General features: G+C 45.5%; 60 protein-coding genes, 1 other RNA gene and 2 other annotated features (2 of these 63 cut by a window edge). Of the genes, 15 read left to right on the top strand and 46 right to left on the bottom strand.

Annotation, left to right across the window (positions count from 1 at the left end):
* The 3 genes from ACHA8N_RS12890 to ACHA8N_RS12880 form a co-directional block, all read right to left on the bottom strand.
* Positions 1-946 carry the 5' portion of a conserved virulence factor C family protein gene (locus ACHA8N_RS12890; RefSeq protein WP_393965951.1) on the bottom strand. 146 nt of this gene lie to the left of the window's left edge, so 946 of the gene's 1,092 nt are visible here — the first part of the coding sequence; the start codon lies at positions 944-946; the stop codon falls past the left edge of the window.
* Positions 947-1,120: 174 nt separating this feature from the next.
* On the bottom strand, positions 1,121-1,837 hold the full coding sequence (locus ACHA8N_RS12885) for an alpha/beta fold hydrolase (RefSeq protein ID WP_393965950.1): 717 nt from the start codon (positions 1,835-1,837) through the stop codon (positions 1,121-1,123).
* A gap of 7 nt (positions 1,838-1,844) precedes the next feature.
* A complete protein-coding gene (locus ACHA8N_RS12880) occupies positions 1,845-2,402 on the bottom strand; it encodes a GNAT family N-acetyltransferase (protein ID WP_026832495.1) in 558 nt (185 codons plus the stop codon).
* A gap of 120 nt (positions 2,403-2,522) precedes the next feature.
* Here ACHA8N_RS12880 and ACHA8N_RS12875 point away from each other — a divergent pair, with 120 nt between their 5' ends.
* The 4 genes from ACHA8N_RS12875 (at position 2,523) to ACHA8N_RS12860 (ending at position 6,346) form a co-directional block, all read left to right on the top strand.
* The gene (locus ACHA8N_RS12875; protein ID WP_393965949.1) at positions 2,523-3,251 is read left to right on the top strand and encodes a hypothetical protein; all 729 of its coding nucleotides are present in this window, start codon (positions 2,523-2,525) and stop codon (positions 3,249-3,251) included.
* A 249-nt stretch (positions 3,252-3,500) separates the two neighbouring features.
* Positions 3,501-3,794 carry a hypothetical protein gene (locus ACHA8N_RS12870; RefSeq protein ID WP_393965948.1) on the top strand — a complete coding sequence of 98 codons (294 nt, stop codon included), beginning with the start codon at positions 3,501-3,503 and terminating at the stop codon, positions 3,792-3,794.
* Between the two features lie 290 nt (positions 3,795-4,084).
* Positions 4,085-5,410 (top strand): branched-chain amino acid transport system II carrier protein, encoded by a 1,326-nt coding sequence (gene brnQ, locus ACHA8N_RS12865; RefSeq protein ID WP_393965947.1) that lies wholly within the window; start codon positions 4,085-4,087, stop codon positions 5,408-5,410.
* 63 nt (positions 5,411-5,473) lie between these two features.
* Positions 5,474-6,346, top strand: a complete 873-nt coding sequence (locus ACHA8N_RS12860; RefSeq protein ID WP_147510755.1) for a DegV family protein — start codon at positions 5,474-5,476, stop codon at positions 6,344-6,346.
* A 41-nt stretch (positions 6,347-6,387) separates the two neighbouring features.
* Here the strand turns inward: ACHA8N_RS12860 and ACHA8N_RS12855 are convergent, their stop codons facing one another.
* The 3 genes from ACHA8N_RS12855 to ACHA8N_RS12845 are packed head-to-tail and all read right to left on the bottom strand — an operon-like array spanning position 6,388 to position 8,050.
* Positions 6,388-6,885, bottom strand: coding sequence for an HAD family hydrolase (locus tag ACHA8N_RS12855; RefSeq protein WP_393965957.1), 498 nt, complete (start codon positions 6,883-6,885; stop codon positions 6,388-6,390).
* Complete coding sequence (locus tag ACHA8N_RS12850; protein WP_147510753.1) at positions 6,872-7,504, bottom strand: phosphatase PAP2 family protein; 633 nt, start codon at positions 7,502-7,504, stop codon at positions 6,872-6,874. Before ACHA8N_RS12850 ends, ACHA8N_RS12855 begins: the two co-directional genes overlap by 14 nt.
* Entirely contained in the window at positions 7,505-8,050 is a 546-nt protein-coding gene (locus tag ACHA8N_RS12845; RefSeq protein WP_026832488.1) for a phosphatidylglycerophosphatase A family protein, read from the bottom strand.
* A gap of 145 nt (positions 8,051-8,195) precedes the next feature.
* Here ACHA8N_RS12845 and ACHA8N_RS12840 point away from each other — a divergent pair, with 145 nt between their 5' ends.
* Entirely contained in the window at positions 8,196-8,708 is a 513-nt protein-coding gene (locus tag ACHA8N_RS12840; protein WP_147510752.1) for a YjcG family protein, read from the top strand.
* 2 nt (positions 8,709-8,710) lie between these two features.
* Here ACHA8N_RS12840 and ACHA8N_RS12835 read toward each other — a convergent pair whose 3' ends face one another.
* Both ACHA8N_RS12835 and fabI read right to left on the bottom strand, forming a co-directional pair.
* The gene (locus tag ACHA8N_RS12835) at positions 8,711-8,914 is read right to left on the bottom strand and encodes a hypothetical protein (RefSeq protein ID WP_147510751.1); all 204 of its coding nucleotides are present in this window, start codon (positions 8,912-8,914) and stop codon (positions 8,711-8,713) included.
* 130 nt (positions 8,915-9,044) lie between these two features.
* Positions 9,045-9,818: an enoyl-ACP reductase FabI gene (fabI, locus tag ACHA8N_RS12830; protein WP_147510750.1), complete on the bottom strand. Its 774-nt coding sequence runs from the start codon at positions 9,816-9,818 to the stop codon at positions 9,045-9,047.
* A gap of 144 nt (positions 9,819-9,962) precedes the next feature.
* On the opposite strand from fabI, the gene ACHA8N_RS12825 reads away from it, so the two are divergent.
* Positions 9,963-11,132 (top strand): FtsW/RodA/SpoVE family cell cycle protein, encoded by a 1,170-nt coding sequence (locus ACHA8N_RS12825; RefSeq protein ID WP_147510749.1) that lies wholly within the window; start codon positions 9,963-9,965, stop codon positions 11,130-11,132.
* A gap of 44 nt (positions 11,133-11,176) precedes the next feature.
* Here the strand turns inward: ACHA8N_RS12825 and ACHA8N_RS12820 are convergent, their stop codons facing one another.
* The 3 genes from ACHA8N_RS12820 to yjbM are packed head-to-tail and all read right to left on the bottom strand — an operon-like array spanning position 11,177 to position 13,536.
* Positions 11,177-12,058 (bottom strand): RluA family pseudouridine synthase, encoded by an 882-nt coding sequence (locus ACHA8N_RS12820; protein WP_393965946.1) that lies wholly within the window; start codon positions 12,056-12,058, stop codon positions 11,177-11,179.
* 13 nt (positions 12,059-12,071) lie between these two features.
* Positions 12,072-12,875, bottom strand: a complete 804-nt coding sequence (locus tag ACHA8N_RS12815; protein ID WP_147510747.1) for an NAD kinase — start codon at positions 12,873-12,875, stop codon at positions 12,072-12,074.
* 10 nt (positions 12,876-12,885) lie between these two features.
* Positions 12,886-13,536, bottom strand: coding sequence for a GTP diphosphokinase (gene yjbM / locus ACHA8N_RS12810; RefSeq protein WP_147510746.1), 651 nt, complete (start codon positions 13,534-13,536; stop codon positions 12,886-12,888).
* A gap of 105 nt (positions 13,537-13,641) precedes the next feature.
* Here yjbM and ACHA8N_RS12805 point away from each other — a divergent pair, with 105 nt between their 5' ends.
* Entirely contained in the window at positions 13,642-14,217 is a 576-nt protein-coding gene (locus ACHA8N_RS12805; protein WP_393965945.1) for a CYTH domain-containing protein, read from the top strand.
* Between the two features lie 91 nt (positions 14,218-14,308).
* A complete protein-coding gene (locus ACHA8N_RS12800) occupies positions 14,309-15,100 on the top strand; it encodes a DsbA family protein (RefSeq protein ID WP_147510745.1) in 792 nt (263 codons plus the stop codon).
* 165 nt (positions 15,101-15,265) lie between these two features.
* Here ACHA8N_RS12800 and pepF read toward each other — a convergent pair whose 3' ends face one another.
* The 3 genes from pepF to cls are packed head-to-tail and all read right to left on the bottom strand — an operon-like array spanning position 15,266 to position 19,686.
* A complete protein-coding gene (gene pepF / locus ACHA8N_RS12795; protein ID WP_147510744.1) occupies positions 15,266-17,068 on the bottom strand; it encodes an oligoendopeptidase F in 1,803 nt (600 codons plus the stop codon).
* Positions 17,069-17,073: 5 nt separating this feature from the next.
* Positions 17,074-18,141: a competence protein CoiA gene (locus ACHA8N_RS12790; RefSeq protein WP_393965944.1), complete on the bottom strand. Its 1,068-nt coding sequence runs from the start codon at positions 18,139-18,141 to the stop codon at positions 17,074-17,076.
* Between the two features lie 33 nt (positions 18,142-18,174).
* Entirely contained in the window at positions 18,175-19,686 is a 1,512-nt protein-coding gene (gene cls / locus ACHA8N_RS12785; protein WP_393965943.1) for a cardiolipin synthase, read from the bottom strand.
* Between the two features lie 58 nt (positions 19,687-19,744).
* Here cls and ACHA8N_RS12780 point away from each other — a divergent pair, with 58 nt between their 5' ends.
* Positions 19,745-20,467 carry an SDR family NAD(P)-dependent oxidoreductase gene (locus tag ACHA8N_RS12780; RefSeq protein ID WP_147510741.1) on the top strand — a complete coding sequence of 241 codons (723 nt, stop codon included), beginning with the start codon at positions 19,745-19,747 and terminating at the stop codon, positions 20,465-20,467.
* Between the two features lie 74 nt (positions 20,468-20,541).
* Here ACHA8N_RS12780 and mecA read toward each other — a convergent pair whose 3' ends face one another.
* From mecA to ACHA8N_RS12765, 3 genes are all read right to left on the bottom strand, one after another.
* On the bottom strand, positions 20,542-21,168 hold the full coding sequence (mecA, locus tag ACHA8N_RS12775; RefSeq protein WP_147510740.1) for an adaptor protein MecA: 627 nt from the start codon (positions 21,166-21,168) through the stop codon (positions 20,542-20,544).
* Between the two features lie 169 nt (positions 21,169-21,337).
* Positions 21,338-21,736 (bottom strand): transcriptional regulator SpxA, encoded by a 399-nt coding sequence (spxA, locus tag ACHA8N_RS12770; RefSeq protein WP_012370920.1) that lies wholly within the window; start codon positions 21,734-21,736, stop codon positions 21,338-21,340.
* Positions 21,737-21,910: 174 nt separating this feature from the next.
* On the bottom strand, positions 21,911-22,048 hold the full coding sequence (locus ACHA8N_RS12765; protein ID WP_012370921.1) for a hypothetical protein: 138 nt from the start codon (positions 22,046-22,048) through the stop codon (positions 21,911-21,913).
* Positions 22,049-22,268: 220 nt separating this feature from the next.
* Between ACHA8N_RS12765 and ACHA8N_RS12760 the strand changes: the two genes are divergently transcribed.
* Positions 22,269-22,805 (top strand): HD domain-containing protein, encoded by a 537-nt coding sequence (locus ACHA8N_RS12760; RefSeq protein WP_393965956.1) that lies wholly within the window; start codon positions 22,269-22,271, stop codon positions 22,803-22,805.
* Between the two features lie 46 nt (positions 22,806-22,851).
* On the opposite strand, the gene ACHA8N_RS12755 is transcribed toward ACHA8N_RS12760, so the two are convergent.
* The 5 genes from ACHA8N_RS12755 to ACHA8N_RS12735 all read right to left on the bottom strand — a co-directional run bounded on the left by ACHA8N_RS12755 (position 22,852) and on the right by ACHA8N_RS12735 (position 28,816).
* Positions 22,852-23,805: an ABC transporter ATP-binding protein gene (locus ACHA8N_RS12755; RefSeq protein WP_147510738.1), complete on the bottom strand. Its 954-nt coding sequence runs from the start codon at positions 23,803-23,805 to the stop codon at positions 22,852-22,854.
* Positions 23,805-24,878 (bottom strand): ABC transporter ATP-binding protein, encoded by a 1,074-nt coding sequence (locus ACHA8N_RS12750; RefSeq protein WP_147510737.1) that lies wholly within the window; start codon positions 24,876-24,878, stop codon positions 23,805-23,807. The genes ACHA8N_RS12755 and ACHA8N_RS12750 overlap by 1 nt, the downstream gene beginning before the upstream one ends.
* Positions 24,879-24,905: 27 nt before the next feature.
* Positions 24,906-25,937 carry an oligopeptide ABC transporter permease gene (gene opp3C, locus ACHA8N_RS12745; protein WP_147510736.1) on the bottom strand — a complete coding sequence of 344 codons (1,032 nt, stop codon included), beginning with the start codon at positions 25,935-25,937 and terminating at the stop codon, positions 24,906-24,908.
* Positions 25,937-26,863: an oligopeptide ABC transporter permease gene (gene opp3b / locus ACHA8N_RS12740; RefSeq protein WP_147510735.1), complete on the bottom strand. Its 927-nt coding sequence runs from the start codon at positions 26,861-26,863 to the stop codon at positions 25,937-25,939. Before opp3b ends, opp3C begins: the two co-directional genes overlap by 1 nt.
* Before the next feature lie 336 nt (positions 26,864-27,199).
* A complete protein-coding gene (locus ACHA8N_RS12735) occupies positions 27,200-28,816 on the bottom strand; it encodes a peptide ABC transporter substrate-binding protein (protein ID WP_147510734.1) in 1,617 nt (538 codons plus the stop codon).
* A gap of 270 nt (positions 28,817-29,086) precedes the next feature.
* On the opposite strand from ACHA8N_RS12735, the gene ACHA8N_RS12730 reads away from it, so the two are divergent.
* On the top strand, positions 29,087-29,467 hold the full coding sequence (locus ACHA8N_RS12730) for a DUF3899 domain-containing protein (protein ID WP_393965942.1): 381 nt from the start codon (positions 29,087-29,089) through the stop codon (positions 29,465-29,467).
* Positions 29,468-29,523: 56 nt separating this feature from the next.
* Positions 29,524-29,727, top strand: a binding site (T-box leader).
* Between the two features lie 59 nt (positions 29,728-29,786).
* Positions 29,787-30,788 (top strand): tryptophan--tRNA ligase, encoded by a 1,002-nt coding sequence (gene trpS, locus ACHA8N_RS12725; RefSeq protein WP_393965941.1) that lies wholly within the window; start codon positions 29,787-29,789, stop codon positions 30,786-30,788.
* 105 nt (positions 30,789-30,893) lie between these two features.
* Here the strand turns inward: trpS and ACHA8N_RS12720 are convergent, their stop codons facing one another.
* From ACHA8N_RS12720 to recD2, 14 genes are all read right to left on the bottom strand, one after another.
* Entirely contained in the window at positions 30,894-32,540 is a 1,647-nt protein-coding gene (locus ACHA8N_RS12720) for a peptide ABC transporter substrate-binding protein (RefSeq protein WP_147510731.1), read from the bottom strand.
* 286 nt (positions 32,541-32,826) lie between these two features.
* On the bottom strand, positions 32,827-34,065 hold the full coding sequence (gene fabF / locus ACHA8N_RS12715; protein ID WP_147510730.1) for a beta-ketoacyl-ACP synthase II: 1,239 nt from the start codon (positions 34,063-34,065) through the stop codon (positions 32,827-32,829).
* Between the two features lies 1 nt (position 34,066).
* Positions 34,067-35,011 carry a beta-ketoacyl-ACP synthase III gene (locus tag ACHA8N_RS12710; RefSeq protein WP_393965940.1) on the bottom strand — a complete coding sequence of 315 codons (945 nt, stop codon included), beginning with the start codon at positions 35,009-35,011 and terminating at the stop codon, positions 34,067-34,069.
* 111 nt (positions 35,012-35,122) lie between these two features.
* Positions 35,123-35,827: a 5'-methylthioadenosine/S-adenosylhomocysteine nucleosidase gene (gene mtnN, locus ACHA8N_RS12705; RefSeq protein WP_147510728.1), complete on the bottom strand. Its 705-nt coding sequence runs from the start codon at positions 35,825-35,827 to the stop codon at positions 35,123-35,125.
* A gap of 57 nt (positions 35,828-35,884) precedes the next feature.
* Complete coding sequence (gene greA, locus ACHA8N_RS12700; RefSeq protein WP_012370935.1) at positions 35,885-36,358, bottom strand: transcription elongation factor GreA; 474 nt, start codon at positions 36,356-36,358, stop codon at positions 35,885-35,887.
* Between the two features lie 56 nt (positions 36,359-36,414).
* Complete coding sequence (gene udk / locus ACHA8N_RS12695; RefSeq protein WP_026827852.1) at positions 36,415-37,062, bottom strand: uridine kinase; 648 nt, start codon at positions 37,060-37,062, stop codon at positions 36,415-36,417.
* Positions 37,063-37,082: 20 nt separating this feature from the next.
* Positions 37,083-37,724: an O-methyltransferase gene (locus ACHA8N_RS12690; protein WP_393965939.1), complete on the bottom strand. Its 642-nt coding sequence runs from the start codon at positions 37,722-37,724 to the stop codon at positions 37,083-37,085.
* Positions 37,725-37,797: 73 nt separating this feature from the next.
* Entirely contained in the window at positions 37,798-38,946 is a 1,149-nt protein-coding gene (gene mltG / locus ACHA8N_RS12685) for an endolytic transglycosylase MltG (RefSeq protein WP_393965938.1), read from the bottom strand.
* A gap of 81 nt (positions 38,947-39,027) precedes the next feature.
* Entirely contained in the window at positions 39,028-39,321 is a 294-nt protein-coding gene (locus tag ACHA8N_RS12680) for a DUF1292 domain-containing protein (RefSeq protein WP_147510725.1), read from the bottom strand.
* Positions 39,308-39,595 carry a DUF1292 domain-containing protein gene (locus ACHA8N_RS12675; protein ID WP_147510724.1) on the bottom strand — a complete coding sequence of 96 codons (288 nt, stop codon included), beginning with the start codon at positions 39,593-39,595 and terminating at the stop codon, positions 39,308-39,310. The genes ACHA8N_RS12680 and ACHA8N_RS12675 overlap by 14 nt, the downstream gene beginning before the upstream one ends.
* Before the next feature lie 12 nt (positions 39,596-39,607).
* Complete coding sequence (gene ruvX, locus ACHA8N_RS12670) at positions 39,608-40,030, bottom strand: Holliday junction resolvase RuvX (RefSeq protein WP_012370941.1); 423 nt, start codon at positions 40,028-40,030, stop codon at positions 39,608-39,610.
* Entirely contained in the window at positions 40,027-40,296 is a 270-nt protein-coding gene (locus tag ACHA8N_RS12665) for an IreB family regulatory phosphoprotein (protein ID WP_026827846.1), read from the bottom strand. The genes ruvX and ACHA8N_RS12665 overlap by 4 nt, the downstream gene beginning before the upstream one ends.
* Positions 40,297-40,330: 34 nt before the next feature.
* Positions 40,331-42,973, bottom strand: a complete 2,643-nt coding sequence (gene alaS, locus ACHA8N_RS12660; protein WP_393965937.1) for an alanine--tRNA ligase — start codon at positions 42,971-42,973, stop codon at positions 40,331-40,333.
* A 61-nt stretch (positions 42,974-43,034) separates the two neighbouring features.
* Positions 43,035-43,253: a binding site (T-box leader), on the bottom strand.
* 42 nt (positions 43,254-43,295) lie between these two features.
* Entirely contained in the window at positions 43,296-45,521 is a 2,226-nt protein-coding gene (gene recD2, locus ACHA8N_RS12655; protein ID WP_147510722.1) for an SF1B family DNA helicase RecD2, read from the bottom strand.
* Positions 45,522-45,638: 117 nt separating this feature from the next.
* Between recD2 and ACHA8N_RS12650 the strand changes: the two genes are divergently transcribed.
* On the top strand, positions 45,639-46,187 hold the full coding sequence (locus ACHA8N_RS12650) for a VOC family protein (RefSeq protein WP_147510721.1): 549 nt from the start codon (positions 45,639-45,641) through the stop codon (positions 46,185-46,187).
* 54 nt (positions 46,188-46,241) lie between these two features.
* Here ACHA8N_RS12650 and ACHA8N_RS12645 read toward each other — a convergent pair whose 3' ends face one another.
* Genes ACHA8N_RS12645 through cymR form a run of 4 tightly spaced genes read right to left on the bottom strand, consistent with a single transcriptional unit; the run spans position 46,242 to position 49,600 of the window.
* A complete protein-coding gene (locus ACHA8N_RS12645) occupies positions 46,242-46,898 on the bottom strand; it encodes a tetratricopeptide repeat protein (RefSeq protein WP_147510720.1) in 657 nt (218 codons plus the stop codon).
* A 13-nt stretch (positions 46,899-46,911) separates the two neighbouring features.
* Positions 46,912-48,036, bottom strand: coding sequence for a tRNA 2-thiouridine(34) synthase MnmA (gene mnmA, locus ACHA8N_RS12640; RefSeq protein WP_147510719.1), 1,125 nt, complete (start codon positions 48,034-48,036; stop codon positions 46,912-46,914).
* A gap of 12 nt (positions 48,037-48,048) precedes the next feature.
* The gene (locus ACHA8N_RS12635) at positions 48,049-49,179 is read right to left on the bottom strand and encodes a cysteine desulfurase family protein (RefSeq protein WP_393965936.1); all 1,131 of its coding nucleotides are present in this window, start codon (positions 49,177-49,179) and stop codon (positions 48,049-48,051) included.
* Positions 49,180-49,192: 13 nt separating this feature from the next.
* On the bottom strand, positions 49,193-49,600 hold the full coding sequence (gene cymR / locus ACHA8N_RS12630; RefSeq protein ID WP_147511477.1) for a cysteine metabolism transcriptional regulator CymR: 408 nt from the start codon (positions 49,598-49,600) through the stop codon (positions 49,193-49,195).
* Positions 49,601-49,663: 63 nt separating this feature from the next.
* Between cymR and ACHA8N_RS12625 the strand changes: the two genes are divergently transcribed.
* On the top strand, positions 49,664-50,977 hold the full coding sequence (locus ACHA8N_RS12625) for a replication-associated recombination protein A (RefSeq protein ID WP_147510717.1): 1,314 nt from the start codon (positions 49,664-49,666) through the stop codon (positions 50,975-50,977).
* A gap of 36 nt (positions 50,978-51,013) precedes the next feature.
* On the opposite strand, the gene ACHA8N_RS12620 is transcribed toward ACHA8N_RS12625, so the two are convergent.
* The 3 genes from ACHA8N_RS12620 to ACHA8N_RS12610 all read right to left on the bottom strand — a co-directional run bounded on the left by ACHA8N_RS12620 (position 51,014) and on the right by ACHA8N_RS12610 (position 53,333).
* Positions 51,014-51,778 (bottom strand): tRNA threonylcarbamoyladenosine dehydratase, encoded by a 765-nt coding sequence (locus ACHA8N_RS12620; RefSeq protein WP_147510716.1) that lies wholly within the window; start codon positions 51,776-51,778, stop codon positions 51,014-51,016.
* A gap of 98 nt (positions 51,779-51,876) precedes the next feature.
* Positions 51,877-52,066, bottom strand: a non-coding RNA gene (ssrS, locus tag ACHA8N_RS12615) — 6S RNA.
* 67 nt (positions 52,067-52,133) lie between these two features.
* On the bottom strand, positions 52,134-53,333 hold the full coding sequence (locus ACHA8N_RS12610) for a DASH family cryptochrome (RefSeq protein WP_393965935.1): 1,200 nt from the start codon (positions 53,331-53,333) through the stop codon (positions 52,134-52,136).
* Between the two features lie 140 nt (positions 53,334-53,473).
* Here ACHA8N_RS12610 and ACHA8N_RS12605 point away from each other — a divergent pair, with 140 nt between their 5' ends.
* Positions 53,474-53,596: a hypothetical protein gene (locus tag ACHA8N_RS12605; RefSeq protein WP_255415516.1), complete on the top strand. Its 123-nt coding sequence runs from the start codon at positions 53,474-53,476 to the stop codon at positions 53,594-53,596.
* 61 nt (positions 53,597-53,657) lie between these two features.
* Here ACHA8N_RS12605 and ACHA8N_RS12600 read toward each other — a convergent pair whose 3' ends face one another.
* The 3 genes in view from ACHA8N_RS12600 to hisS are tightly spaced (at most 60 nt apart) and all read right to left on the bottom strand, a layout consistent with a single transcriptional unit that may run on beyond the window.
* Positions 53,658-54,245 (bottom strand): DNA-3-methyladenine glycosylase, encoded by a 588-nt coding sequence (locus ACHA8N_RS12600; RefSeq protein ID WP_393965934.1) that lies wholly within the window; start codon positions 54,243-54,245, stop codon positions 53,658-53,660.
* A 60-nt stretch (positions 54,246-54,305) separates the two neighbouring features.
* Positions 54,306-56,072 (bottom strand): aspartate--tRNA ligase, encoded by a 1,767-nt coding sequence (aspS, locus tag ACHA8N_RS12595; RefSeq protein WP_026832446.1) that lies wholly within the window; start codon positions 56,070-56,072, stop codon positions 54,306-54,308.
* Positions 56,069-56,242, bottom strand: the 3' end of a protein-coding gene (gene hisS, locus ACHA8N_RS12590; RefSeq protein ID WP_393965933.1) for a histidine--tRNA ligase. Its footprint extends 1,107 nt past the window's final position; only the last 174 of its 1,281 coding nucleotides appear in the window; its start codon lies off the right edge, out of view; the stop codon is at positions 56,069-56,071. Before hisS ends, aspS begins: the two co-directional genes overlap by 4 nt.

The following is a 56,242-nucleotide window of genomic DNA, read 5'->3' as shown; positions in this document are numbered from 1 at the left end:
CCGACTGTTCTGTCCCGACATCAAATAAGAAACGGGCGGCCCGCCAACGAACAAGCTTATTTTTATCCGTCAAGGCTTCAATCATCATCGGCTCTGCCTCTGCTAGTGCCCAATCTGAAATCGTATCGCCGGCTGTTCGACGCACACTACTCGAAGGATCATGCAAGGCACTCGTGATGTACTCTAATAACTCCAAACGGTTTTCTTCGAACATACCGAGTTTGACGACAGCCTGTCTGCGAATCTGCATTTTTTCGTCTTGCAGCATTCTGGCATACGCTGGAATCCACTCCAGTTCAATCGGCAACTCATCGAGTGCTGCAAATCGTTGTTTCCAATCGTTTGATGTGAGTGCCTGTCCGTCAAACGTCACTTCTTCTCCTGAAGCAATCGTTTTTAAGCGATCGATTCGCTCAACGGGATAAGCGACCTCGATTTCTTGCGCGACTTCAGCAAGACTTTCATCCAATTCGCCATAACGCGGCGCCTGTTCGACCCAGCGACGATCACTGATGACATTCTTGACGAACGGTTGCACGAATAGGGCTGCTTCTCTGAATCGGTCCGATAACCCGTATCGTTTCTCTTCCAGACCTTTGACCCCTTTCAGTTGCATCGGAACCCCTAAAATAAACTGAACAAATAAATGAACAGGTTCAAAAGCCGCATCTGTTTCATGTTGTTCGACATCACTCAGGATTTCTCCGAAAGCCCGACGGATTTCAATCACAAGCGTCCGCCAATCATACTTTGGAAAACGTTCGACCGCTAAAAAATCACTGACTTGATAGACGGATTTAATTCCTGGAATGTCTAGTAATTTGGCGACATGATTTGGTGCACCAAATGCATGTTCAAATGTCTGACCTTTTTCAGAGAACGTCTCATCGACGATGACCTTCATGTTATTCGGACTTGGTGTTGGTTCAATGGCTATAATTTTCATCTGTATCCCTCCCCCTTCATCATTCAGAAATTCATTGGGAATTGCAATGCAAAAGCTCAAAAAATGAGGACTGGACCAAAAAGGGATCACTCTTCCTTTCACGCGTTTTCCTGTCGGAGTCACGTGAAACGAGTAATCCCTTTTAAACGAAACGAATGTAAATAAATAAAACCGTTATTTCGCAAACGCTTCTTCCACAAAATCAGCGAACGCATCGGGCGTCTCGAGCATTCCCATATGGCTGCTGTCCGTCGATCGGAATAGAATCCGTTCATTTTGTGGCGCAAACGCACTCTCTTCTGTAATCAAAGGATCAAGCGTCCCGCGGAGAATCAGACCACGGACAGACGTGTTGCTTAATGTTTTCGTCAGATCTCTTCGATCACGCATCGCAGATAATGCTCGAATCGCCCCCTCAACCGTCATCATGTATCCTAATTCTTTTGCTTCTGAGATCAGCATCGGGTCCGCTCCGTCCGCAAAAAGTCCGGGTACAAGTCCGTCAACGAATTCTCGAACACCAATGTCTTTCACACGGCCGATGTTCTGATTCCGTTTTTGTTTAGCCTCATCTGTATCCGCCTTGGCTGTTGAATAGACCAGTCCGAATCCGGAAATTTTTTCGGGATACATCTCAACGATGGCAGAAACGATATATCCACCAAAGGAGTGACCAATCACAATCGGTTTGTCAATTCCTCTTCGTTCCAAATCTTCCATTACCCATGTCGCAAAACCTTCCATCGTATCCGGACCAACTGCTTCTCCTTCATGTCCAGGCAGTGCTAATACAAGAACATCAAACGATAAACGAAGCCGGGCTTCCACCCGGTTAAAATAATCTGTCCCTCCGGTAAATCCATGTAATAAGACAAGTGACTGTTTCGACATTCAGTGGTCATCCTTTCCATTCCGATGCAAGCATGCGGTAAATTGTTAAATCCATGAAACGTCCATGACTATACGCATAATCCTCGAGCAATCCCTCTGCTTGAAAACCAAGCTTTTGGACAAGCGCGTTCGAGGCGATATTTTCGGGTGCCACTAGAGCACTGATGCGATGAAGTGCAAAATCTTCAAAACCGTGTGTCAAGACGGCTCGTGCCGCTTCCGATGCCACACCTTGTTGCCAATATTCTTGACTGACTTCAAAGCCGATTTCAGCTCGATGATATTGAGTCAACCAATTATGAAAACCAATTGTTCCAACAAGTTGATTGGTTTGCTGATCAGCGATTGCCCATCGAATGGCTTTTCCTTGAGTAAACTGTTCCTTGAAATAACTGATGACATTTTTGGCTTCATAAACCGTAACCAAAGGATCTGATCCATAATAGTACATGACCTCATCATCTGATAAAATTTTGAACAAATCACGCGCATCCCTATTTTCTAGTTCACGTAAGATAAAGCGTTCCGTCTTTAGTTCCGGGAATGGTTTGCGTAACCCCCACATCACCTATCACCTCTTTTCTTTATTATGCCCGTTTTCAGCGGGAAATATTCTTTTCGCGTCATAGAAGTTTTGCTACTATTGAAATAATAGGGTTAATTGTTCAGGAAGGAAGGCTTACTTATGTCTAACTCATTACTTTATTTGTATGAAGATGCAGAAAATCATCGCTTGACGATGTCAGGTGTGACCTTTTCAGACTTCATTGTTGCGATTGATTCCAAACGTCCCTTACTGGTTTCAGGTGCCGCCTTCAAATCTGCCAAACAGTCCTTACGAACGTCTTTTCATTACGTAGAAGGACATGAAGTCGAACAGTTCGTTCAGTCTAGTGAAGTCGAACGTTCTCCGTTAAGTGCGATCGACATCCGTTCCTCCCATTCACTCGATACATTAACAGACGCTGAAATCGCAGAACTTTTGTTCATCATGCATATGAAACGCGGGATGCCGAGTCCGTTTACATCATCTGTTGAAAATGAGATGGTGTATTTCAGTGAAAACCCTGGTGTACAAGCTACTGTCTATTTGAAAGACTGGTCACGAATCGAACAGATGTTAACCTTTTTAATGCAACGGAAAATGAATCGCGAGTTGCGTCTGCCCTCGTCTCCATTAACGGCCGAAATCATCATCAACTTACATCATCTGCTCAGTGAAGGAATTTTGATGGATTTTGCGAATGCCAAACAATCCGTTTTTACAAGAAACATCAGCATTCCGGTCTACGCCGCCGGACGGTACGAAGATATGACCGTCTTGAAGGAAGACCTCGATTCTAAAAAGGAATCCATCGTCAAGCGTGGTGAGTTGGTTCATCGTAAGAAAAATTGGAGTTTGGAGTTACAATGATCTTCAGCATCTTCGTCCGCCACGGGCAAGATGCTTTTTTCATATGTCCGTTCGTCTTCCTTTCCTCTGTCTTTTCAAGTAATTTCTTATGTGACAATACTGTTACCAAATCGTTTGAATTTTCACATAAATTAGTGCTGGCATCTTCAGCAGACTTCGTTATAATGAGATTAACCTTTTGGAAGTTAGAAGTTGCACCTGTTTTTCTTACGATTTTCAAGAACGCATCAACTGAAGGAGGAAATTAGCATGGATCAGTTAAAAGTGAACGGAATCGGTTCATTCACGAAGTTTGCAACGAACGGAAACATTCTGAAATTAAAGGATGCGACGACGGGCGAGCTGAAAGTCTACCTGAATGAAGCGAGCTCAATGACGATTTCACCCATTGATGAAGAAACAGGATTATTCATTATCCACGGTCAACAACAAGAACCACTCGTGGAACTGACCCTCCCTCGTCAATCGTGCGAAGTCGTTCACGCTTGGCTACTCCATAAACTGAGACGACAAAAGAAAGGTCGTTTCGTGGCATCTAGCTAAACTCCTACTCTTTTTAGTTTACCATGGGTAATTCAATCATTTCATTCCTCTACCTGTAAGGTCAATCCGTTGACCTTACAGGTTTTTTTTTACAAAGGGTCAGTAAAAAAAGACAGGTTGAGGATTCATTTTGTCCATGTTACTCTAAAAAAATGAATGTTCGCTTAACGATTTGCTTTTTTTACAAGGAAGATGGACAACGAGACAAACGAATATTCTAAAAATTCTTTCATCTCTTGTGGTCTAATGGTATAGTGGACAAGATTATTGAAAAACAGGAGGTAATTTATATGTTGAACCGGAAAGACATCTTTGCTTTAGGATTCATGATTTTTGCTTTATTTTTTGGTGCAGGTAACCTAATTTTCCCTCCTGAACTCGGTGCCTTAGCTGGAACACAATTCTTGCCTGCTATGCTCGGTTTTATCGTGACCGGCGTTGGATTGCCGTTAGCCGGATTGATTGCCGTCGCATGGGTAGGTGGTGGGATCAGTACGCTTGCCAACCCGCTTCCTAAATTCGTCAGCGCCCTTTTGACTTTTTCGCTTTATGTCGCGATTGGTCCGTTTTTCGGGATTCCCCGAACGTCCGTTGTCACGTATGAGCTCGGTGTGGTTCCATTTCTGAGTGGACCATCTCAAACCAGTCTGATGATTTCTTCATCCATTTTCTTTTTAGTAACCTTATACTTGGTGCTTCGACCTGGTAAATTACTCGACATCATCGGTCGGTTCATTACTCCACTGTTGCTTTTAGCGCTTGCGACACTCAGCATCAGTAGTATCATCAATCCCCTTTCGCCGGTTCAACGCCCGGCACCTGGGTACGCCAACTTTACCGATGCATTTGTCCAAGGTTTTCTCCAAGGGTATCTGACACTTGATGCACTGGGCGCCCTTGTGTTTGGAGTTATTATTTTGCACACGCTACACGCACGTGGTCTAAAACATCGAACGGCTCAACTTCAGACCGTAACACGGGCTGGTCTGATCGCTGCCGCTTCACTGACGCTTGTCTATACAGGGCTTGGTTTCCTTGGACGCAACAGTTTCGGTGCCGTCGGAGCTGTCGATGGTCCGTCGTTATTGCAACGATACGCGGATGACACGTTCGGGACGTCTGGTCTGGTGATTTTAGGCATCGCCATTTTACTCGCCTGTCTCACGACATCCGTCGGTCTCGTCACTGCTTTCTCCGAATACTTGATGACGTTCTCAAAGCGACTTTCCTTACCGGTTACAGGTATCTTTACGACAGTCCTTGGTTTCGCCATTTCGATTGTCGGTTTAAAAACGTTGCTCGCCATCGCGGTTCCCGTACTGATGTTTTTATATCCGATCGTCATCGTGTTGATTGGATTGACCTTCGTTCGTTCCTTCTTAAAGAAACCAAAACTCGTCTACCGGACGACACTGTTCGTAACGGCGCTCTTTTCCTTATGGAGTGCCCTGTATTCCTTAAAAGTCTTACCGGATCTACTGACTGCGGTTTACAAGGTTTTCCCGCTGGTCAAACAAAATTTAGCTTGGTTGTTGCCCGTTTTGATCACGCTCCTCATCAGTTCATCGATTGGACACGTTTCAAGAGATTCTATTCCTGAAAAGCGTATTGGCTAGTGATGCCGCTTTCATGCCATGGTATGATTAAAAAAATGAATTTCTACTGGAGGCGTCGCTTTAATGGATAAGATCGCTTGGATCACCGATAGCATGGCTTTTTTCCCGCCTGGGGAAGCAGAAAAAATCGGTGTCCATGTAGTACCAACTGTCATCATCATCAACGGAGAATCCTATCGTGAATATGTCGATTTATCGGTCGAGGAACTCGATGCGAGAATGCGTCACGATTCTTCCGTTATCCCGACTACCTCGCAACCTTCTTTCGGTGAGCTAGTGGAACTGTACGAACGTCTCAAGACTGAAGGATATGACTACGGCTACGCCATCCACATCACAAGTGGCCTGAGCGGAACATACGCGAGCTCTGTAGCAGCTGCGGAGGCCGTTGGTTTTAAACTGTATGCCATTGATTCCTATACAGGTGGTGCCAACCAACAGGAAATGTTACGTGTGTCGATGCAACTTGCACAAGCAGGAAAGCGACCGGAAGAAGTCGTCCAGATTCTAGAGCAGTTCAAACATCAATCTCACTTTTATCTCATTATCGGCAACATGGAAACGATGCGGCGAAGTGGTCGCGTATCGAGCAGTCAATTTTTACTCGCTAACATGTTGAATATCAAACCAATCGTCAAGTTTGACGAAGTCGGAAAACTGGTTCCGTTCAAAAAGGTTCGTTCAATCAAAAAAGCTTTTCACGAAATGACTGCAGAAATCGCTTCACAAATCGCGAAGTCCGGCCTTTATCAGCAAACGCTGTACATAGGTCATACACTCGCTCGACCTGCCGCTGAACAGTTACGAGATACGCTTCAAGCTAAATTGCCACAGATTTCAATTGAAATTACACAGTTTGGACCGTCGATTTTGACGCATGCCGGCTCAGAAACTGTTGGTGTCTTTTGGTTTGATGAGATCAACGTCCCGACTTAAACAGAAAAGCCACTCGCCGAACGTCGGCAAGTGGCTTTTCTTCAGTTTAAGACATTTTGTTTTAATAGTTGATCCAGAAGTTCAGCTTCGTCTGCTACTCGCTGAATCATCTGATAAGGCCGTTTTGTTCGACCGGACCAGACTTCTGCCGGATAGACCGTCCAGTCGAACTTTTCAACTTCTTCCAAATAGGTAAGTGTTGCTTCGAGGTGTGCCGTTTTCTGATGTTGGCGTAACCAGTTCTCATACCGTTTGTCCGGCTTTCCGTCTTTTAGTAAAACACTGCCACTCTCAAGGATTGCCCATTTCGGTTTAGCATCAATCTGGAACAATTCGAGTTGTCGGAAAGCTTCAAGCGTCCGCTCTGTAAAGGGAATCACTTGATTGTGTTCAACGAGTCGTTTTAACCGTAAGTGGGTCCGCATGGTCATAAAACGTTTATGACCATTCAGGCGTTCGACTAATAATGTCGGGACGGATAAGGTATTCATCACCTGTTCATCAAAAACTAAGCTGTGATCGATATCAAGTAGTAACATACGTCCGCTCCTTTTTACGTCGAGATGAGATAAAGGCATAGGATAACCCCAGTATGAAAGCAGCAAAACAGAATCCACCGACGACATCCGAGAAATAATGCACGTTCAGGATGATGCGGGATGACCCCATTGCAAGAATCAACAAACTGAGGAGCGTTCCTAATATGACTTTCCCGGTACGATTCAAAAACCGCCAGCTCAAAATCAAAAATCCACCGTACACAGCAAAGGCCATCGACGAATGACCACTTGGAAAACTATAACCTACTCCTCCAACCAGTTCATTGAGTGAAGGTCGGTCTCGGACGAAGATGGCTTTCGCGACTTGGTTCAATACGGCTACTGCCGCAAATGACAATAGATACCACAGGCTTCCGATCCGGTCACGCCAGAGGTAGTAACTGATTAACGTCAAGATTAGCGTGACAGTTACGGCTCCAACCCCTGATCCTAGCTGAGTGAACCAACTGACATAATCTGCCGGGACTTGTTTTGCCATTTGATTTGATAATTGGGCGTCAAATAAGAAATAGCCCGTCAATCGAATCGAGATGGCAATACTGATGAAGAGGATGAACGCGATTCCAGAGAAAAGTAACGCACGCTGATTTAATTTCATTTAATACGTTCCCTTCCGTTGCTCCAGTTCTTCTGCAGAATAATCTTCTTTATCACGCAATCGGTGGGCCAATCGACCGGATGCATTGGCGGCAATCGCTGCCACGATGTCATCCATGAATGTATTGACGCGTCCATCATCCACTTTCGTGTCAAGTTCTTTGATGATTCCGATTTTAGCTTTATCTAAATACCCAAACGTCGTAACTGCGATCGAACCGTACGTATTGACGGCACCAATCGCGATTGTCTCATCTACGCCAAATAATCCTTCATCGCTGCGGATGATTGACAAGAGCGGTTCTGATAACAACCCTTTTTCTGCTAAGATATCCAGTTCTGCCCCCACGAGGATGGCATGCTGTAATTCACGTTTTTCGAGAACACGTTCGACAGAACTCGTACACGTTTCAAGCGTTAATTCAATTGTATACGGTGCCTGCATCTGGTATACGATTTCCGCAATCGCGTGAATCGTGACACCACGCTCATGCAACTTATCAATTGCTGCTTGTTTTACTTCTTTAGAATGTGCTTTTTCTTTCATGACAAAATCCACCTCTCTGACAAAGTTCTTCACAAGTATACACGGATTCATGCTCTCCCCTCAAACTTCTTTGACATCACACCGATAATCCGTCATGATTATCCTGTAAAGCGTTATCATTTCAGGGGAAAGTAGGGGATTTTCGATGAACATCGGGGTAGTTTTGTTTCCATCGAAACGAATTCAAGATTTTGCAAACTCATACCGGAAACGGTACGATTCTAAGTATGCGTTGATCACGCCACACATTACGATGCGTGAGCGGATCAGCGTCGATGATGCGGAACTCGAGACGATTGTATCCGCCCTCAACAAAGTAGCGGCACAAACAAAACCGGTTTCCTTACACATTCAAGGTGCACGTTCTTTCCATCCTACAAACAATGTTTTATTTTTAAAGGTCATGCCGACGGACGAACTGGAACAGTTGCATAAAGCCTTGCACGCAGAGGAATTAAGCCACACACCAAAGTACGATTTTTTACCTCACATCACAATCGGACAAGACTTATCTGACGTGGAATTGTTTGATGTTCTCGAACGATTAAAAATGGAAGACATCCGCTTTCAAGAAGATGTCACGAAAATGGCTCTCTTGTATGAACTTGAAAACGGATCATGGAGTGTCTATGAAACGTTCCGGTTTACCGGTCAATAAGATTAAACTTCCCGGTCGAACTTACGACCGGGAAGTTTTAGTTCAGGCAATACACCGTAAGCATTTGCCTGTTCTTCTAACTCTGCATGATGCGGTTCAACGCGTTTAATCGGATTGATGCGAGCGACTGGCTCTGTTTTTCGTTCCATGTCCACTCTCACTTGACGATTGACATATTGTACAACCGTAAAATCCACTTGATACATATGACGTCCCTCCCTTAAACTTCAGCCTGATATTCATTTATTCCCAAAAACACTTCGAGAAAAACAAAAAAACCAAGGTTCCCCCTGGTTTTTGCCGAGTTAAAGAAAAGCCGCTTATATTCAACTGGACTTAAAGGATGTGGAATCCACTGTCGACGTGTAAAATTTCGCCCGTCACGCCACTCGACATTGGAGATAAAAGGAATAGTCCACTGTGACCGATTTGTTCCGTCGTGACGTTTCGGTGCAATGGTGCACGTTCTTCGATGCTTTCAAGGATTGAATTGAAATCACCGACACCTTTTGCTGAAACTGTTCGAATCGGTCCTGCCGAAATGGCATTGACGCGAACTCCTTGTTTTCCGTATTCTGCTGCCAAGTACCGGACGCTTGCATCGAGTGCCGCTTTTGCAACACCCATGACGTTATAGTTCGGAACCATTTTTTCGCCGCCGAGATAGGTTAACGTAATGACAGAAGCATCTTCCGTAAAGAAGTCTTTCGCTGCTTTGACGACAGCCGTCAAACTAAATGCTGAAATATCGAGTGCCTGTGCAAATTGTTCACGCGTAACGCCTGAAAATTCACCGCGCAACGCTTCTTTATCAGCAAAAGCAATCGAATGGGCGATTCCTGAAATCTGTCCATGATCGGCATGAATTGCCGCAAACACTTGATTAATTTCCTCGTCACTCGTCACGTCACATGTATAATACGATGCCGGACGTGAAAGCTCTTGACCCAACTTCTCAAGAGGTGCTTTAAAACGTTCCCCTACATACGTAAAAGCAAGAGTTGCCCCTGCTGCATCCAGTGCACGTGCAATCCCCCAAGCGATCGATCGTTGATTGATGACACCCATTACAACATACGTCTTCCCTTCAAGCGAAGGATAAATATTCATTATGAGTTCCCCCTTAAATTAGTACCTGGTAATAACACCTAAGTCTAGGTTACAAAAACGTAACGCTTCTGTCAACCATCGCTCTTGATATTGCGATTTTGATAAATTACGGTAATATAGAAAGAGACAGAAAGTAGGGATGGAATGAACCGTTTTAAATCATTTACACAACGTTATGATAACACGTTGCTTTTTTTGCTCGGTTGTTTGATGGTCATCAGTGTCATCGCAATCTATACCGCGCAACCTTTCTTACAAGGGGCAATCAGTGAAATCAATTTCATGGCAAAACAGATTCAGTGGTATATCATCGGATTTATCGCACTATCTGTCGTCATTCTCATCGATTATGAACAACTGAAACGTTTCCACTGGTACTTATATGGGGCTGGAATCGTCTCTCTGATTGGTCTTGTCGTTTTACGTAATACGCCGTTGGTCGCAAACATCAAAGGGGCGTACGGTTGGTATCAGTTCCCAGTCATCGGAACCGTTCAGCCGGCGGAGTTCATGAAATTTTTCTTAATCGTCTCCCTCGCGGCGGTCATCTCGGAACACAATGCCCGGTTCGTTCAACATGAGCGGGACTTCTTATTATTAGTTAAGATGGTCGCCCTTACGTTGCTTCCGCTCGCTTTGATCATCATCCAACCTGACTTGGGAATCGGATTAATTCTATGTGTCATCTTAGCGTGTGCGATGTTATTGTCCGGATTGAACTGGAAATGGTTACTCAGTATGTTCGGATTGTTCACAGTAGCAATCGTCGGATTCTTTTATCTGTTTTATTTCCAGAATGATTTACTCGCCACCTTCTTCCCGGGACATGCGATGAACCGGATCATGGCTTGGTTACAACCGTTTGAATATGCGGATGACCTTTCTTACCAGCTGGTCCAATCAATTAATGCTATCGGTTCAGGTCAGATGTTTGGTGTCGGGTACGGAAAGCTTCAAGTATCGGTTCCCGAACTCCATACCGATTTTATCTTTACTGCGATTTCAGCTCACTATGGCTTCATCGGTGCTGCCGTTGTCTTGATCATTCTTTTCCTCTTTATCTACCGGTTGATTCAAATCGCACTGGAAACAGCGGATCCATTTGGAACCTATATCGTGACCGGATACGTCGCTATGTTTACATTCCAGATTTTCCAAAACATCGGTATGACGATGGGGGTTTTGCCGATCACGGGTCTCCCGCTTCCCTTCATTAGTTACGGAGGGTCGACGATGATCGTTAACTTGGTCGGACTCGGCTTGATCATGGCAATTGCTTCACAGTCCCGTATCTCTATGTTTGATGAAGATTAACGTCAAAAAGAGTGGCATCCAGTCAGGTGCCACTCTTTTTGTATTCACGAAAGACTTAAGTCGTCCGGCAACGGCGCGACAAACGTCATCACCTCACCTGTTCCCGGATGCGGAAACGTAGCAGACGCACTGTGTAGTGCTTGTCTGGCAATCAGAGGTGTTCCCTTATACATCGTATCTCCGACTAACGGATGACCAAGTGCTGCAAGGTGAACGCGAATTTGATGGGTTCTTCCCGTTTCAAGTTTGATGGTCAGTCGTGACAAGTTACGATTAAAAGCTTGGAACGATTCACTTGCGAGAATATGTGTAATTGCCTGCTGACCGTCTGCCCGCACCATTCGTTCCATAAACGAATGATCCGTCTGACCGATGGGAAGATTTATAGTTTGAGGAGATATCGTCCCTTCAATAAAAGCCACATATCGCCGATCGAGCAACCCATTCTGTTGCATCTTGCTCAACTGGTGATGGGCAAGCGCGTGTTTCGCAAAAACAACCAGACCACTCGTATCCCGATCCAATCGGTTCACGATATGAATCGCATAAGGAATACTCTGTTCTCGATAATATCCCAGTACGAAGTTGGATAAAGAGCGTTCCGGATGTAAGCGTGATGGAATGGATGCCATGCCCGGGGGTTTATTAACAACCAACAGCCACTCATCTTCAAACAGAATATCAAGTTCTCCACTCGTTGCATGCATGTCTTGCGCGGGTTGTTCTTCTGGAAAACGAACATGAATCCGGTCGCCTGAATGAACGCTCTCCCCTACGTTGACATGTTGTCCATTACGTAAAATATCACCGTGATGTTTGATGGAAACAAGCATCTTTCGGGAAATTTTCAACCGTGTCGTACAAAAATGACCGACACTCCATCCTGATTCTGTTTCCGTTACATCTTGTTCGATCTGAAATGCCATAAAATTTACCTCGTTAACTTCTTTCTTCTGCTAAAAATGATTCACGGACGCGTTGCCAAAACGGGAACGAACGGAACCGTGCGAACTTCACTTTTTTATCCGAGACGCGGCAACGGATGGACTTAACATTTTGATGGACAATCGAAGCATAATGATCGTATGTCAATTGAAAATCAATTGGATTGACCGGTTGGATTTCAACATCATGATGCTTTGGAAGCAACATGGGTGAGCCAATCGTCCGATACACCCGATTATTGATTGATGCCATTTCAGTGATTTGAATCGCTTCGAGTGCCGGATGCACGATGGCCCCGCCCAGCGCCTTGTTATATGCCGTCGATCCGGATGGGGTCGAGATACACAATCCATCTCCACGGAATGTTTCAAAATATTCTCCACGGATCGATAAATCACACACTAAGGTTTGGTTAAAACTTTTAATCGTACATTCGTTCAGTGCCAGCAATTTATTCGTCGATCCGTCTGCATAATCAATCGACAGTTCAAGTAACGGGTACTCAACCGTCGCTACATTGTCATCTGCAATATGTTGAATCAATTCATCCATCTCTTCCGGTCTCCAGTCGGCATAAAAGCCGAGATGTCCGGTGTGAATTCCGACTAACGTGATTTCCTCGACCTGATCCAAGTAAGAATGGAAAGCTTGCAACATCGTACCGTCTCCACCAATCGAAATGACAATCTCCGGAGTGACGGTATCTCGATGACTACCGCGTTCGATCAATGCTTGTTCCAATTGTTCCTTCAGCATATGGGAACGTTCATCTCCCCGCGCCGTAACCGCAAAACGCATCGTCATCCTCCTACTCTTTTAATCGCTTTTTTGATTCTGTCGTCTCCCGTTCTCGCAAGACGACTTGTGCATCCTGTATCTCGACTTTCAGTTGACTCATTTCCGCATCCAGTAAAAATGCCGCTTCTGCCGCACGACGTAAACGCTCTCGTGTTTCTTCCGGGATATTCCCCTGATATTTATAATTTAAAGAGTGTTCAATCGTCGCCCAAAAATTCATCGCGAGTGTCCGAATTTGAATCTCGACGAGTGTTGGAATTTCGCCTTCGATTGTCTGGACCGGATAAGCGATAATAATATGATACGATCGATATCCACTTTCTTTCTTTTGTGTGATGTAATTCCGTTCCTCAACAATTTTAAAGTCTCCCCGTGAACGTAACAACTCCAAGACATGAATGATATCATCCACAAATTGACACATGATTCGGAGACCTGCAATGTCTTGCATGTCTTGCTCGAGTAATTCAATATCAATCGATTTCCGCTCAGCCTTCTGTATGATGCTTTTTACAGGTTTGACACGTCCTGTGACAAATTCAATCGGTGAATGTTCCCCACGTTGTTGAAATTGTTTTCGAATGGCTTTTAGTTTTACTTTCAGTTCATCCACTGCGATTTGATACGGTGCGAGAAATAAGTCCCAATTTTCTTTTGTCATCGTTTTTGTCACCACTTTTAGTCTAAATTCTTGGTTCAATTCGTTTCACTACACCATTCATGTTATCATATTTTCAAGCATTCAACTAGAAAGGTGTGGTCAGGAATGAGACAAGAAATGGAAATTGAATTTAAAAACCTGTTAATCGAAACTGAATATACGAAACTTATGGAACGGTATAATCCATCAGGAGAATCCGTTTGGCAAGCCAACGACTATTTCGATACGCCTGACTTTGAACTTCGCAGTCATGGAGCAGCTCTGAGAATTCGTGAAAAAAAAGCAGGTTTGGTCTTAACATTAAAAGAACCAAAAGAAGACGGTCTATTGGAAACGCACGTCACATTATCCGAAAAAGAAGCAGAAGACTTGTTTCAGTATGGTCTGATTCACTCAGCAGAAATGAATCAACAATTGGAAAAGTTTAAATTAACGGCTTCCCTCGAGCATTTGGGACGTTTAGAAACAAAGCGGTTTGAAAAGCAGTTGACGAGCGGACTGCTTGTATTGGATCAAAGCATGTATTTAGGTACAACAGATTATGAACTGGAATTTGAAGTAGCAGACTATGCAGCTGGTAAAAAAGCCTTCGAAGAATTACTTCAAAACAACTCAATTCCCCATCGGGAAACCAAAAATAAAATCGTTCGTTTTATGGACCGTAAAGCGCTTACACGCTAATCGTGTAAAAATGTACAAGCAAAACCTTTGCTCTTTCTTTTTTTTCGTTGCTAAAATAGGGTAACGATATTAAAAGAAAAGGGGTGAACGGATGGAACACGAACAATGCAACGGCTCATATTGTTCATTGGACGAACCATCAATTCAGCAACCGACGAAACCTCTGGAAATCTATCATTTTCTAGACGTCACACAAACGGATGGTTTACGGTTGATTCCCGTTCTCAAGAAACTAGAATTAGAATACGGTCATTTATTCCGTCTTCGGACGATTGCAACAATCCCTTGTGCACCTTCACGGTCAGCGTGTGACATGTCGCCACTGTTGATTTTAAAAGCCATTGAACTTCAAGGTAAAACGTTTGGCATGCGATTTATGCGTCGTTTGCGTATGTTGCATAACGTTGAAGGAAAAAGCGCCTATTCACGCGATTCACTGATGCGTTTAGCCGAGGCATTGACGGAATTCGGTCTTGATTTAGCAGAGTTTCATCGAGACATCGAATCCGATACAATCCAGTTGATGCTTGAAAAGGAAACAGAACTCGTGACGGATTGGGATGTCCGTGTTCTTCCGACCCTTGCATTTGTCGGGGACGAAGAAGCCATCAAAGCTGAAGGCCATTATGAATACTTGATTTATGTATCGATTCTGAATGAATTGTTGGAACAACCGTTCGAGAAGCAGGCAAAGCCTCCTCTTGAGCAATTCTTGAGACGGTATGACACGGCTACAACTTCTGAAATTGCATTTATCTATGATGCAACGGAAGCACAAGTCGAACATGAATTAAAAAAATTAATGCTTCAACAAAAATGTGTTTCCCTTTCTTACTGTGACGGTAAAGTTTGGCGTCATTTGAAAGATTCAGCACATGCTTAATAAAAAAAGCCGCTTCCACTTTCGTGGAACGGCTTTTTTTGTCATCTTCATGACCATTGGATGGGGGAAAAGAGAAGAACAGGGGAATGTGATCCTCTTCACATGACTAGTATAAGTCAACCTTCCTCAAAACTCCATCCCTTTGTTCAAAAATTCACAATTTAGTCATTCTCCAAGTAGCGCCTCGAATTCATCCAACACACGCTCAAATTGACGAAGCGCTTCTTCTACAGGTGCTTTTGTCGTCATATCGACCCCTGCAGCTTTTAAGACTTCAATCGGATAATCACTTGATCCTGCCTTCAGGAAGTTATTGATATATCGATCAACAGCCGGTTGTCCTTCTTCTAAAATTTGTGAAGTCAATGCGGCAGCAGCAGATATGCCTGTTGCATATTGATATACGTAATAGTTGTAATAGAAGTGTGGAATCCGTGCCCACTCTAATCCAATTTCTTCATCGAGAACAATCCCGTCCCCGAAATACGTCTCATTGAGTGCGTAATACGTTTTTGTTAAAAACTCAGGTGTCAACGCTTGACCGAGTCGTGCGGCTTCATGAATTTGATGTTCAAATTCAGCAAACATCGTTTGTCGGAACAACGTTCCACGGAATGTCTCCAACTGATTGTTCAACAGATACAGTTTTTCATTTTTATCCGTCACTCGTTTTAACAGATAATCATTTAATAGTGCCTCGTTTGTCGTCGACGCGACTTCCGCAACAAAAATCGAGTAGTCACCGTACGTATATGGCTGATTTTGACGTGTATAGTAACTGTGGACGGAGTGCCCAAACTCGTGTGCTAACGTGAACAGGTTATTGACATTGTCTTGCCAGTTCATCAAGATGAACGGTTGCGTATCGTACGCTCCTGAAGAATAGGCACCACTCCGCTTGCCACGTGTTTCCCGGACATCCACCCAACGTTTTGCTAAACCGTCTTCTAAAATATGTTTGTATTCCGCACCGAGTGGAGCAAGACCATCGATCATCAATTGTTTGGCTTCCTCGTACGTGACTTTCATTTCCACTTCACTCACAAGTGGTGTATACATATCGTAGACATGCAGCTCTTCGACACCTAAGATTCGTTTCCGTAACGCCACATAACGATGTAACAATGGTAAATGTTCATGAACTGCTTCGATCAAGCCGTCATAGACTTGTTCCGGAATCGTATTTCCATGTAAAGCCGATTCGCGTGCCGTTTTGAACTTACGGACTTCTGCATAAAAGTTATCCTTTTTGATCGATCCTGCTAAGGTAGAGGCTAACGTGTTTGTGTACTGGCTGTATGTCCCGTACATCGCTTTAAAGGCGGCTTCACGAACAGAGCGGTCCTTTGACTCCATGAACGTGATAAAGCGTCCGTGTGTCAACTCCGTCTCTTCCCCGTCTTCCCCTTTAATCTTCGGGAATTTCATGTCCGCATTATTCAGCATGCCAAACGTTGTTCCGGATTGACCAAGAACTTCACCGGCTTTCGCTAAAATCGCCTCTTCCGCTTCTGACAAGACGTGTTCACGCTCACGGTTCAACTCATCGAAGGCATGACGGTATAATGCAAGATCCGGATTTTTCTCTAAGTAGGAAGCGATTGTTTCTTCCGGTACTTCCAACAACTCTGGCGTCATGAATGCTAACGTGGCACCAATTTGGGACGCCAGTGTCCGGGCACGGTCATTCATCGCCTGATAGAAACTGTCTGCCGTATTCTCATCGTAACGCATATGAGCGTATGTATAGAGTTTATGCAAGCGTCTTGAAACCTCATCACGTAGCTGTAAACCCTCAAATAGAATCGCATCTGTCTGCGCCAGACGCCCTTTATACTCGACGAGCAACGGAAGCATCGCCTTCACCGATTCAAATTCCTCTTCCCATGCCTCGTTCGTTTCGTAAATGGACTCTAAATTCCATGTTTCTTCGACATTCACATCATTCCGGGTTAATACTTCTGCCATTTGAATCACTCCTTTACTTCATTTATACCTGTTTCCCTTTCGACAAACAAACGAAGCGCTCCTGCTAATTTTTGATCTTCCTGCAAGCGTCCTGCTAAATCAAGAGAGTCGTGCTTAAAAAGTTCCGGGAGTGTTCTTTTAATAAAATGAATCATCGCCCGCCATTCACGAATCAGTTCATGTAAACAAGACAACTCATAAGAAATACGACATTCAGTCAGACAGGATGTCAGAAACGTGGTTAAGCGCTGTTCTGAATAATCTTCCTTCAACCGGAGAAAAACAGCGAGTTGCAGTTCAAAGGGGTGGACTGGAATAGAAATTAAGGTCGACAAGGGAAGATAACACCAACTGGGGACGGTAGAGACGTGAAGACGTGACTGATAAAGGGGGGATCGCAAGTAATGGGAAGGCAAAGAAGAAAAAAACGGGCGAAGCCGGTAATTTTTAATCAGCGTCACCCATTGGCGCTCGGGAAACGTTCGGGGAACCGGACAAGGTGATAAAAAGTCGTCCACTGTCAGCGGAACGCGTTGACAAAATGCAACACGCCGCGCAAATGGAAGAGGGTACATATAACGGACGATCCTCCCCTTCTCAACAACATCGACGTAACCGTTTTTTGAGAAGGCTTGTTTCATCCAACCATCTAATTGAAAAATCGGTCCTTCTGCCTCACGAAATCCGATCCAACGGACCTCATAACCGGATTGCTGATCCAATAAGGACCTTCGTTTCCATTCGTCCGCGCTCATTTTTGAGCGTTGAATCTCAATTCCAATGGCTCCGGGCTGAAGCAAAAGATCAAATCTTCTTTTTCCTCGAACCGCTTCAAGTTCGACCTCGAAATGCAGGTGCCTGAAATACGCAGCAAGGTGTGTTTTCCAAAATAAATGTTCGGTCGATTCGCCCGTGCACGAGGTCAGGTGGACGAAATGCAACCGTTTTTTCCCCCGCCTGACCCGGAGTCGTGTCCGACAATACGGGCAATACAGTGTTTTTTGGGTCAGTGATTGTGCTGTCTCCAGTTGACTGTTGATCCGGTTTCCCTGCTCGTCAATCGCTTCAAACATCTTACCCCTCCTCTTAGACAGTGGCACAACAGATTAAAGCAACGGTGAGAATAAACGAGAAATCGATTCAACCAGTCGTTGCTTAAAACTTCTCCGAATAAAAACACTTCGTTCGACTTGTGAAGAGTTCGAAAAGTCTTCATAAAAATCACGGGTTAATTCATGCACGGAGTTCGTACCGTATAAAAAGGCGTTGACTTCAAAGTTCAAATGAAAACTTCTTAAATCCATGTTGGCCGTTCCAATCGTCGCAATCGCATCATCCACTACAATGACTTTTGAGTGCATGAACCCCTTGTTGTATTCATAAATCTTGACACCCGCTAACAAGAGATCATCAAAATAGGAACGACTCGCATAAAAAACGATTTTATGATCCGGAAAACTTGGCAAGAGGATTCGAACATCGATTCCAGACATAGCGGCCGTTTTTAATGCCGTCATCAAGTCTTCATCTGGAATCAGATAAGGAGAAGCGATATAGACAGAGTGTCTTGCTTCTGTAATTAAACCAAAGTATAAAGACTTCATCGTTTCATACGGCTCATCCGGACCACTGGCGATGATCTGTACGCCTCCTGTTGCATTCTCCATGACTTCAAGCGGTTTCATATAGTACGGGGTAAACAACCGTTCCCCGGTCATGTAATACCAATCCTGAAGAAAAATCAATTGAAGCTCGGAAACCGCTTCGCCGCGAACAATCAGATGGGTATCCCGCCAAAATCCAAACGCCTTATCTTTTCCCAAGTATTCATCCCCTATGTTGATGCCTCCCGTAAAGGCGACCGTGCCATCGATGACAACGATTTTTCGATGGTTCCGATAGTTGGATTTACTGGAGATGAACGGCAGGACGACAGGGAAAAACGCATGCACTTCGATGCCTGCTGCCTCCATCTTTTTAAAATAGGCTTTATCGGTTGAGAAGCAGCCCACTGCATCGTACAAAAAACGGACTTCTACACCGGCTTGAGCCCGTTCGATCAAAGCAGCCTGCAACTCTAACGCCAGTTCATCATCCCGCACGATATAATACTGAAGATGGATGTGGTGTTCCGCCTGACGGATTTCTGTTAATAACAAAGGAAATTTTTCTTGTCCATTCGTCAATACCTTCGTATGGCTATTATACGAAATCGGCAGGCGACTGATCGAATCAATAAGTTTAACAACCTTTGCGTAATGTCCGTGTTTGAACACTTGATTGTGTACACCATGATCAAACTGGGTACGATATTTAATGTAAGACTCTTCATCGAGCATCGCTTTCAGACGAAACATTCTTTTTCGTCTATAATTTTGACCAAAGGTAAAATACACAAATACACCGACGACTGGGAGTGCCATCATGACCAGAGCCCAGACAAGCGTTCGCTCCGGATTTCGGTTTTCAAGCAAGATGATGACAAACACACTCAGTACGACCAGAATGATGACCAGGGATAACCACCCTACCATGTACACACTCCAGTAATACGAAAGGAACCCGATTAGGCTGACCGTCAGCAGTAACGTCATAAGTAATTGGACACGTCGCAACATGAGATCCCCTCCTTTGATTTGATATGGAACATACTTTATGTAGAAGGGAAGAGTAAACATGAAAACCTATTTAGTAACTGGTGCAACAAGCGGAATTGGTGAAGCCACAGCCTTACAGTTGGCACGCGAAGGACACACGGTCCTCGCACTCGGACGAAATGAGACGAGCGGGAAAGAACTGGAAACGAACGGAAATGGACACATCACCTTTTTCCCAGTCGATCTGTCCGTACCTGAAGAGATTGAACGATTCTTTGAAGAAACAAAAGAACAGTTTCCGACGCTTGACGGCATTTTCAACAATGCCGGTACATTCGGAAAACCTGTGGCGCCGGAACGTGTAACCGATCAGCAAAAAGAAGTGTTCCAAGTCAATTATCATGCACCGGAGCAAATCATTCAACTCGCCGTCAAACGTTTCTCAAAAGGCGCTTCCATCGTCAACAACAGTGCCATCGTCGGTCACGTCAAGTTTCCGGCCATGCTCTTACCGTACGCATCATCTAAAAGTGCTCTTCTCACTCTTACGAAAACGTACGCTGCCCGGTTTCATGGTAAATATCGCTTTAACGCGATTTGTCCCGGTCCCGTCGATACGAAATTGAGTCATTCGTTATACGGGGGGAAAGATAAGTTTGATTTGGCCATGAAACACCATTTGCGGGGACAGGCAGCTCAACCATCAGAAATCGCAGAAGTCGTCTGTTTCTTACTGTCTGAAAAGGCCAGCTATATTAACGGACAGACATTAATTGTTGATGGTGGCTATACCTTAACGTAATATTTTTTCAAAAAAAGGACTGCTTCCAAATTCGATTGGAGCAGTCCTTTTACATAGTGTCGTGATGCGCATCATTAATTCGGGAACTGTTTACGAACAAACGTAAAGACATCACTCGCTACGATGACTTTACCGTATTCCGCTACCGGATGAATCGTCTGTTCACTGAAGTTCAAGTATTCTGCGATTAAACTCATCACATTTTCCTGTTCTTCCACTTCCGTCTCGTCTTTAAAATGAAGGTGAAGCAGGTACAGTCCGTCCTTTTGATAAAGAGACGTGCTGACTTCTTCGAAGATCGGTGCTTCTGCATATTGGCTAAGGGCAATGATATGCTCGAAATCCGTTGTTTCAAATAAGACGTCTTGACTGAGTTCTGTTTCTTTCTCTTCCGCATCAGACATCGCGGAACGGAGTAGGGAATCCAGTTCCTCTTCATCTACTTGTTCACCGTCGACCGATGTTTTAGCGATCGTGACAGTAACTTCTAAACCTTTTTCAAATGCCTGTACTTGTATCCACAGTGGACCTTCGAAGGAGATGGACTCTTTTTCATTCGCTTCATCCATCATCTGCCAGAATAACTGTTCTCCACGCTCACGGTTGTACCAAATCTCATCACGGGCAAAGCCGCGGCGTTCGATATCCGTGTACGTAATGAAGAACTTGACGGTGTTGTCATTGACGCGTTCGATTTTCAATATGTCCACTCCTTTCCTCTCGCTCTTATCTAGTATACGAACGAGCACTTCACATAGATTCAAAAGAATCATGAAACATATAGGGTATATTCCTTTGTTATCTTTATTTTAACCTTTTTAGGCGGTAACAAAAAGCACACTGCTCAGAAAGCAGCGTGCTCGGTGTATATTATTCGTTGACAAGGCGCTGGGCTTCCAATAGTTGGAAGGTACGGACTTTACGTGGTAAAAATCGGCGGATTTCATCTTCATTGTATCCAACTTGAAGACGCTTTTCGTCGATCAAAATCGGACGGCGTAACAATCCTGGATATTCTTGAATTAAATCATACAAATGTTGTAATGATAGATTTTCTACCGACACATCTAATTTGGAAAAGACTTTTGAACGGGTCGAGATAATTTCATCCGTTCCGTCTTCTGTCATACGGAGTATCTGTTTGATCTCATCAAGCGATAATGGTTCCGAGAAAATATTGCGTTCCACAAATGGGATTTCATGTTCTTCAAGCCATGCGCGCGCTTTACGACAAGAAGTACAGCTTGGTGAAGTATAGAGTGTTACCATTGAAAAACATCCTCCCCCTGATTTCACATCATTTCTTCTGCGAACATTTGTTACGCAGCAGCTGATGATTCTATTACTTGATAGTTTACATTGATTTTAACTGAAATAAAACCCAATATGTTTTGAGATGAAAGAACTTTTCGTAAAAAAACTTGCCAGAGCCACCAGGTGGCTTCAGCAAGCTGGCGTGTGATCAAAGGGTTGAGAAATCGTTTCTTTTGCTTTTGGGAGCTTAATTTCTTTTAGTTTCTTTTCGAAAATATCCCGCAAAAGGCGCTTTTTCAACTTTTTCTTTTTATCACGTTCTTTCATAATCCGACACCTCACTCGGTCCGAAAAAAGAACAGTTAACCAACGAAAGCTAAATTATCATCTTCTACATTAATTAGTATACCACGTTTACCCGATTTCTATTCCTACTTGTGTCAATTAATTGTGTGAGATTGTCGATTACCTCAAAGTAAACAGTTGCAATTGCTTGCAACATCACGTAAAGTGTATAGAAATACTTACTCGTGGAAGGAGTTATTTCATTATGTCAGTCACTCTTGTTACGATCATCGAACACCCAATCGCTCAAAAATATTTAGAACGGTCTGGCTTGAATCATGCGATTTCCGTCGCCGAACGAGCTTTGACACTCGCCACACAGCGTGGTCTCGATGCGGATACCGCAACGAAAGCAGCTCTTCTTCACGATATCGGACACTACGAATGGTATACGGATGGCACTTGGAACTATGATTTATACCGTCAAAATGATATTCACGCCATCAAAGGCGCAGAACGGGCACACAAACTGCTGATCCGTCTTGGTGAGGAACCTGAACGGGCAAAAGAAATTGCTCTTGCTGTCCTGTTGCATACGGATTCTTATTTACCACCAGGTACAATCAATCGTACTCCGTTGCAGCAATTGGTTCATGAAGCAGATACGTTAGAAGAACAACCAGGTGGTCTTCATCATTACGAAAAAATTCCTTTCGAGGACGCAATCAAACGGCTGAACGCTTTAGACTCGGTTGTCCACCGCTTCAACAACCTTCCCCGCATTGCTTCCGAAAATTAAAAAAAGGCATTCCCGAATTCATTCAGGAATGCCTTTTCATGTGACGTTATACCAGTTGGGCTTGATATGCTTCAAGCTCGGCATCCGTCATCGAGACGTAATGACCAGGCTCGATTTCACGTAACGGTGGAATGCTCGAATCTTCATTCGATTTCCCGACCGCTCCGCCTGTCGGCCGATCATAAATAATCCGTTTCCGTGTCCGCTCGTGCTCCGGGTCTGGAAGTGGAATCGCAGATAACAGCGATTTTGTATAGGCATGGACAGGATTCTCATACAGACGATCCGCATCACATAATTCAACAAGGTGACCTTGATACATAACACCAATCCGGTCAGAAATGTACTTAACCATTGATAAATCGTGGGCAATGAACAAGTACGTCAGGCTGCGGTCACGTTGCAGTTGTTTCATCAAGTTGACGACCTGTGCCTGAATCGATACGTCAAGCGCAGAAATCGGTTCATCGGCGATGATGAAATCCGGCTCAACAGCCAAGGCACGGGCAATCCCGATCCGCTGACGTTGTCCGCCAGAGAATTCGTGCGGATAACGGCTTGCGTGTTCTTTCGTCAAACCAACTGTTTCCAGAAGATCGTATACCCGGTTGTTCCGCTCGTCTTTCGACTTGGCGAGACCATGGATATCAATTCCTTCAGCAATGATGTCTCCGACTGTCATCCGTGGATTTAATGATGCATATGGATCTTGGAAAATCATTTGCATCGATCGGTTGAATTTCAGTTTTTCTTTGCGAGACTTTTTATTATGCACATTTTCACCTTTGAAGAGAACTTCACCGTCTGTCGCATCGTAAAGACCGATGATTGAACGCCCAGTCGTCGATTTTCCGCAACCGGACTCACCAACCAGACCAAGTACTTCACCTTCATAAATATCGAATGACAAGCCGTCGACGGCTTTGACGACGCGTCCTCGTCCGATATTAAAGTGTTGTTTTAAGTTTTTTACTTCAAGTAGTTTATTACGATTCTCCATTACTTTAGACCGCCTTTCAGAAGCGATTTCGCGAATGTGCTGTCTGGACGATATTTCAGCGCAAGATCGCGGATGGCAGCCGGTGGCTCTACATATGGTGCTTGTGGATGTAATAACCAAGTTGCCGCTTCATGAGTATCTGTGATCGGGAAGAACGGAGGTTCTTTCTCGAAATCAATTTTCATTGCGTACTGATTGCGTGGTGCAAAGGCATCACCGACCGGTGGATGCAATAGGTTTGGTGGTGTCCCGGGAATTGCCGGTAAGTCTTGCGAACGGTCGTCGGAAGGACGTGGCATTGATCCTAGAAGTCCCCATGTATATGGATGACGTGGCTCATAGAAAATTTCATCCACTGTTCCTTTTTCAATCAGCTTTCCTGCGTACATAACTGCTACGCGGTCTGCCATATTGGCTACAACGCCAAGATCGTGTGTGATGAAGATGATGGCTGTGCCCGTTTTTTGCTGGATGTCTTTTAACAACTCAAGAATCTGTGCCTGAATCGTAACATCCAGTGCTGTCGTCGGCTCATCGGCAATCAAGACTTTCGGATTACAAGCCAGAGCGATCGCAATAACAATCCGTTGACGCATCCCGCCTGATAATTGGTGTGGATATTGCTTCAGACGTGCTTCCGGATTTGGAATACCAACAAGTGTCAGTAATTCAAGTGTCCGTTTTTTAGCATCATCGCCCGTCAATCCTTGGTGGCGTTTCAAACCTTCTGCAATCTGTTTGTAAATTGTCATTGTCGGGTTCAGTGATGTCATCGGATCTTGGAAGATCATCGCGATATCACGACCACGTACTTTTTGCATCTCTTTATCAGATAGTTTGACTAAGTCACGCCCGTCAAACATGATTTCACCTTTTGTGATTTCACCAGGAGGATTCGGAATCAAACGCATGATGGCTTTTGATGTAACCGACTTCCCTGAACCAGATTCACCAACGATGGCAAGTGTCTCACCTTTTTTTAAATCAAACGATACGCCGCGGACGGCTTGAACCGTCCCAGCATACGTATGGAAAGCGACAGTCAGGTCGCGTACTGATAAAATAGTTTCCATTGTGGATGAACTCCTCTCATATTTCCGTTAGCGACGCAGACGTGGGTCGAACGCATCACGTAATCCATCGGCCAGCATATTGAAGCTGATCATGACCAGTACGAGGACCGTAGATGGGATGACGAGCAAGTAAGGGAACGTTTTTAATTCTTTGTACCCTTCGTTGATCAATGTCCCGAGTGATGGTTGTGGTGGAGCAAGACCAAGTCCGATAAAGCTTAGGAAGGCCTCGAAGAAAATCGCACCAGGAATCGTGAACATCAATGAAATGATGATTGTACCAAGTGTATTTGGAATCAAATGTTTGAATACTAAACGTGCGCTAGAAGCACCAAGTGTACGAGCTGCAAGAACGAATTCCTGGTTCTTAAGTTTCAGGATTTGTCCACGTACGAGTCGACTCATCCCAATCCAACCGGTGATCGTCATGGCCAGGATGATGGTTGTGATGCCCGGTTCAAGAATCAAGATGAACAAAATAATTAAGATTAAGTTCGGAATTCCGGTCAGAATTTCCGCAATCCGTTGCATGATGTTATCGACGCGTCCACCGTAGTAAGCTGAGATACCGCCATACGTGACCCCAACGAGAACGTCAATGATCGCCGCAACCAGTCCGATGAAAAGTGAAACGCGTGTCCCTTCCCAGACACGTGACCATAAGTCACGGCCGAGATGATCCGTACCAAACCAGAATGTATCTTTGACTTGTTTTGTTTCATAAAAATCGATTGGCTTTTCACCCAGTGTCGCCATACCATCAAAACCAGCCCACTCGAGACCAGTGATTTTTGGCGGAAGTTTAGCTTGCGTGATGGTTTGGGTATAAGCATCTCTACCAGACAACATAGGTCCAAACAAAGATAACAGTGCAATGATGACAATAATGACGAGCGATAGAATCGCCGCTTTATTTTTGCGAAGGCGTGTCCACGCATCCTGCCAGAAGTTTAAGCTTTTTCCGGCAATCCGTTCGCCTGCTTGTTCATTAAATTCTACTGGTTGGAACAACGATGAATCAAACTGTTCCGCTTTTGCATTTGAATTTTGTTCTGCCATTATTTGCTACCCCCCAAACGAATCCGTGGATCAACGACACCATATAGAATATCGACGATCAAGATCATCAAGATGAAGACTGCTGAGAAGAACAGTGTTGTCCCCATGATGACCGTGTAGTCATTTTGTGTGATTGATGAGACGAACAATTCACCAAGACCAGGTACCGCAAAGATTTTTTCGATAACGAATGTCCCTGTGATCAAGGCTGCCGTCATTGGTCCAAGAATCGTAATTGCTGGAATCAAAGCGTTACGCACCATATGTTTCCAAGTGATCGATTGACCATCTAGGCCTTTTGCCTTAGCTAACGTAACGTAATCCTGACCTGTAACTTCGAGCATCTCTGTTCGAACGAAACGTGCAATCGAGGCCGTTACACCGAGCGACAAGGATACCGTCGGAAGAATCGTATGTGCTGGACTTTCCCAGAAGGCAACTGGCAATACGCCCCATTTCACTCCGATATAGTATTGAAGAAGTGACGCAAATACGAATGATGGCACAGAAATCCCGAGTACCGAAATAAACATCGCACCGTAGTCAACTGCTGTGTTATGACGAAGAGCTGCAATAACACCTAGGACAAGTCCTAATAACACCCCAAGAATAAGAGCTTGAACCCCTAGTTGTGCCGATGGTCCGATTCGTTCCATAATCAAATCTGTTACTGGACGGCTGTCATATTTAAATGATACGCCGAGGTCTCCTTGAACCAAGTTGACCATGTACGCTGCATAGCGTTGTGGAAGCGGATCATTCAGGTTGTACTTATCCCGCAGGATATCCAATTGTTCAGGCGAAAGTTTTTCCTGGTTTTGGAACGGTGAACCTGGTAACAGATCCATCAAGAAGAAAGTGAACGAAGCGATGAGTAAAAACGTCAGTACGCCGTAAACAAGGCGTTGAGCTAAATAACGGCCCATAGATGGCACCCCCTATAAAGATTTTCTGTTTTTTTCGAAACATCAATAAAATCAGTATGACCCAAAATTGTCGGAACATTCAAGAATTTTGTTATAAAAATTAAAATTCTTTTTCACTTTGGACTGATTGATGCCCTTTGGTTGCTGTTTTTTCACAGTAAACCAATATTTCAGAATTTTTCGTTTGATTCCATTATACTTTGCTAACAAAGTAATTAGAACCTATTTTTTACGAAAAGTTCACATTTCTGATAAGAAATGAGTTTCCATTCAGAAAAAGCCGTATAAAACAGGAGCGTTCCTTGTAAACGTTCTCAAGGACGCTCCGGTTTTTCATTACTTCACATCAACGTATTTGTACTGGAAGTCAGCACCAAAGACTTGGCGTTTAAAGTCTTTGACTGTCGGACGGTTCAAGTACGCAGCACCCGCTTGATAGATCGGCGCGATGGCTTGATCTTTCTCGATCAATTGTGCTTCAGCTTGTTTAAAGAGATCCAGACGTTTTGCGACATCTGATTCTTCATTTGCTGCATTTAACAATTTATCGTAAGCAGATGATTTGTAGTTCACGTCATTTTGACTATTTGTCGATTCAAAGATGGACAAGTTTGACATTGGATCTTGATAATCTGGACCCCAAAGCGCATACGACATTTGGTAGTCGCCTTTTGCTTCTAAATCAAGCTTGTTTTTGAATGGTTGTTGTTTGATTGAGACAGTGACGTTCGGAAGGTTTTTCTCAAGTTGCCCCTTCATGTACTCACCGACTTTTTTAGCATCTTCATTATCAAACGATAAGAGTTCAATGGTTGTCTTCTTATCACCGTTTGCTTTTTTCCAAAGATCAGCTGCTTCTTTTGCATCACGATCGAACCAGTTGATGTCGCTCGTATAATCTTTACCCGCGTCATCTTTGATGAAATCTTTCGGAATAAAGCTTGTTGTCGGAATCGAACCGTTTGCAAGCAACGTATCCGTGATTCCTTTTGGATCGATGGCGCGTGCGATGGCTTTACGCGCATCCACATTTTTCATCATCGCGTCTTCATTGTTAAACTTCAAGTACGCGATCGATGAACGAAGTGCTGTCTTGAATTCAGGTTTTGATTCGTACGTCGCGACTTGCTCTGAAGTAAGTCCGGCGTAATCGATTTCGTCTGTATCATACAAGTTTGCAACTGTTGAGTTGTCTTTTACGACACGGATTGAAACTTCATCCAATTTAACGGCATCTTTGTCCCAATAGTTTTCGTTTTTTGTCAGAACACGTTTTGAATCCGTTTTCCAAGAAGTCCACACGAAAGGACCATTGTAAAGCAGTTTATCCGGTTGAAGCGAGAAATCTTTTTTGTTTTTGTTATAGAAATCTTCGCTGATTGGCGTATATGTTCCGAATGATGTAAGCGAAAGGAAGTATGGCGCAGGACGCTCGAGTTTTACTTCAAGAGTCTTGTCATCAATTGCTTTAACGCCTAGTTCATCAACCGGTTTTTTCCCTTGAGAAACGTCTGATCCGTTTTTAATCGTATCAAAGATATATGCATAACCGGAAGCAGTTTTCGGATCGACCGCACGTTTCCAGGCAAATTCAAAGTCTTGTGCTTTGACTGGCGTTCCGTCTGACCATTTAGAATCACGAAGCGTGAATGTGTATGTGAGGTTATCACTTGAAATATCTGTTTTTTCTGCGAGTGCCGGAATCGCTTTACCGTCTTTGTCTAATCGGTAAAGACCTTCCATCGTGTTTCCGATCATGTTGAATGCAACGGCATCCGTTGCTTGTGCCGGGTCAACCGTCGTAATATCAGACGTATCTGTTAGACGTAAGACCTTTTTCCCGTTAGAAGAACCTGCATCTTTATCTCCGTCACCTGTTGTTGAACAACCTGCAAGTACAACACTTCCTGCAAGCATAACTGATAACGCGAGACCGACTGTTTTTTTGTTCATCGGTAAGTCATCTCCTTTTTCTTTTTCAAAACCGTTTAAACAAACGATTTTTAGACATCTCGTCGAAACTGCAACAACGTTCCCCAAAACGCATTGACCTAGTTTCAAAATCTTAAACGAAGTGATAAATTGATTTTATGTGAGAATAACAATAACGTCAAGTGAATAGTCACACTATTTGCTGTTTTACAGATTCTAAATCGCGTATAGTCGTAACGAGCTGTTGCTTTGCGTATAATGAAACTATCATCTAGTTGTAGGAGGTTCATCATGTCAGCCAAATTAATACGACCACTTTTGATTGCCTTGATTTTAACGGTTGCTTACACCACTTGGGCCGTCGTTATGGATGCCACCCATTCCTTTGTCTATCACGTTTCAGGCGGTCTTTTCATCGCTGGTTTCCTCTTGTTAGCCATCGGCTTTTTCTCGAATATGTCGGCCAACGGATTTTTTAAAGGCATCACAGCAGGTTTTAAAAAACAACGGGAAGCACGATTGCGGGAAGTGGATGGTGATTATTATGAAGACGAAGATGAAGAAGAGGAATTGTTGGAAGCGAAGCAAAAACGGGCTTCTAACCGGACGACGCCTTATTTGTCTGCCGGTTTTATCTGTATTGCACTCTCATTGCTTCTCTCTTTCATTTAATTGAATTTGAATGACCTTTTGAATCAAAATATGGTAAAGTAAAAGTAATGGCATAAGAGAACACAGTGAAGAAGAGTAGTACATCTGATCACCACTTACAGAGAGTCCATGGATGGTGGAAATGGACAGTCGGCACAGATGGAATGGACTTCGGAGTGGCTGATTCGAAATCGTGTAGAATCAGACGGGTCTGCCCGTTACAGCAATTGAGCGGCTAGATTCTAGCAACTTGGGTGGCAACGCGATGACTCGTCCCTTGATTATTTCAGGGGAACGAGTCATCTTTTTTTATTCTATTTTATTTTTTGGAGGGGTTTTTATGAAAACAATTTTTTCAGGCATCAAACCAACCGGTACGGTAACACTCGGAAACTACATCGGCGCCATGAAACATTTCGTCAATTTACAGGATGAGCATGATGCGTATTACTGCATCGTCGATTTACATTCCATCACGGTCGAGATTGACCGGGTCGAACTGATGAACAATACACGGGCGCTTGCTGCACTTTATATCGCAAGTGGTCTTAATCCCGAGAAATCGACCATTTTTGTCCAATCCGAAGTTAAAGCGCATGCGCAACTCGGTTGGATGTTAACTTGTCTCTCGGGTATGGGAGAACTTGAACGGATGACACAATATAAAGACAAGTCACAAGGAAAAGACCGGATCGGTGCCGGACTATTTGTTTATCCGACATTAATGGCTGCAGATATTTTGTTATATGACGCAGAGCTTGTTCCGGTCGGTGATGATCAAAAACAACACATTGAGTTGACGCGTGATTTGGCGCAACGTTTTAACAGCCGCTATTATGAGACGTTCAAAATGCCGGAACCGGTCATTGCAGAAACGGGTGCCCGTATCATGAGTTTGACGTCTCCGGACAAAAAGATGTCGAAAACAGATACAAACCCAAAAGGATATATCTCGATGCTCGATGCACCAGACGTCATCCGTAAAAAAATCAAGTCTGCCGTCACCGATTCAGAAGGCATCGTTCGGTTTGACCGGGAAAACAAACCGGGCGTCTCGAACTTACTCGAAATCTACTCATTACTTGCCGACATCTCCATTAAAGAACTGGAAGCAAAGTATGACGGATTAAACTACGGTGTGTTTAAAGCAGATGTCGCGGAAGTCATTGTGGCTGAACTTGAACCGATTCAACGACGGTATCACGAGCTGATTGATTCAGAAGAACTCGATCTGATTCTCGATCAAGGGCGCGATAAAGCGGAACTGGTTGCTTCACTCAAACTGGCGAAAGTCGAAAAAGCAATGGGTCTCCAGCGTAAACGCGCAAAAGTAAAAAAATAATCTTACCTTTTCTTTTCGTATTTCTCTCTTCTTTCTTTTCAAGAAGAGATTTTTTTAATTGACTCAAAAAAAAGCGTTCCCGATTGACGGGAACGCTTGATCTTATTATTTACCTTCGATTGAAGCCCATTTGTACGAGAAGTCTGCGCCGAAGTTATGTTCGACAATTCCTTTAACGTATGGTTTGACCATGAATGCACGTCCACGCTGATAAACAGGCGAGATCGCTGCTGAATCAAGAAGGATTTTCTCTGCTTCTTGAAGCTCTGACCAACGTTTTGTAGCATCCGTTTGTGTCTTCGCATCGTTGATGAGTTTATCGTACTCTTTATCCGACCACTTACCACGGTTGTATGGTCCGTCAGTCAAGAAGAGATCGAGGAACGTCATCGGATCTTGGTAGTCAGGACCCCAGCCGGCGAATGAGAACTCAAAGTCACCTTTGTTTTCGAGATCCAGTTTGTTTTTGAACGGTTGTTGCTTGATTGTGACTTTCATGCCTGGAAGGTTCTTCTCAAGCTCACCCTTCAAGAATTCACCGATTTTCTTCGCATCATCACTATCATAGTTCAGAAGCTCAAGTTCAACCGAGTCTTGACCGATTTCTTTTAAGCCCTCTTCCCAAAGTTTTTTCGCTTCGTCTGCATTGTACTCGTTGAATGTCGGGTACTTTTCACGGAAATCTTTTCCGCCTTCATCCTTCGCGAAATCTTTTGGTACTAGGAAGTTCGCTGGAATCGAACCGTTCGCCAAGATGACGTCCGTGATTCCTTTTTTGTTGTAACCCATGTCGATGGCACGACGGATTTTTTCGTTGTTCAAGGCTTTGACTTTCGTGTTCAAGTAAAGGTAGAAAATTGTTGATTCCCCTTTAGTTTTGAACTCTTCGCTATCTTGGAACTGGGCAACGAACTCGGAAGATAGACCTGTACGATCGATATCTCCTTTTTCGTAAAGGTTAACGCCTGTAGCCGTTTCCTTAACAACCTTCACGTTGATTGTGTTCAGCTTCACGCTGTCTTTATCCCAGTAGTTATCGTTTTTGACCATTTTCCAGCCTTGTTCACGTGTCCATTCCGTTAATTTGAATGGTCCGTTGTAAAGTGCTTTATCTGCTGTCGAACCGAAGTCCTTACCGATTTTTTTCGAAAGTTCTTCTGATTTCGGCATGAATGGACCGAATCCAGTTAACCCGAGGAAGTAATCAGCAGGTGCCTTTAATTTGACTTCAAAAGTCTTGTCGTCGACAGCTTTGACGCCGACCGCATCACGCTCACCTTTTTTCGTATTATATTCTTCAGCGCCTTCGATGTTGTAGAAGACATATGCATACTGAGAAGCGTTGTCCGGATTCAGAACTTCTTTCCAAGCATACTCGAAGTCTTTTGCTGTGATTGGTGTACCATCCGACCATTTTGCATCACGTAGCTTGAATGTGTACGTTAACTTGTCATCCGAAACTGTGTGGCTTTCCGCAATCCCTGGAATCGGCTGTTGCTTTTCATCCAAACGGTAAAGACCTTCCATCGTGTTGTTCAAGACGTTGAACGACACAGCATCCGTAGAAGTCGTTGGGTTAAGTGTCGGAATATCCGAAGCTTCGATCAAATTTAGTGTTTGCTCACTTGATTTTTTGTCTGAACTTTTATCGCCCGATGATTTGTCATTTGAATCAGTCGTCGAACAAGCTGCAAGGAATGCGCTTGATACGAGGGCTACAGATGTAGCCAGTGCAAAACTTTTCTTTTTCATGATACGATGACCCCCCTAAAATTTCCAAAGCTAGTAATCTAAGGTTTTTGAGCGAAAAAAAAAGTCGCTACTTTTATTCGAACAAAACCCTTCGTTACAAATAGTTTACAATGTTCTGATAATTTTGCAAACCTTTTATCCGATTTTTCTAAATATTTTTTCAAAACAATTTGAAAATAAGTGGAATTTTTAGATGTCCGATTGAATTTTTATAAATTAGAACTGAAATCCTTTATACAGAAAAAGCGATTTAACGTTCATATGAACCGTTAAATCGCTTTTCTATTCACGCGTGATATCGTTTGAAGACGAGAGAAGCGTTATGACCACCAAATCCAAGTGAGTTACTGAGTGCGTATTCAAGATTCCACGACCGGCTTCCTTCCCGGACATAATCAAGATCGCAACCTTCACTTGGCTGCTCCAAATGGATTGTTGGATGGACAATTTGTTCTTGTAACGACTTAATCGTCGCAATGGCTTCGACACCGCCGGCTCCGCCTAACAAGTGACCAATCATTGATTTTGTTGAATTGATTGCTAATTTTTCAGCATGTTCTGCAAACACCGTATGAATCGCTTTTGTCTCAAGCACATCATTCATTGGTGTACTCGTTCCATGCGCATTGATGTAATGCACGGCTGTCGGCTCGATACCGGCGTCTTGGATCGCCATCGCCATTGCGCGCGCTCCTCCGTCACCGTCTGGATCCGGTGCTGTAATATGATAAGCATCAGCAGTTAATCCATATCCGCTGACTTCTGCATAAATCGTCGCACCACGGGCAATCGCATGGTCATATTCTTCAAGAACCAAGATTCCTGCCCCTTCTCCCATGACAAACCCGTCACGTCCTTCGTCGAATGGACGGCTTGCTGTGTTTGGATCATGATTGGTTGACATCGCTTTGTTCGCACAGAACCCAGCAAACGACAAGTTCGTAATCGGGGCCTCTGCACCACCAGCAATCATCACGTCCGCGTCGCCACGTTCAATGACACGCAATGCTTCGCCAATCGCGTTCGTCCCGGAAGCACATGCCGTGACGGAACAATTGTTAGGACCTTTTGCTCCTGTATAAATCGAGACTTGTCCGCTCGCCATATTCGGAATCATCATCGGAATAAAGAATGGACTGACACGACGGTGGCCCCGTTCGAAGTAAATCTTTGCCTGTTTCTCAATGGTCTCGACCCCACCGATTCCAGAACCGATCCATACCCCGATCCGTTCTGCATTCGCTTTGACATCCAGTCCGGCGTCACGGACTGCTTCCATACTAGCGACGAGTGAATAGTGAACGAAACGATCCATCTTCCGTGCTTCTTTTGCCTCGATAAATTCTGTAATATCAAAGTTTTGAAGTTCTCCCGTCACTTTCGTCGGATATTCATCGATATCTAAACGTTCCATCGGACGAATTCCATTTTCTCCTGCTTTTAAAGCGTTCCAGAATGTATCAACATCATTGCCGATTGGTGTTAATGCGCCCATACCCGTTACTACTACACGTTTTCTCATCATTTTATGTGTTCTCTCCTTTAGTCCATGTAATGTAAGCTGCTCCCCATGTCAAACCTGCTCCAAATCCGGCAAGGACAAGTGTTGTCCCCGGTGACAGTCTGCCCTGCCGCCGTGCTTCTTCTAATGCAAGTGGTATTGACGCAGCCGATGTATTCGCATGTTCATCAATCGTCACGATCACTTTCTCTTCTTCGATCCCAAGGCGTTCACGTGCTGCATCGATGATTCGTAAATTCGCTTGATGCGGAATCAGTAAATCAAGTTCCGCCAACGATCCACCCGCTTTTTGAATGACTTTCTCAACGATGTCCGGTAATTTCCGGACAGCGAACTTAAAGACTTCCCGGCCGTTCATTTCAATCGGACCGTCCAGTTCTTTAAATAATAGATGTGCCCCGCGTCCGTCTGTGCCAAGTTCAAAGGCATTCAATCCTTGTTGTTCGGTTGGACCGAGCACGACAGCTCCAGCGCCGTCACCAAACAAAATTGCTGTCGACCGGTCTGACCAGTCAACGATTCTTGACATCTTCTCTGCCCCGATGACCAGTGCATGTTTGGATTCTGTTGCTGTCATCATGCTCGAAGCCGTTTGTAATGCAAAAATGAATCCACTGCAGGCGGCACTAATATCAAAAGCTGTCGCACTTAGTGCCCCAAGTCGTTCCTGAACGGTACAGGCCGTCGATGGAAAAGCGCGTCCGGTTGCCGTTCCAACAACAATCAATCCGATATCGTCTGCTGTCAAATTGGCATCTGCTAATGCTTTTTTCGCGGCTTCCGTCGCTAAATCGGTTACATCCACCGTATCGTCTGCAATGCGTCGTGCTCCGATTCCTGTACGTGTCCGAATCCATTCATCACTCGTATCGAGTGTCGCGGCTAAATCATCATTTGTGATTCGACGTTCGGGCAATGATGTTCCGAGTCCTACAATTCCGATATTCATATGATTGCTCCTTTAAAATTAGTATCTGGTACTAATATAAAGCGTTAAATACTTTTTGTCAAAGAGAAAAGAAGGCGCCTCGGATGAGGTACCTTCTTTTCCGTGTGTGACTTATTCAGATTCTGCCAAAGTTCGGACGACTTCCATGACCATTTTTGCAGAATTGATAGATGCAATCTCCAGAAATTCATCAAATGATAAAGAGGCTTCCTCGTCAGCACTGTCCGAAATCGAACGCGTTACAACGAACGGGACATCAAATTGGTGGCAGACTTGAGCAATCGGCGCTGCTTCCATTTCAACTGCCGCAACATCCGGGAAGTTCGTCTTAATGATGTTCGAACGTTCCGTATCATGGATGAAGGAATCTCCTGTCACAATTAAACCATGAACGACCCGAATCGCGTCCATACGTTCAATGACAGCTTCCGCTGTTGCAACCAATTTCGGATCTGCTGTATACGCAGCCGGCATTCCTGGAACTTGACCATACTCATAACCAAATGCCGTCACGTCGACATCATGATGACGGACTTCCGTCGAGACGACGACGTCACCGACTTTTAAACCCGCCTTGAATCCACCGGCTGATCCCGTATTGATGACGGCACTCGGCTTAAAGTGATCCAGCAATAGTGTCGTTCCGATGGCTGCATTGACTTTTCCGATCCCTGATTTCAAGATGACGACGGGCACGCTGTTGAGCAAACCTTCATAAAAATGATAGTTGGCAATAACCGTATCTTTCCGTTCTGATAATTCATTCCGAAGCAAGTTGACTTCTTCTTCCATCGCTCCGATAATTGCGATTGGCATCCTGTTTCCTCCATTCAAACAGAAAACCGGATTGCTCCGGCTGCTGTCAGTTCTTATTTACTTGATCGATGTAATTTTAACGGCGAAATCTCCGCCTGGCGCTTGAACGGAAACTTGCTCTCCGACACTGTGACCGAACAGACTTTTCGCGATTGGTGATTCGTTTGAAATTTTTCCTGTAAACGGATCCGCTTCGGCACTACCGACAATCGTATACGTTTCTTCTTCGTTGTCTTCGAGAATCAAGAAAGTGACTGTCGTCCCGATCCCAACCACTGAAATGTCTTTTTCGTCTTCCGAGATGATGGCGACGTTACGTAACATCTCCTCGAGTTGAGCAATCCGTCCCTCGACCATCGCTTGCTCTTCTTTCGCCGAATCATATTCCGCGTTTTCCGATAAGTCACCAAACGAACGGGCAATCTTAATATTTTCGACAACTTCTTTACGGCGGACTGACTTCAGTTCGTTTAATTCGTTCTCAACATTCGCCTTACCTTCAAGCGTCATGTAATACTGTTTTTCTGCCATTTTTGTCACGCTCCTTTTTATTCCACTAGTATAGTATATTCACATCTTTTTTGGAATCAATATCCTCTTTGATCAAGCGCAGACCGGTAATCGAGAATCGCACGAATCTTTGTGACGAGTAGATCGATGGCCACATGGTTTTCTCCACCTTCAGGCACAATGATATCAGCGTACCGTTTTGTCGGTTCACAAAACTGGAGATGCATCGGACGGACGACTTTCGTATACTGTTCGACAACGGAATCAATCGACCGTCCCCGTTCATTCATGTCGCGCTGCATCCGGCGCAGAATTCGAACATCTGCATCGGTATCAACGAATACTTTAATATCCATCAGTTCCCGTAATCGTTCGTCTTCAAGCGCCAAAATTCCTTCGACGATGATGACATCACGGGGATCCAACGGAATCGTTTCCGTCGCCCGTGTATGAGCAACGTAATCATAGACCGGTTTTTCAACTGCCTGATTTTCTCGCAAGGCTTTGATATGCTCAATCAATAAGTCGTTATCAAAAGCAAACGGGTGATCATAGTTGGTTTGATAACGTTCTTCCATTGATAATTCACTTTGATCCTTATAGTAAGCATCCTGCTCGATCATGACGATGGATTCACTTGGGAATGCGTCGACAAGTGACCGTGCGACCGTCGTCTTTCCTGAACCTGTTCCTCCAGCCACACCAATTACAACCGGTTTTTGCATTGAATTCGTACCTCCATCATTCATTCCGACTTCACCTTCCGACTGACGGACACACCGTCTCCAAGTGGGAAAATCGTCGTATCATATTGGTCTTGCTCCATCATCCATACCGTGAATTCCTTGACCAGCCGAACAAGCCGGCGTCTTCTCCGGTCGAACATTTTAGGATCTTCCTCAAGAACATCTCCGTGCAAAAATAGATTATCCGTGTATAAAACGCCGCCTATTGGCACCAATCGCCCATAACCGTTAAAGAATTTTTTATACTGTCCTTTGGCCGCATCAATAAAAACGGCATCAAACTGCTGATCTAAGGTTTCGGCTAATTCTACTGCATCGGCAAAAACGATGTCAATCCGGTCTGCAACATCTGACTGTTCAATGAACATCTTAGCCTCGGCATATCGCTTCGCATTTCGTTCGACGGTCGTGATCCGGGCATCCGGCAGAGCACGTGCCATCCGAATCGCACTATAGCCAATCGCGGTACCGAGTTCGAGAATCCGTTTCGGTTGTTGTAACGTCAATAACGACAACAGTACTTCTGATCCCGTCAATTCGATGATTGGAATATGGTGTTCTTTTGCATATGCTTCCATTTCTTGCAATAAAGGATCCCGTGGTCGAATCATCCCTTCGACATATGCGGTAAAATCGTTCATTCGGAATTCACTCCTTCTGCGCATAAACAGGTTGACCGGAAACGAACGTACCGTTTCCGATCAACCCCCTTGTTCATTGCTCTTTACTTGCTTCGTATTCGACCCATTCCGGTTTATACTTCACAACATTTTGTTGATGTTCTTCATAAGTTTCCTCATATAAAATTTGCCCGCGTGGATTTTTATCACTTGGTGGTCGAGCAAAGAAGTACACGTATTTGGTCTTGTTCGGATTAAGCACAGCCAGGATTGAATCTTTACTGACGGTGGAAATCGGACCAATCGGAATACCCTCGTATTTATACGTATTGTATTTCGAATTGTTCTCAAGATCTTTTAATGTCGTCAGTGCAGTGTTTTCCCCTGTACCGTACCAAACCGTCGGATCCGATTGGAGTTTCATGCCGTCATTTAGACGATTCGTAAAAACGCCGGCAATTTCACGACGATCGTCCGGTGTCGCGGCTTCCCGCTCGACCATTGATCCAAGGCTCAACACTTCGTGGAAGGTCATGCCTGATTTCTTAATGGCATCAGCATTCACATCATAAATCTTTTCCATCTCATCTAACATCGTTTCCGCTATTTGATTGATACTTTTCCCCTTATCGAATTCGTACGTCGCCGGGAAGAAGTATCCTTCGAGAGAATAAAGGACACCTTGTTTTGTCACTTCATCCGTTAACATCGGATACTTTTCAATCAGCGTCTTAATGTACGATTCATCCGTCAGCGATTTTCGAATGGAGTCGGCTTTAAAGCCCGTTGCTTTAGCGATGATTGCAATTTGACGATCCATCGTAATTCCTTCGGGAATCGTGACTTTAACGTCTGCCGCCTTCATAATTGTACCGGTTTTCAATTCATTGATGATTTCATCCGGCGTCATCGCTTGTGTCAACGTATACGTTCCCGCCTGAAATGACGATTCATTTTTATAGCGGATGTAATAACGGAAAATTGTCTCATTCGCAATCAAGTCTTTCTCTTTAAGAAGACTTGAAATCGTACTCGTTCCAGCACCAAGCGGAATTTCGACTTTAACGGACTTCGTCGCTTCTTCATTAACTGGCTCAAGTGAACTCTTTAAAAAGATATAGATGGCTGCTCCTGCTACCAAGAAAATCGTGAATAACACTGAAAGGATGATCAGCGTAATCCGGCGCGATGTCCGGCGGCGCTTCTGTTCAATTTCAGCATTTTTCTTCCATTCGTTTTCCATCGGTTCCTCCTTCTTCTCTTAAAACAAGGTGATATCGAAAGAGCCACTGCTCTGACGACACCACCTTATACACGAGTCGGTTTAGTCAAGCTCGTCTTCTAATGTATTGAAGACTTCTTCAATTTCATCCCATGTCTCTGCATCATCTTCTGCAATCGGAACGAGGTTGAAATCGTCATCTCCGTCTCCGTATTCTTCTAACTCATAAACAAAGATATCAACTTCGTCTGCTTCATCATAGTCCGCGCCGACTGGCTCGAGGAAGATATATGTTTTGTTTGAGCGCGGGCTTTCATACCGTAAGCGCTCGGCAAATTTAAATTCGTTACCTTCTCCATCGGGAATTACGTAGTGTGTAGGTTCATTCTGTTGCATCATTCATCCGCTCCTTTAAGGCAACCTCGAGTTCGTCCCAAGTCTGCTCATCGTTTTCATCAATCAGGCTTAATTCAAAATCATCTTCGCCTTCGCCAAACTCATCGATTTCGCAAATGATTAAATCATCTGCGCCCTCTTCCGGATGACCAATCATTTCGAGAAATAGATAGGTCTTACCGGTTCGCTCACTGACATAACGGTACCACTCTTCGAAAAGATGTTCGCCACCGTCTTCATCAGGAAAGAGATACTGCCGTTTTTCTTCCGACATCTCATTTCCTCCTTATCGGTTTGCCCGATCCAAATACGATTGTAGGATCATGACTGCTGCCATCTTATCGATGACTTGTTTTCGTTTTTTTCGACTGACGTCGGCATCAATCAGCATACGTTCTGCCTGCATCGTCGTCAATCTTTCATCGACCAGAACAGTCGAAAGGCCTGTCTGTGTCTCGATTTCCCGTGCAAAGGCTTCACTCGCCTCGGCCCGCGGACCAATCGATCCATTCATGTTTTTCGGATGTCCGATGACGATGATTTCGACACCGTATTCCTTAATAATTGCCTCGAGTCGCTTGAAGGCGACCGGATATTCAGGTTCTGTCCATTTGATGGTCTCAACGCCTTGTGCCGTCCAACCCATCAAATCACTCACCGCCACTCCAATCGTCTTCGAACCGACATCAAGTCCGATGGCACGCTTCATTTTTTGTCTCCACTCTCCGATAGATAAGATTTCACGAGTTCTTCTAACAGTTCATCACGTTCAATCTTTCGGATCATATTACGTGCATCGTTATGACGAGGAATGTAAGCAGGGTCACCGGAAAGTAAATATCCGACAATCTGGTTGATCGGATGATAGCCTTTTTCTTCTAAAGCATGATAAACCGTTAACAACACTTCACGTGTTGCTGCTTGGCTATCGTCTTCTGGAAAATTAAATTTCATCGTTTGATCCATCTGACTCACGTTAATCACCTCTTTCATTTACACTACTTCTCTATTATGCCAGTGATTGCACGTAATGTGAAGTAAACGCAAGTGCTTCGTTTAATTTCGCAGCATCTTTTCCGCCAGCCTGCGCCATATCCGGACGACCGCCGCCGCCGCCGCCGCAGCGTGTTGCCACTTCTTTGATCAATTTACCGGCATGGTATCCTTGATCGATTAAGTCTTTCGAGACACTCGCAACGAGGTTGACTTTATCGCCTTGTGCACTACCAAGAACGATGATTGCTGAACCGAGACTTGATTTCAACTCATCCATCATACCGCGGAGTGCATCCATATCCGAAACATCCACTTGTTTCGAGAGAACTTGGACTCCGTTGATATGCTCAACATCATCTTTTAGCGACGCCGCTTCAATATTCGCAAGTTTTGCTTGTAACGATTCATGTGCACGCTCCGTTTCCCGAAGCTGAGCTTGAAGCGCTTCGATCCGTCCCGGCACTTCCGTCGTTTTTGTTTTCAGTACACGTGCTGCCTGTTCAAGTGTCTGTAAGTGACCGTTCATCACACGATATGCTCCAGCACCTGTTACTGCTTCGATCCGTCGTGTTCCAGCTCCGATTCCTGATTCTGAAACAATCTTGAACAGACCAATTTCTGCCGTGTTTTGAACATGAATTCCGCCACATAATTCGATGGAATATGTGCCCGCTGAAACGACACGAACCGTCTCGCCATATTTTTCACCAAACAGTGCCATTGCGCCTTTTGCTTTCGCATCGGCAATGTTCATCTCTTCAATCTCGACTGCAAGTGATGCCCAAATTGCTTGGTTGACATCTTGTTCGATTGTTGTCAATTCTTCTGCCGTTACTGCCCCAAAATGTGAAAAGTCAAAACGGAGACGATCTGCCGATACAAGTGAACCTGCTTGGTTGACATGTGTGCCGAGTGTATCTTTCAGTGCTTTATGCAACAAATGTGTTGCGGTATGATTTTTTGTGATTGCCTGACGGGACGACGCTTCGACCGTCGCACGAACTGTCGCATCTGCCAAGGCAATGCCCGTCCGAACGATGACGGTATGCAGATTTTGACCATTCGGTGCTTTTTGTACATCTTTGACATCGAGGACGAAATCCGGTCCTGTAATTGTTCCTGAGTCAGCGACTTCGCCACCACTTTCCGCATAAAACGGTGTGATGTCGAGCAACAACTGTGCTTCTTCCCCAGCAGCAACTTCTGTCACTCGTTCTCCATCATGCAACAAAGCAATGATTTTTGCATCCGTCTCAAGTTCCGTATAACCGACGAATTGACTTGGAACGGTCAACGTCGCCAAAACTTCCGATTGTTGCTGCATTGAACCGCCGTCTTCGCGGGCAGCACGGGCACGTTTACGTTGCTCATCCATCGCCCGTTTAAATCCTTCTTCGTCGACGGACATCTGATGATCTTCTGCATATTCGACTGTCAATTCAAGCGGGAAACCGTATGTGTCATACAGACGGAACGCATCTTCTCCACTGATAATCTGTTCCCCGTTGTTTTTAGCTGTTTGCGCGACTGTATTCAAGATTGCCAAGCCGTCATGTAACGTTTCGTGGAACCGTTCCTCTTCGTTTTTAATGACACGTTTGATGAAATCAGCCTTTTCCGGGACTTGTGGATAGAAATCGACCATGACGCTGCCGACTGTATCAACGAGTTCATACATGAATGGACGTTCGATGCCCAGCATTTTTGCGTAACGCACGGCACGACGGAGCAATCGGCGTAAGACATAGCCACGTCCTTCGTTTGAAGGCAACGCACCGTCTCCGATTGCAAAGGCAACGGTCCGAATGTGGTCAGCAATGACTTTGAATGCGACATCGAGTTTTGCGTCGTCGCGGTAAAGTTTACCGCTGATTTCTTCCGTCTTGTGAATGATCGGCATGAACAAATCCGTATCAAAGTTCGTCGGCACATCTTGCATAACACTTGCCATCCGCTCAAGACCCATTCCTGTATCAATGTTTTTACGTGGTAATTCTGTGTAGTTGCCGTGTCCATCATGGTTATATTGACTGAACACGATGTTCCAAATTTCGAGATACCGTTCGTTTTCACCGCCTGGATATAGTTCAGAATCATTTGGATCGTCTCCGAATGCCGGTCCGCGGTCGAAGAAAATCTCTGTGTTTGGACCAGATGGGCCTTCACCGATTTCCCAGAAGTTATCTTCCAGTGGAATGATACGTTCAGCCGGGACACCGAGTTCAAGCCAAATCTGACGTGCTGCATCATCTTCCGGGTGAATCGTTACCGAGAGACGTTCCGGATCGAGTCCGTACCACTCGTCACTCGTCAACAGTTCCCACCCCCATTTGATGGCGTCTTCACGGAAGTAATCTCCGACAGAGAAGTTTCCGAGCATTTCAAAAAACGTATGGTGACGTGCGGTTTTTCCGACATTTTCAATATCGTTTGTCCGGATGGATTTCTGCGCGTTGACAATCCGAGGATTTTGCGGAATAACCCGTCCATCAAAATATTTTTTTAGCGTAGCAACACCCGAATTGATCCATAATAATGTTGGATCTTCAATCGGCACAAGCGATGCACTCGGTTCGATTGCATGTCCTTTAGATTGGAAAAAGTCGAGATACATCTGACGGATTTCTGCACCCGTCAACGGTTTTAATGGTTTCATCGAAAATACCCCCATGGATTAATTTGTCCTGAACGCAAAAAAAACGATACATTCATCCCTGAAAAGGGACGAAAGCATCGCTTTCGTGGTACCACCCTCGTTCGTAAAGACACATGCTCTCTTTACCTCGAAAAATCCGTTAACGGAGATTACCCGCAAGTGTTTGCACTCGACTCCGGAAGGAGCTTCAGTCGACTCTTCATGGAGATGGTCCCAGCGCACCCACCTCTCTCTGGTTCATGAAACATTCGACTTACTTAACTTCCATCAACGTTTTGCGTCCATTCATCTATCGTGATTATTACCTATCTTACGCACCGCGTCAAGTCTTTGTCATACCGCCCAATCGTTCGATGAGTCGTGTCCGCCGGCGCGGTTCTTCTTCCTGAGAGGCTTTATAAAAAGCACGTGGATCACCGAAAAGAAGTAGACTGGCTTTCGCCCGCGTCACCGCCGTATAGATAAGATTTCGGGAATGCTTGAAGGCACCGGTGAAAAAGACCGGCATCAAAACAATCGGAAACTCTGACCCTTGGGCTTTATGAATGGTAATCGCATAGGCGTGTGTGAACTGATCCCAGTCGCTCCGGTTGTATTCGACTTCCGTCTGATCGAAACGAGCGATGATTTTATCGACCTTATCGACGTTTTCCTTCGCAAAGAAAATATTGACGATTTCACCGATATCCCCGTTGTAGACATTTTCTTCGGCATTGTTGACGAGCTGAAGAATCTTGTCCCCGCTCCGGTAAATCCGCGTCCCTTGTTTGACTTCCCGTTTTTTAGGCGCTTCCGGATTGTAGACCTGCTGAAGCACGATGTTCAGTTCGTCGATGCCCACTTGTCCACGGTAGGTCGGGGCTAAAATTTGGACGTCGAACTTCGAATAGCCTTTTGCAAGTGCCTTCTCCGCAAAAGCGGCAATACCACGCAAGGATTCTTGCGGTGCCAGTGAATAGAACCGACGGTCGGACAACGGAGCAAGTAAATCGGCCGAGGTGACACGGTTTTTCAAGTCATGTGCTAAACGGAGAATCGAGGAATCTTCCGCTTGACGGTGGACGACATTGAGTCGGACGACCGGAATTCCGTCCGTATCCATCAAGTCAGCGAGCACTTGTCCCGGACCGACCGACGGTAATTGATCACGGTCCCCGACAAACAGAATCTTCATTCCGTTCGGCACAGCCCTCAATAAACTCGACAACAGATAAATATCAATCATCGACGATTCATCAATGATCAACACCTTCCCTGTGATCGGTTGATCTTCGTTTAATTGGAAGTTCGTTCCGTCATATTTCAGGAGCCGGTGAATCGTCATGGCCGGGACATCCGTCGCTTCAGACAGGCGTTTTGCTGCTCGTCCGGTCGGGGCGACGAGCACATACGGATAGACATCACCCGATTTGACCTGACTTTTTTCGAGCGGCCAGTCGTGAATTTCCTGAAGGGCATGCAAAATTCCTTTGATGACGGTCGTCTTCCCGGTACCGGGACCACCTGTCAACACCATCAGCGGAGCCTTGACTGCGAGCTCGATCGCTTCTCGTTGTTGGACCGCATATTCCATCCCGAATCGTTCTTCGAGCTGCCCGATTGCTGATAAGATCGTCGCAACATCCACTTCCTGTTCCGCACCATTCGCCATCACGCGGGCCAACTCTTTTGCTGCCCGGACTTCGGCGTAAAAAATCGTTGGTAAGTACAAACAACCTTCTTCGAGTTTTACCTTGTCTTCCGTCAACAACAGCTCGATCGCTTGTTCCAGCCGCTCACCGGGATCTTCGCCGAGCAGACGAGGTGCCCGTTGCAACAGCGATTCGACGGTCGCAAAGGCATGTCCTTCGCCCGCCTCTTGCTCCAAAATATGCATGATTGACGCTGCGACCCGTTCCGGATGCAAGCCGACAAGTCCCAGATGCGAGGCAATTTGGTCGGCTGTCTTAAACCCGATTCCACTAACCTCGTACATTAAGGAATAGGGATTCTCACGGATGCGTGCCATCGCATCCCCTTCGTAAGCAGCATAAATTTTCGCTGCCAGTTTCGGGGTGACATCAAACGGCGCTAAAAAGAGCATCAGTTGATCGACGCCGTATAACGTCGCCAGGCGACTAAAGATGACATCCGCTTGTTTTTGTTTCAGTCCAGGCACACGATCAAGCGCCTTGCTGTCTTTTAAAATGACGTCGATGGCATCTTCACCAAGGGCATCGACAATATTTTTCGCTGTTTTCGGACCAATGCCGGTAAACGAACCGTTCGTCAGGAAACGGACAGCCGCGTGCTTTGTCATCGGCACCGACCGCCGGATCAACTCCGCTTTTAATTGTTTACCGAATCGCGGATGATCAATCAATCGTCCGAACGCTTGATACGTTCCACCGAGTTCGATTCCGACGCCGGTCCCCGTGACAACAAGTTCCGTCTCTTTTAATTCAAAGTTTTTTTCTTTGATGGCAATCAAAACAATCGAATGGGCTTCTTCTTCGGAGGAAAAAAGCACACGTTTGACGCGACCAACTACTTGATGGGGGTGCTCCATCACTCCACCTGCTTTCTTTCTGGACTCCGTTACTCTGCTATTATCATAGCATTCGTTTAACGGATTTTAAATGAGGGAAACATTCCTTGAGCTAATATACGAATGGAGGAACGAATCATGGGACGTCTACCGATTGCCGGATTATGTGAATTAGTATTAGAAGTCGAGGATATGGACCGCGCTGTTGCGTTTTGGAACGGGACGCTCGGCATCCCGATCGTCGAGCAGTGGGCGCCCGATGATGCGGAGCCGAGTCAGGAACAAGAAAAACAAGACGGTGTCTGGGCGACCTGGCTGTATATCGGGGGAAACACACGTCTTGGTCTTTGGCTGAAGCGTGACTTCACGATGGAGGAACGGACCGTCAAACGTCTTCCCGTCACGGAGTGGGACAGCCTGTATGACGAAGGCGGCATGCATGTCCATTGCGCCTTTTATATCGAGAAGAATGAATTTAATGAAGCTCTTGATCTGTTACGTGCTGCGTCGATTGATGTCAAAATTCGGGAGTGGGACGAGCAAGAGACATCGAACGATAAAGAGTATTCTGCGTACTTCAAGGACACGGAACAAAACGTCATTGAACTGTATACAAAAAACATGGACGAGGCCTATGAAGACTTTTCCGGTCCACCGCTTCGCGTCGTCCGTGAAGTCGGTCATTAATCAAAAAAAAGCGTTGCCGAACCGATTCTCAATCATCGGTCGCAACGCTCTTTTTTAGTTCAACAAAGCATCCATTTTGGCTTTCGCATCTTGCGCCAACGTGTGGTTCGGCTGATACGCAAGCACGGTTTCAAGTTCCGTATAACACGCTTCCTGCTGACCTAAAAATGCCAGTGCAATCGCATAGTTATAACGGGCATCCGTATGTGTCTCTTCCAGCAACAAGACTTGTTCGAAGATTTCAGCTGCTTCTTCGATCTGTTCGTTCTGAGCGAGGGCAAGACCGTACTGAAAGGCGATTTCTACATCAACACCATTCAGTTCTGTCGCTTGTTTTAAACGAGGAATGCCTCGAACCGGATCACCCAGTTTTTGATACGTCAGTCCGAGCATGAAATGAAGATCGGCATCATCGAGTCCATGCAGCAAAGCAAGACGCAATGATTCTTCAGCCTCGACCAGTAAATCTGCCGAAAAATACAGCGCACCTTTGGCATAATGAGCACTTGCGAACGTTGGATCAATCGTAAGCGCCTTGTCGTAAAACCGGAGTGCGCGGTCGGCATCGTCCATTGATTGGAGCAATGTTCCCAAGTTGACATAACCGGTCGGATCATTCGGTTGTTGTTCGATGGCATCATTAAAGGCTTGAGCTGCCAATTCATAATTACCGGATTCCAGATGTCGGAACCCGACTTCGTTGTAGTTCATTTAAACCTCTCCCTTACGCAAGATACGTTAACTGTTTGCCGGCTTTGTACGCATCATCAATCGTCGCCCCACCAAGACATACGTCACCGTCATAAAAGACGACGGCTTGTCCGGGAGTAATCGCCCGTTGCCGTTCGTCGAACGCGACGTCTAAACGTCCACCGTCCAGTACACGGACTGTTACGGGTGTATCCGTTTGACGATAACGGAACTTCGCGGTGCAGCGGAATTCTGTCCCGGCAGGCACCGTTGCCGTCCAGCTGATATCAGACGCATAAAGCCCTTCTGAATAAAGCAATTCATTGTGGAATCCTTGCTCGACGAACAAGATGTTGTCTTTCAGGTTTTTCCCGACGACGAACCACGGTTCCCCGTCTCCACCAATACCGAGACCGTGACGTTGACCCATTGTGTAATACATCAGACCGTCATGACGTCCCATTGTTTTGCCTTCGAGTGTCCGCATTTCACCTGGTTGAGCCGGCAGATACTGGCTGAGGAACTGTTTGAAATTCCGTTCTCCGATGAAACAAATGCCGGTCGAGTCTTTTTTCTTGGCCGTCGCAAGGTTCGCTTCTTCGGCGATTTTCCGCACTTCTGATTTTTCCATATGCCCGATTGGGAACATCGCTTTGGCGATTTGATCTTGGGACAATTGGTTCAAGAAATACGTTTGATCCTTGTTTGCGTCGACACCGCGTAATAATTTATGCTCGCCGTCTTCGTATACGGCACGAGCATAATGCCCCGTCGCAACAAAGTCTGCCCCTAGGCGCATCGCATGGTCAAGAAATGCCTTGAATTTGATTTCTTTATTACACATGACATCCGGATTCGGTGTCCGACCGAGTTTGTATTCATCCAAGAAGTACGTAAAGACTTTGTCCCAGTACTCCTTTTCGAAATTGACCGCATAATATGGAATACCGATTTGATTGGCGACGGCGATGACATCTTCGTAATCTTCCGTTGCTGTACAAAATCCATTTTCATCTGTATCGTCCCAGTTCTTCATAAAGATTCCGATGACGTTATATCCTTGTTCTTTTAATAAATGAGCTGTAACGGAAGAATCGACACCGCCGGACATACCGACGACGACCGTTGTTTCCTCCGGTGCTTTTGCGCGTGTATTCATTGTTTTCACCTCTTAATTGTTCTGAAACGATTTTACGACATCTATCAGGCCTTGTGCGAGCAGTTCGACTTGTGCCACATCGTTTCCCCGTCCAAAACTAATGCGGACCGATTGTTTTGTTCGTGGATTTTCACCATACATCGCCGACAAAACATGGGACGGCTCAATCGATCCCGCCGTACAGGCACTTCCACTTGAAACAGCAATTCCCCGCATGTCGAGCATAATCAAAAACGGTTCGATTTCGACGTCTCGGAAATACAAATTGATGACTTGCGGTAACCCTTCTGCCCCGTTGACCTCAAAGTCAATCGATGAGGCACGAAGCCGCTCAAGTAATGTGGTCCGTAAGAACTGGTACTGTTCGGCCTGCCCATCCCGTTCCATTGCCATCAGACGGACCGCTTCCGTAAAACCGACAATCCCGGCGACATTTTCCGTTCCGGCACGCCGCTTGCGTTCCTGTTCTCCTCCATAGGATTGAGGAGCTAACTTAACAGCCGACCGGACATATAACAACCCGACGCCTTTTGGTCCGTTGATTTTATGACTCGATGCCGACAGCAAATCGATGTGCATCGCTTCCACATCAATTTGTGACTTCGCAAATACTTGAACGGCATCGGTATGGAACACAATCTGTTTCTCCCGCAAGAAGCGGCCACATGCCGCAATCGGCTGGATCGTTCCGACTTCGTTATTTCCGAACATGATCGATACTAAAATCGTATCCGGTCGAACGGCAGCGCGCAAAGCATCTTCCGTCACGATACCGGACTTTGGAATATCAAGATACGTCACGTCAAATCCCCGTTTCTCCAGTTCCTCGAAGGCATGGAGTACGGCATGGTGTTCAAACCGTGTCGTAATGACATGACGGCCTTTTGACTGGTACTGCATGGCAGCACCGATGATGGCGTAGTTATCCGATTCCGTACCACCACTCGTAAAGATGATTTCCGTCGGTTTTGCGTTCAGTTCCGTTGCGATCATTCGCCGTGCTGTATCAATCGCTGCCCGACCGGACCGGCCGAAAGCATGGACGCTCGACGGATTACCGAATTGTTCGAGCATGTATGGTGTCATCTTCTCGAGTACTTCCGGACGCATCGGTGTTGTTGCTGCATGATCAAAATACATCATCGTTTTTCACCTCTCATATATAAAACATATAACCTGTATCGTCTTCTTCAGCTAAATCTTTTAATGACGTCGAATCGAGCACATCGTCGACAGCACGTTGAATTTTATCCCATAACTTACGTTTCGTCACCTCATCACAGTTGTCCCCTTCGACGACGACGAGTGGTCCTTCGAGCAAACGAATGATATCCCCTGCTGTGATTTCCTCAGCAGGACGCCCCAGTTTATATCCGCCGTATGCCCCGCGGACACTTTTGACGAGACCGCCGTTTCGAAGCGGGGCAATCAATTGCTCCAGGTAGTGCTCGGACAGATCATACATCTGCGCAATTTTTTTTAAAGACAATGGCTTTGCCTCGCCTCCTTTGGCGAGTGCAATCATGATTGTCAGACCATAACGGCCTTTTGTCGAGATTTTCATCATGCGAAAAGACATCCTTTCTAGTATAGTAGTAGCTAAAAGTTGAAAGAAGGAACGCTACCTATGGCTAATTTATTTGAATCACATTCTCCGGCCGGACCGCTTGCCAATCGGATGCGCCCTCAATCACTGGACGAAATCGTTGGACAACGCCATTTGATCGGAGAATCGACCTTATTACGTCGGGCTATTCTCGCTGACCGGCTCGGGACCGTTATTTTTTACGGACCACCGGGAACTGGAAAAACAACGCTTGCCCGTGTCATTTCCAGTTATACGAAGTCGGCATTTGAACAATTAAATGCCGTCACGGCAAAACTTGATCAGTTGCGTGAAGTATTAAAAGCAGCGGAATCCCGTTTGCAGTTTGACCAACAAAAAACCATTTTATTTTTAGATGAAATCCATCGTTTCAATAAAATGCAACAAGACGCCCTGCTGCCTGCCCTTGAAGCCGGAACAATCACACTAATTGGTGCAACGACGGAAAACCCAAGCTTTGAAGTCAATGCCGCCCTATTATCCCGGGCGACCGTTTTCCGGTTTGAAACTCCGACGACAGACGATTTACGAATTGTCCTGCATCGGACTTTAGAAGACGCAGACCGTGGTCTCGGCAAGTATCCGGTCACTGTCACCGAGGAAGCAATCGATCATTATGTCAAGCTCTCAGACGGCGATTACCGGGCGTTGCTCAACGCACTCGAACTCGCCGTTCTAACAACACCGGAAATGGACGGAAAAATCACGATTGATCTTGCTGTAGCCGAAGAATCGATTCAGCAAAAAGCACTGAAATATGATAAAGATGGAGACCGGCATTACGATGTCATCTCGGCCTTCATCAAATCGATTCGTGGCTCGGATCCCGACGCTGCCCTTTACTGGCTTGCCGTCATGATTGAAGCTGGGGAAAGTCCCCGTTTCATCGTCCGTCGACTTTACGTCCATGCGGCAGAAGACATCGGATTATCCGATCCGCAAGCTCTTCTGATCGTCGATGCATGTGCTCGGGCCTGTGAATACATCGGTTTTCCGGAGGCACGGATTCCACTCGCCGAGACCGTTCTGTATCTCGCGACGGCTCCGAAATCAAACACTGTCATTACTGCAATTGATCAAGCACTCGAACTCGTTCGTCGATCAGACGGTGGTCCGGTTCCGCCGCATTTACGGGATGCGCATCATGCCGGTGCGGCGGCGCTTGGCAATGGTGTCGAATACCAGTATCCGCACCAGTTTCCCCATGCTTACGTTAAACAGAATTACTGGCCGGAAAATCTGGCACGAACCAAACCTGTTTTTTACAAGCCAAGTCCACGCGGATTTGAAAAACAATTACAGGCCCGTCTCGATTTCTGGAAAAAACAACCGTAAATGATTAGAAAAAGCGACCTCAGCAGGTCGCTTTTTTTAACGGACACGTTCGATGATGACGCCAGCTTCCCGAACAATTTCATTAATGACATAACTCGCTGCGATTAATCCGCCGACTGACGGAACAAAAGCGTTTGAGCTTGGGGGCATTTTGGCTTTCCGGATAAAGGCTTCATCGTTACCAACGACTTGGCGGACTTCTTCGATGATTTTGACCGGTGGTTCATCCGAGAAGACGACCGGAACTCCCTTATGAATCCCTTCCTTACGCAATCGCGTCCGAATGACTTTCGCCAGCGGATCGTAACTTGTATCTTTAATATCAACGATTTTGATTCGTGTCGGATCCATCTTGTTCGCCATTCCCATACTCGAAATGATTGGAATTTGACGTTGTTTACACTCTTTGATCAAATGAATCTTAAACGATACCGTATCCGAAGCGTCAATGACATAATCCGGATTTTCTGCGAAAAAGGCTTCGTACGTTTCTTCGTTATAGAACATCTTCAAACGGACGATTTCTAAATCCGGATTGATTTGCATCAAACGATCCGCCATTGCATCAACTTTCGGTTGACCGACTGTCGGTAACAAAGCATGGATCTGACGGTTGACATTTGTAATATCGATATCGTCTTTATCAACAAGAATCAACCGACCGACACCACTGCGGGCCAAGGCTTCTGCTGAAAACGAACCGACTCCGCCGATTCCTAAAATCGCAACAGACTTGGATGCCAATGCGTCAAGTCCGGTCTTACCGATTGCTAACTCATTACGTGAAAATTGATGTAACATCTCCATAACCTCACAATACTCATACTGTTTTACTCGGAATTATATCATAAAAAAAAACGTCATGCGACGTATAGTGTAAATCCAGTTAAAAAGAAACGATGGGACCCGAAGTGCCGTGTCGATACCTTATTTTTGAACCTGCTGCGCAGGTGGGTGTCTTATCCGATTCCTATTCGTACGTCCTCCTGCTGTGTTACGAGGCATGTACTACTAGTTGGAACGTCAAACTCCCTATCAAAAAAGAGTGGCTCAAAGATAAAAGGCGGCTCTCGTACATCTCAGGAACCCCATCTGTTGCATTTAATATAGCATTCCCCTTATCGAAATGCAACTGGTTCTGATCCTTAAAATTTGGTCATTTTTCAGTCGTTTCGCTTGACATCCAGCGTCGGATAAATGCTTTCGTCGGATCATATTTTTGTTGTTGAAATTCAGGATTAAATCGTGGCGTTCGGGTCGCATTTCCGACTCCCGCGATGTACGCCCAGTTCCCGTAATTGGAAGCGACATCAAAATCAATCAACTGCTGCTCAAAATACCGGGCACCGATCCGCCAATCCTGTTTTAAGTCATGAATCAGATAACTCGCCGTAATCTGCCGTCCACGGTTCGACATCCAACCGGTCTCCTTGATTTCCCGCATGAATGCATCAACGAATGGCTCACCCGTCTGTCCGGCAATCCAAGAATCGACGACTGCTTGATCCGTTTTCCATGTTAGTTGACCGTCTCGTAGACCATTTGATCGAAAAAGCCGGTGACCGGTCTCACGCATCGTCAAATGGAAAAAATCTCGCCAAAGCAGTTCGAAATATAGCCAGTAGGTCGATTCATTGGCACCGTGCTTCCGTTCGGCACGTTGCAGTTCTGCCATGACGCGCCGCGGCGAAAGGGAACCGTTCGCAAGCCAAGCAGATAACTTCGAAGAATCATCGCGGTCGAATCCGTTCCGTGTCTCTTTATAGGTAAAGACGGGTCCTTCCAAGTAAGCAGCCAGGCGATTACGCCCTGCCGTTTCTCCTCCTGCAAACGGGAATGACGTACGAGAATCCATCTTTTCCTTATCCGGCGGTTCAGCATAACGAATCTCTCCCGGTGCATCGATCGGTTCTTCAAATCGGCCGGACTGTTCCACTCTTTTTCGGAAGGCCGTAAAGACGCGTTTCAGTTCGTCACTCCCGATGTCTTCCCGCCGGTGCAGCGTCTGCGTTTCATACATATGGGCTGTATACTGTTGCAAAACCTGCTGTTCGAGACGCGCTTCATAAAAACCGGTCATCCGGTGAAAGTAGAGGACATCCTCCGGTGCCGTGAAGTGCGAAAGTTGTTCCATCGTATCGCCTTGCAAAATCGTCAGTTCGATTCCGAGTTGTCCTAAATGATTTCGTAAGGCGTGTAATGTCTCTTGTTCAAAGATCACTTGTTGTCGGCCACGCTGTTCCGTCTCTTGTTGAATAAAAACTGCCCGAACCTTGTCTTGTTCGGCACAGGCCTGCGTTAACGCTTCATGATCGTCGACCCGTAAATCATTTCGATACCAAACGACTCCTGCCATGGCACTCACTCCTTTGTTATCCTTACCCGTACTATCTCAATCTTCTTCCTCTCCGCAAACGATTGATGTGCTGAAAAGGTTTTGATTTTTTGTTTTCGTGGAATATGATTAGTACAACTTACTAAGGAGTGAATCATTTCATGGCTGCTAAAAAAGGGAAACTCAAGACGCTGATTACGCTTGCTACGACGGTCGGACCGATCGTCTACAAATTTTATAAAAAACAACAAGCTAAAAAATCAATCAATACACCAAAACGATGAACTAACATATGAGGGGGCGGATATCAAATCCGCCCTCTCATTTCGTTCCAATTTTGATAATTTAGTTTTTACTTACGCCGGGGCTGCCAAATTCGTAAAAACGCCACGGATACTTCGTCGCTTCCCCGGCATTCGGGATTCCGATCCGTGTCGTCTGAACGATGTTCTCCGCTTCCCCCACTTCAATCTGAAAGCGTTCATCCCTGTACAAATCCACACCCGAATCTTCTGTCGTCAAACCAAACGCTTGGCACAGCTTAGCCGGACCGTCGACCAAGTTTTTTTGTTCGGCTTTGGTTAACGTCGCGTATGATTTTGCAAATCGTCGTTCGGCAACGAGATCATGTCCGCTGATAATTTCCGCACCGCGCAGTAATACGGCATACCCTTGACCAGTCTCTCCACAGACGATGTTCAGGCAATGGTGCATCCCATACGTGAAATATACATAGAGGTGTCCAGCCGGTCCAAACATCGGTGCAGTCCGTTTCGTCGGTCGCCCACTGTAAGAATGAGCCGCTTGATCATGCGGTCCAAGATACGCTTCGACTTCAACAATTCGCATCGTGACTGCATTGACCGTCAAGACACTCCCGAGCAAGTCCGGTGCGACGTCGACCGGTGACCGTTCAAAAAAAGACCGTTCCATCTTCATTCCTCCTCTAAAAAAAACAGATTTCCTTCTCTTATGGAAGGAAATCTGTTGCTGTTACGACTGTTTGACTGCCGTCCGAATCGATAGCTCATTTAATTGTGCATCTGAAACCGGACTTGGTGCCGCTGTTAATAAATCACTTGCCGACGCCGTTTTCGGGAAAGCAATCGTATCCCGTAAGTTTGTACGTCCAGCGAGTAACATGATCAGACGGTCAAGACCTAACGCGATGCCCGCATGCGGTGGCGTTCCATATTCGAACGCTTCCATCAAGAAGCCGAACTGTTCGTTTGCTTCCTCTTCCGTGAATCCAAGTAATTTAAACATCCGCTCTTGGATATCCCGTTCGTAAATCCGCTGTGATCCTCCGCCAAGCTCATACCCGTTCAAGACAAGGTCATACGCAACAGCAAGCACACTGCCCGGGTCCGTCTCGAGTTTGTCGAGATCTTCCCGGCGCGGCATCGTGAACGGATGGTGGTTCGCATAAAAACGACCATCCGCTTCTTCGAACGTTACGAGTGGGAAATCCGTCACCCACAAGAAGTTGAAGACCGTTTCGTCAATCAAGCCGAGTTCTTTTCCAAGTTTTTGACGAAGTGCACCGAGGCTATCCGCAACGATTGAGGCTTTTGCTGCCACGAAGACGAGCAGATCGCCCGCTTCAGCCGACGTTGCGTCAACAAGACGTGCCGTCGCCGCTTCATCAAAGAACTTCGCGATGGGACCGTTCAGTCCGTCTGCCGTTACTTTGACCCAAGCGAGACCTTTCGCCCCGTAAATCGCTGTGAACTCTTGTAATTTATCGATATCTTTACGTGAGAATTGGTCGGCTGCGCCTTTGACGTTCAACGCTTTGACTTCACCGCCGGATTCAAGTGCCATGTCAAAGACTTTAAAGCCGGCTCCTGTGACCGCTTCCGCGACATCAATCAACTCAAGACCAAACCGTGTATCCGGCTTATCCGAACCGAACCGGCTCATCGCTTCTGCATACGGCATCCGCGGGAACGGTGTCGTGATGTCTTTCCCGAGCGTTTCTTTCATGACACGTGTCATCATCGATTCCATCATCGCGTACAAGTCTTCGACATCCATGAAACTTGTTTCGATGTCGACTTGTGTGAATTCCGGTTGACGGTCTGCACGTAAATCTTCGTCACGGAAACAACGGGCGATTTGGAAATACCGCTCAAAACCAGATACCATCAATAACTGTTTAAACAACTGCGGAGATTGCGGCAAGGCGTAAAACTCACCCGGGTGGACACGACTTGGCACCAAGTAGTCCCGTGCGCCTTCCGGTGTCGATTTTGTTAAGATCGGTGTTTCGACTTCCAGGAAGTCTTGCTCGTCGAGGAAGTTCCGCATGATGTTTGATGCTTTTGAACGCAGACGGAATGTTTCCTGTAGTGATGGACGACGAAGATCCAGATAACGGTATTTCAGACGGAGATCTTCTGACGTCTGTTCCGCTTCTTCGCTGATCGGAAACGGCGTCATTTTTGAAGCGTTCAAAATGATGACTTCATCCGCGACGACTTCGACTTGTCCTGTCGGAATGTTCGGGTTCGGATTTTCACGTTTGATGACCGTCCCTTTGATGTCGAGCACGTATTCCGAGCGAATCGTTTCTGCCAGACGGTGTGCCTGCTCGTTTTCCGGTTGGAAGACGACTTGGACAATTCCCGTCCGGTCACGTAAATCGAGGAAAATCAATCCACCGAGGTCACGGCGTTTTTGAACCCACCCTTTTAGTTGAACGGCTTGGCCGATCGTTTCTTCTGTTACGGTTCCGTTCATGTGTGTACGTCCGATCATTGTGCTTCCTCCTTTAATTTCGCGACAATCGTATCGGCGACAGCTGATAATGGAACATCAATCTGTTCACCGGTCGACATGTCTTTTAACGCAGCTGCTCCACGTTCCACTTCTTCGTCTCCGAGAATGACGGTGAAGCGGGCTTTCATCCGATCGGCTGCTTTAAATTG

Source organism: Exiguobacterium sp. S22-S28 (assembly GCF_043359615.1).
Taxonomy (GTDB): Bacteria; Bacillota; Bacilli; order Exiguobacteriales; family Exiguobacteriaceae; genus Exiguobacterium_A.
This window is presented reverse-complemented; position numbering and strand designations above follow the sequence as displayed.

Bases quoted from the DNA above. Each gene is read 5' to 3' on its own strand.
- ACHA8N_RS12885 (WP_393965950.1), bottom strand. From the start codon at position 1,837: ATGTCGAAACAGTCACTTGTCTTATTACATGGATTTACCGGAGGGACA.
- ACHA8N_RS12880 (WP_026832495.1), bottom strand. From the start codon at position 2,402: ATGTGGGGGTTACGCAAACCATTCCCGGAACTAAAGACGGAACGCTTT.
- ACHA8N_RS12875 (WP_393965949.1), top strand. From the start codon at position 2,523: ATGTCTAACTCATTACTTTATTTGTATGAAGATGCAGAAAATCATCGC.
- ACHA8N_RS12870 (WP_393965948.1), top strand. From the start codon at position 3,501: ATGGATCAGTTAAAAGTGAACGGAATCGGTTCATTCACGAAGTTTGCA.
- brnQ (WP_393965947.1), top strand. From the start codon at position 4,085: ATGTTGAACCGGAAAGACATCTTTGCTTTAGGATTCATGATTTTTGCT.
- ACHA8N_RS12860 (WP_147510755.1), top strand. From the start codon at position 5,474: ATGGATAAGATCGCTTGGATCACCGATAGCATGGCTTTTTTCCCGCCT.
- ACHA8N_RS12855 (WP_393965957.1), bottom strand. From the start codon at position 6,885: ATGTTACTACTTGATATCGATCACAGCTTAGTTTTTGATGAACAGGTG.
- ACHA8N_RS12850 (WP_147510753.1), bottom strand. From the start codon at position 7,504: ATGAAATTAAATCAGCGTGCGTTACTTTTCTCTGGAATCGCGTTCATC.
- ACHA8N_RS12845 (WP_026832488.1), bottom strand. From the start codon at position 8,050: ATGAAAGAAAAAGCACATTCTAAAGAAGTAAAACAAGCAGCAATTGAT.
- ACHA8N_RS12840 (WP_147510752.1), top strand. From the start codon at position 8,196: ATGAACATCGGGGTAGTTTTGTTTCCATCGAAACGAATTCAAGATTTT.
- ACHA8N_RS12835 (WP_147510751.1), bottom strand. From the start codon at position 8,914: ATGTATCAAGTGGATTTTACGGTTGTACAATATGTCAATCGTCAAGTG.
- fabI (WP_147510750.1), bottom strand. From the start codon at position 9,818: ATGAATATTTATCCTTCGCTTGAAGGGAAGACGTATGTTGTAATGGGT.
- ACHA8N_RS12825 (WP_147510749.1), top strand. From the start codon at position 9,963: ATGAACCGTTTTAAATCATTTACACAACGTTATGATAACACGTTGCTT.
- ACHA8N_RS12820 (WP_393965946.1), bottom strand. From the start codon at position 12,058: ATGGCATTTCAGATCGAACAAGATGTAACGGAAACAGAATCAGGATGG.
- ACHA8N_RS12815 (WP_147510747.1), bottom strand. From the start codon at position 12,875: ATGCGTTTTGCGGTTACGGCGCGGGGAGATGAACGTTCCCATATGCTG.
- yjbM (WP_147510746.1), bottom strand. From the start codon at position 13,536: ATGACAAAAGAAAATTGGGACTTATTTCTCGCACCGTATCAAATCGCA.
- ACHA8N_RS12805 (WP_393965945.1), top strand. From the start codon at position 13,642: ATGAGACAAGAAATGGAAATTGAATTTAAAAACCTGTTAATCGAAACT.
- ACHA8N_RS12800 (WP_147510745.1), top strand. From the start codon at position 14,309: ATGGAACACGAACAATGCAACGGCTCATATTGTTCATTGGACGAACCA.
- pepF (WP_147510744.1), bottom strand. From the start codon at position 17,068: ATGGCAGAAGTATTAACCCGGAATGATGTGAATGTCGAAGAAACATGG.
- ACHA8N_RS12790 (WP_393965944.1), bottom strand. From the start codon at position 18,141: ATGTTTGAAGCGATTGACGAGCAGGGAAACCGGATCAACAGTCAACTG.
- cls (WP_393965943.1), bottom strand. From the start codon at position 19,686: ATGTTGCGACGTGTCCAATTACTTATGACGTTACTGCTGACGGTCAGC.
- ACHA8N_RS12780 (WP_147510741.1), top strand. From the start codon at position 19,745: ATGAAAACCTATTTAGTAACTGGTGCAACAAGCGGAATTGGTGAAGCC.
- spxA (WP_012370920.1), bottom strand. From the start codon at position 21,736: ATGGTAACACTCTATACTTCACCAAGCTGTACTTCTTGTCGTAAAGCG.
- ACHA8N_RS12765 (WP_012370921.1), bottom strand. From the start codon at position 22,048: ATGAAAGAACGTGATAAAAAGAAAAAGTTGAAAAAGCGCCTTTTGCGG.
- ACHA8N_RS12755 (WP_147510738.1), bottom strand. From the start codon at position 23,805: ATGGAGAATCGTAATAAACTACTTGAAGTAAAAAACTTAAAACAACAC.
- ACHA8N_RS12750 (WP_147510737.1), bottom strand. From the start codon at position 24,878: ATGGAAACTATTTTATCAGTACGCGACCTGACTGTCGCTTTCCATACG.
- opp3C (WP_147510736.1), bottom strand. From the start codon at position 25,937: ATGGCAGAACAAAATTCAAATGCAAAAGCGGAACAGTTTGATTCATCG.
- opp3b (WP_147510735.1), bottom strand. From the start codon at position 26,863: ATGGGCCGTTATTTAGCTCAACGCCTTGTTTACGGCGTACTGACGTTT.
- ACHA8N_RS12735 (WP_147510734.1), bottom strand. From the start codon at position 28,816: ATGAACAAAAAAACAGTCGGTCTCGCGTTATCAGTTATGCTTGCAGGA.
- ACHA8N_RS12730 (WP_393965942.1), top strand. From the start codon at position 29,087: ATGTCAGCCAAATTAATACGACCACTTTTGATTGCCTTGATTTTAACG.
- trpS (WP_393965941.1), top strand. From the start codon at position 29,787: ATGAAAACAATTTTTTCAGGCATCAAACCAACCGGTACGGTAACACTC.
- ACHA8N_RS12720 (WP_147510731.1), bottom strand. From the start codon at position 32,540: ATGAAAAAGAAAAGTTTTGCACTGGCTACATCTGTAGCCCTCGTATCA.
- fabF (WP_147510730.1), bottom strand. From the start codon at position 34,065: ATGATGAGAAAACGTGTAGTAGTAACGGGTATGGGCGCATTAACACCA.
- ACHA8N_RS12710 (WP_393965940.1), bottom strand. From the start codon at position 35,011: ATGAATATCGGAATTGTAGGACTCGGAACATCATTGCCCGAACGTCGA.
- mtnN (WP_147510728.1), bottom strand. From the start codon at position 35,827: ATGCCAATCGCAATTATCGGAGCGATGGAAGAAGAAGTCAACTTGCTT.
- greA (WP_012370935.1), bottom strand. From the start codon at position 36,358: ATGGCAGAAAAACAGTATTACATGACGCTTGAAGGTAAGGCGAATGTT.
- udk (WP_026827852.1), bottom strand. From the start codon at position 37,062: ATGCAAAAACCGGTTGTAATTGGTGTGGCTGGAGGAACAGGTTCAGGA.
- ACHA8N_RS12690 (WP_393965939.1), bottom strand. From the start codon at position 37,724: ATGAACGATTTTACCGCATATGTCGAAGGGATGATTCGACCACGGGAT.
- mltG (WP_393965938.1), bottom strand. From the start codon at position 38,946: ATGGAAAACGAATGGAAGAAAAATGCTGAAATTGAACAGAAGCGCCGC.
- ACHA8N_RS12680 (WP_147510725.1), bottom strand. From the start codon at position 39,321: ATGCAACAGAATGAACCTACACACTACGTAATTCCCGATGGAGAAGGT.
- ACHA8N_RS12675 (WP_147510724.1), bottom strand. From the start codon at position 39,595: ATGTCGGAAGAAAAACGGCAGTATCTCTTTCCTGATGAAGACGGTGGC.
- ruvX (WP_012370941.1), bottom strand. From the start codon at position 40,030: ATGAAGCGTGCCATCGGACTTGATGTCGGTTCGAAGACGATTGGAGTG.
- alaS (WP_393965937.1), bottom strand. From the start codon at position 42,973: ATGAAACCATTAAAACCGTTGACGGGTGCAGAAATCCGTCAGATGTAT.
- recD2 (WP_147510722.1), bottom strand. From the start codon at position 45,521: ATGGAGCACCCCCATCAAGTAGTTGGTCGCGTCAAACGTGTGCTTTTT.
- ACHA8N_RS12650 (WP_147510721.1), top strand. From the start codon at position 45,639: ATGGGACGTCTACCGATTGCCGGATTATGTGAATTAGTATTAGAAGTC.
- ACHA8N_RS12645 (WP_147510720.1), bottom strand. From the start codon at position 46,898: ATGAACTACAACGAAGTCGGGTTCCGACATCTGGAATCCGGTAATTAT.
- mnmA (WP_147510719.1), bottom strand. From the start codon at position 48,036: ATGAATACACGCGCAAAAGCACCGGAGGAAACAACGGTCGTCGTCGGT.
- ACHA8N_RS12635 (WP_393965936.1), bottom strand. From the start codon at position 49,179: ATGATGTATTTTGATCATGCAGCAACAACACCGATGCGTCCGGAAGTA.
- cymR (WP_147511477.1), bottom strand. From the start codon at position 49,600: ATGAAAATCTCGACAAAAGGCCGTTATGGTCTGACAATCATGATTGCA.
- ACHA8N_RS12625 (WP_147510717.1), top strand. From the start codon at position 49,664: ATGGCTAATTTATTTGAATCACATTCTCCGGCCGGACCGCTTGCCAAT.
- ACHA8N_RS12620 (WP_147510716.1), bottom strand. From the start codon at position 51,778: ATGTTACATCAATTTTCACGTAATGAGTTAGCAATCGGTAAGACCGGA.
- ACHA8N_RS12610 (WP_393965935.1), bottom strand. From the start codon at position 53,333: ATGGCAGGAGTCGTTTGGTATCGAAATGATTTACGGGTCGACGATCAT.
- ACHA8N_RS12605 (WP_255415516.1), top strand. From the start codon at position 53,474: ATGGCTGCTAAAAAAGGGAAACTCAAGACGCTGATTACGCTTGCTACG.
- ACHA8N_RS12600 (WP_393965934.1), bottom strand. From the start codon at position 54,245: ATGGAACGGTCTTTTTTTGAACGGTCACCGGTCGACGTCGCACCGGAC.
- aspS (WP_026832446.1), bottom strand. From the start codon at position 56,072: ATGATCGGACGTACACACATGAACGGAACCGTAACAGAAGAAACGATC.